Here is a 55,922-nt window from a genome sequence, read left to right on the forward strand (position 1 = left end):
GTTACTCGCCCACCAGCCAAACCCCCCCACCCCCCCACACCCCCCCCCCCCAACAACCCCCCCCCCCCCCCCCCCCCCCCCCCCCCCCGCCACCCGTCGTCGCGCGGTCCGTCGTCGCTCCTCCCACCCGGAGCGCTCGATGCGCGGGCAGGTTCGGACCTGCCCACTGATCGGCCCCGATCACCGGGCGGATCCGACGCCGGAGCGACCGACCGCCCACTGGGATCAGATGCCGAGGAGTTCCTCGATGGGGCCGATGCCGAAGAAGACCACGAAGGCCGCGGCCACGGCCCACATCAGCGGATGCACCTCGCGGCCGCGGCCCTGGATGGCGCGGATCAGCACGAAGGCGATGAAGCCGGCGCCGAGGCCGTTCGCGATCGAGTAGGTGAACGGCATGAGCGTGAAGGTCAGGAACGCCGGGATCGCGACGCCCCAGTCCTCGAAGTCGATGCGGCCCACCTGCGCCACCATCATGAAGCCGACCACCACGAGCGCGGGTGCCACGGCTTCGAACGGCACGAGGCTGATGAGGGGCGTGAAGAACATCGCGAGGAGGAAGAGCAGTCCCGTGACCACGTTCGCGAGGCCCGTGCGGGCACCCTCGCCGATACCCGCACCCGATTCCACGTAGATCTGGTTGGACGAGACCGAACCGGCACCACCGGCCACCGCGCCGAGCGCGTCGATCACGAGCACGCGATCGACCCCCGGGATGTTGCCCTTGGCGTCGACGAGCTTGGCCTCGTTGGCGAGCCCCACCATGGTGCCCATCGCGTCGAAGAAGATGCTGAGCAGGATCGTGAAGGTCAGCAGGATGGCGGCGGTGCCGCCGAGGTGCCCGAACGCCCCGAACAGGCTCACGTTGCCCACGAGGCTGAGGTCGGGTACGCCGATCCACGTGCCGGAGGGCAGTTCCGGGACCACGAGGGACCAGCCCGCGGGGTTCGGCTCCTGGCCGGGGGAGACGCTGGCGCCGACGTCGAACAGGGCTTCGAGGATCACCGCGAGCACCGTCGCGGCGAGGACGCCGATCAGGATGGCGCCGCGCACCTTCCGCACCACGAGGGCGATGGTCAGGATGAGGCCGAAGACGAAGACGAGGGTGGGCCAGCCGATCAGTACTCCACCGAAACCGAGGCCCACCGGCACCGTGGTGTTGGCGACGTCGGGGACGCGGCGCACGAAGCCGGCATTGACCAGGCCGATCAGCGCGATGAACAGGCCGATTCCCACGACGATCGCGGTCTTGAGGCTTTCCGGGACGGCGTTGAAGACGGCCGTCCGGAATCCGGTCAGCACCAGGACGAGCATCGTGAGGCCGGCGAGCATGACGAGTCCCATGATGTCCGGCCAGGTAAGGCCCGGGTTGGTGGCGACGGTGATCGCCACGAACGCGTTGACGCCGAGCCCGGTGGCCAGCGCGAACGGGTACTTGGCCCAGGCGCCCATCAGGATGGTCAGGATGCCGGCGACGAGGGCGGTCACGGCGGCTACGCGTTTGAAGCCGAGCTCGCCGCCCGAGGAGTCGGCGCCGGCGAGGATGAGCGGATTCAGCACCACGATGTAGCTCATGGCGAAGAAGGTGGCGAGGCCGCCGCGGATCTCACGGGAGAACGTCGACCCCCGCTGCGTGATGTCGAAGTAGCGATCCAGCGCGGAACCAGTTTTGAGCATGGGGGATCCTAGGGCGGAAGGGTCGAGGAGCAATCGCGATACATTCTATCGCGGGCATGCCTGAAGGCTGCGTCCGTTACGCGCCCCTCCGGCCGGCGCGCTGCCGGGTCCTCAGCGCCCCCTCAGGGTCTCCGCGTAGGGTTGGAGCATGGTTGCCTCCCTCCTCCCGCCCGCCCAGCTCCCGGCCACCCCGCGGCCGGGGCGTCGTCCCCTCCCTGCGGTTGCCGGGCTCGTCTCCGCCGTCGTGCTGGCACTCGCCATGCTGCTCGGTGCCGGCGGCGCAGCGAACGCGCACGACGAACTGGCCGGTACCGACCCGGCGGAGGGCGCGACCCTCGACGTCCTGCCCCCCAGCCTGGAACTCACCTTCTCGAACGTGCCCTCGGGGATCGGCGCCCAGGTGCAGGTCCTCGACGAGTCCGGCGTGGACTGGGCGGACGGGCCCGTGCAGATCGTCGACCGGACCGCGACCCAGCCCCTGCGCACCGGCGCACCGGCCGGGAGCTACACGGTCAACTGGCGCGTGGTGAGCTCGGACTCGCATCCCATCGAGGGCACGTTCGGCTTCAGCGCGCTGCAGGGTTCGACGACGGTACCGGACTCGGTGAGCACCGCCGGCCCGGTGGACACGGAGGAGGCCCAGGCCGGCGAGACGCAGACGGCCGGCGTCAGCGACTTCCCCTGGAGCATCATCCTGATGATCGCGGCGCTCGTGGCGATCGCCGTCGCGCTGGCGGTCACGGCACGCAAGCGGCTCGGCGCCGGCAAATAGGGCCGGCCGGCAGACCGCAGCAGGGAAGGGCTATGCCCCCAGCGGCGAGATGGCCGCGAGGGGCGGCGCGATCCGGTTGAGGGCGGCCGGTCCCTGGGCCACGATGGCGTCGCTGACGAGTTTCGCCTGGCGGACGATCTCCCGGGTGGTGGGCGTCAGCAGTTCGCCGACGCCGACGAGGTGCAGGCCGATCGCGCGCAGGGCCGCCTTGAAGTCCCTGCCGATCGCGATGCCCATGGAGCGGAGGAACTTCCGCAGTTCGTTCTGGGGGTACTTGGTGAGCACCACGTGGTCGGCGAGGAGCACGCCGTCGGCGGTCTGCACCGCCCATTTCTTGTGCCCTACGGGGCCCTTGATGAGCTTCGGATGCCCGATGATGCTGAGGTTCTCCGCCACGGTGGTCTGCCGGACATCGAGCTGGTGGGCCGTCGCGTAGCCGCGGAGGAGCCGCATGAGTTCGGTCCGTTCCGACAGGGAGACGGAGTCCGTCATGACCGTCCGCATGGCGCCGGAGTCGAAGCATTCGAGGCTCTCGACGACGATCGAATCGATGCCGCGGCGGCTCAGCTCGCTCGCGACGGCGAGTCCCGACAGCCCCGAGCCGATGACCACGGTGCTCGTATGCTCCGCGGGCGTGGGCATCGCGGACGCAGACCGGACCGGGTCGAGCGGCAAGGAATCCACCGGGTTACCTCCACTGGAAAGCATTGGTCCCGTACGGCCCGGCGCCTCTTCCGGGCCGTACGGACTCTTGGCTGCGAACGGGTCATCCAAGAGCACTTCGCGCGGGGGGAAAAGGGCTTGGAAGCCTACCTCCGCGACGGGTCTTCGAAGCCTATATAACTTTTCAGACCGTGGATAGACCGATGATCTGCGGTGCGCTACAAATGGTTGACCGGCCGCTTCGGGCGGCGGAACACGCGACCGAAGGAGGCCTGCCGTGGGCAGCGAGCACACAGAGGGTTTGTCGCAGGGGCTGGCGCAGCACGGGATAGTCGTCGGCGTCGATGGTTCCGACCAGAGCACGTGCGCCCTGCTCTGGGCCGCCCAGGAGGCCGAGCGCCGCACGGCTCCGCTCTACGTGGTGACCGCCTACACCGTCCCGGTCTTCGCGGCCTCCAGCATGGACGCCGGCTACGCCACCGTGGACGACGACGTGATCCGGGCCAGCGCGCAGTCCGTGCTCGACGACTCGCTCGGGCACCTCGATGGGATCACGGTGGATGTGCATCCGCGGATCGAGACGGGTGATGCCGCCGGCGTCCTGCTCGACCTCTCCGAGGAAGCGGAACTGATGGTCGTGGGATCCCGCGGGCGCGGTGGCTTCGTGGGCCGCCTCCTCGGGTCCGTCAGCAGCGCCCTGCCTGCCCATGCGAAATGTCCGACGGCGGTGATCCCGGTCTGCACGGGAGCCCGCCTCGGGCATCCGGAACTGGGCCGGAAGTCCGTCAAGGACAAGCCGCCCGCCGTGGTGGAACCCGTGGTCGTGGTCGGCGTCGACGGTTCCGAACAGGCTCGCATGGCGTCTCTGGCCGCGGCCGAGGAAGCGCGGTCGCGGGGGCTCGCCCTCCGGGTCGTCTGCTCCGTCGCTCCCTTCAACGGCTCCCTCGCCTGGGTGCCCGCGCCCGTCGACCGGGAAGCGCTCCATGCCGACCTCGCCGTCCAGCTCGCTGCCGGACGCGACTGGCTCCAGAGCCACTACCCCGACCTGGACATCCGGGTGGACCTCGTGGACGGGCCGCCGGCCGAGGTGCTCATCGAGGCCTCGGCCACGTCGGAGCTGCTCGTGGTCGGCACGCGGGGCCGCGGCGGCTTCGCGGGCATGCTCATGGGGTCCACGAGCCAGGGCGTCCTGCACCATGCCCGGGGTCCGGTGCTGATCGTCCCCGACAAGGCGGACCCGCGACTCGAGGACCGGAGCTCGTTCGGGCCGATGATCGCGCCGACCCGGTAGCGCACGGGCCGTCACCGCCGACCGCGGCAGGGCCGGGCCTCAGTCCCAGCCCAGTTCGTGGAGCCGGTCGTCGTCGATGCCGAAGTGGTGCGCCACCTCGTGCACCACCGTCACCAGGATCTCCTCCACCAGTTCCTCGCGGGATTCGCAGAGTCGCATGAGGGGTCCGCGGAAGATGCTGATGCGGTCCGGCAGCGACCCCGCCTCCCACCACGCATCGCGCTCGGTGAGCGGGGTTCCCTCGTAGAGTCCCAGCAGTTGCGTGTCGGCAGGTTCCCCGGGCCCGGGCTCGTACTCCTCGACGACGAGGATGGCCACGTTGTCCATGGCGCGGGCGAGGTCGTCGGGGATCCGGTCGATGGCGTGGTCGACGGCTTCCTCGAACTCTGTGAGTGGGATCTCGAACGGCACGACCCGATCGTACAGAACGCACACCCGCGCCCCGGACGGGCACCCAGGAGCCGGGTGACGCCGCCGAGGCGCCGATTTTGTGTAATCGAGAATCTGCCCCTATAGTTTTATAGGTCCACGACAGGGAATGATCCGCCGGAAAAGCTAGCCCTCCGGAAGGTCGCAGGAACCCGAACTGTGGTTCTGGCCCCCATCGTCTAGTGGCCTAGGACACCGCCCTTTCACGGCGGCGACACGGGTTCGAATCCCGTTGGGGGTACGCACGAGATGCCCTCACGGGCGGTCAACCGCACTGCAAAGTGCTGGTAGGCTGGAACTCTTGCAAAACGGCAAGGAAAGATAGCAAGGCCCTGTAGCGCAGTTGGTTAGCGCGCCGCCCTGTCACGGCGGAGGTCGCGGGTTCAAGTCCCGTCAGGGTCGCTCAGGCGGCCGGATCCCCTCGGGGATTCCGGTCGGGCTGGATACGGTGATCATCGCGAAGATGGTCGCAAGGCTCTGTAGCTCAGTTGGTAGAGCGTTCGACTGAAAATCGAAAGGTCACCGGATCGACGCCGGTCGGAGCCACCGCCGAAAACCCCGCAGTTCCCCACGGAACGCGGGGTTTTTTTCTGCGCCCGATGTTCCCAGCCAACGCCGGGGTTCGAGCCGTAGCATCACGGCGGATGCCGGCAGCGGAAACGGTGGGCCGGCATGCCCGGTCCGTCCGGACCGGTCGGTACCCCCTGGGCACCCTGCGGTTGCCCAGGGGAACCACCCGGGATATTTGTGGAGCTTTCAAGCGTTGAACCCCCGGCAACCCCTCAAGACGAAAGGGCCTTCGTGAGACTCCTGCATGCGGTCCCCGGGCTGGCACTCGCCATGGCCCTGGCCGGGTGCAGCCAGGGTGCGACGGCCCCTGCCGAGACCATGCTCACCATGCCGGCCAGCCCGTCTCCCGGGCCCACTCTCCTCTCCATGCCCCCGCAGGAGCCGGATCCGGCCGGATCCGCGGAGGGAGCGGCGGGCGGCGAGGAGACGGGGTCGGCGGTGGGCCCGGACCCGTCGGACCACTGCGTCATCGTGGCGGGCGGGGTCACCACGGCCATGCTCGCGCCGTTGAGCCTCCGCTCCAACTCGGACCCGGAGGAACTCGTCGCCCTCGAGCAGCAGATCCTCGACCTGCGGGAGAAGGTGCCGGCGGACCTGCACGACGACTTCACCACCCTCGCCTATTCCGTCGAGGCCCCGCCGGAGGGGTCGGGCACGTTCGACGAGAAGGCCTTCCGCCGTGCCATGGTCCCCGTGCAGGACTGGCTCGGCCGGCACTGCACCCACTCCTGACCGCGTCCCGCCGGCGGCGCCGGTCCTTCTGGCAGGGCGTCCTGCCCCGCAGGCCGTGCCGTGGCTTAGGCTGGGCACAAGCGAAAGGGGTCGACGTCGATGATCGAGCAACCTCCAGGGCGGCCGCTGTCAGCCCTGCCGGACGCACCCGCCGGGCGGACCGTGATCGGTGACGCTGCTGCGGTGAAGATCGCAGCCATCGCGGCGCGGGCCGTACCGGGAGTCCACACCCTGGGGCCCGGTGCCGGACGGGCCCTCGGAGCCATCCGGGACGCCGTCGGCGCGAACGATCCGGCGCACGGCGTGAAAGTGGAGGTGGGGCAGACCCAGCTCGCCGCGGACATCAGCCTCGTCGCCGTCTACGGCTACGCCCTCAATGCCCTGGCGGACTCCGTCCGGGTCGCCGTCTACGAGGCGCTGACCGATCTGGTGGGACTCGAGGTCATCGAGGTCAACGTCGAAGTCCTCGACGTGCACCTGCCGCCTCCGGCCGAGACGACCGGCGAACGCGTCCGCACGACGGGTTCCACCCAGCTGAAGCAACCGGTCGAGTGAGGCAGCCGTGACACCCACCATCATCGGCATGGCCACCGGAGCCGTCCTGGCTTTCGCCGCCCTCATCTTCGGGTTCTGGGGTTTCGTGCTGACCCTCGTGCTGGTCCTCGCCGGTGCCGTCCTCGGGCGCATCATCGAGGGCAGGCTCGACCTGCGCGGTGTCCTCGACGCCCTGTCCGGCCGACGCTCGTCCTCGTGACCACCGAGCCACTCCACGCCGCGACCACCCGTTCCATGGCTCCTCTCTCGGTGCCGCGGCACCGCGCGTCGCCCGGTGGACACAACCGCATCACCACCCAGGCCCTGACGAGCACCGCGCAGGCCGCCGCTGCGGAAGTGCTCGGCGTGCAGCCCGCGCAGGTCCGGGCGTCGTTCACCGACGACCGCGGCCTGCTCGCCCTCCTCCTGGCTCTACCACTGCCCGTCCCGCCCCTGGCCCGCGTGCTGGACGATCCCGGCGTCGTGGAGTCGTTCGGCGGCCCCCTGTGGGCGCGGGTGGAGGCGGCCCGCACACCGATCCTGGAGCGCGTCGAGTCGCTCACCGGTGCACGCCTGAGCCGCGTCGACATCCGTGTCATCGGCAGCACCGTCGCCAAGGGGGCGAGGGTGCTGTGAGTGCGGATCCGCTGGACCGCTCGACACCTGCATCCACCGCCCGGCTCGTGCGCAGGGAGCTCCACTCCTCGCGGGCCATCGCCTCGGTGGGAACGGCGGTCCTGCTGATCGTGGCACTCCTCGTCCTGCTGTTCGAGGCGCTGCTGAAAGCGGTGGGGGACGAGCCGTTCCTCGTGGACCTCGAGGCCGCAGCAGCATGGGTCGGGACGCTGCCCGGTGCAGCACCCGCCTCCCTGCTCGGCGCCGGATCCGCCCTGCTGCTCGTGCTCGGAGCACTCCTCCTCCTGCTCGCCGTGCTGCCCGGCCGGAGACCCCGCTACACCATCCCGAACGAGCGGGCCGCGGTGGTCGTCGACGCCGAGGTGGTGGCGTCCTCGCTCGCCCGCAGGGCACGGATGGCGGCAGGGGTGGCTCCCGAGCAGGTGCTCGTGACCGTGGGCCGGACGACCGTCACCGTGCAGGTCCGTCCGACGTCGGGTGTCCCCGTGGACGCCGATGCCGTGCGGGTGGCCGTCGCCGACGACCTCCGTCGTTCGAGCGTGGTGCCCGAACCCCGCATCACCGTCATCGTCGCCGAGTCGGGGGTCATCGGGCAGTGAACACCACCCCGCGCGTGCTCAACCGGCTCGTGCTCGCCGTCGTCGGACTCCTCGCCCTCGCCGCCGGAGCCTTCGGCCTCGCGCTCCTCGCCGTTCCCGCCGTCGCCTCCTGGTGGCGCGTCACCGCTCCGCGCATCGGGGAGGGCATCGACGGCGTCCGCGGCCGGACCACGCTCGAGGGGCAGGAGGACACCTGGCTGTGGGCCGCGCTCGCAGCCGTGCTCCTCGCGCTGGTCGTCCTGCTCGCGCTGTGGATCGCCGCACAGGGGAGGGGGCGGACCGGGGTGTTCGCCGCCGTCGGTGGGCCGGGCGGTTCCCCACCGCGTCCGGACGACGGCGGAACCGCGGGATCGGTGACGATCACCGCGGCGGCCGCCGAGCAGGCGCTCAAGACCGCGCTGCTCGAGCGTCCGGACCTCGCCGGCGCCTCGGTGAGCACCTGGGAGCTCCGGGGAGTCCCGGGTCTGCGCGTCCGGGTGTTCCCGAGGAAGGGGGTCCCGCCCTACACCGTCGCGGTCGAGGTCTCCCGCCTGGTCGAGGCCCTGGATGCGGTCACGGGGTACCGGACCCCCGTGCTCATCAGCATCAGTTCAGGGGCGCGCGTCCGCTTCACCAGGGCCGAGCGCGTCAGCTGACCCTGTGGACCAGGTCACGATTCCGTATCAAAGCCGCGTGGGGTCCCCGCCGGGTTGTCGGGCGCTTTGCAAGCGCTTACGCTGACTCTCATCATTCAGTGAGGCGGCACAACCCCGGCGCTCGGCTTTCGTGGCTGTCAGCCAGGTTCACGGAGTACCGCAAGACAAAGGAGTCTGTTTCCATGGCGAATATTCGCTCACGCAAGTATCTGCTGCCCACGGCAGCACTCAGCGTCTCCCTCTTCGCACTCGCGGGGTGCGGTTCCGGAGGATCCGACAGTGCCGGTTCGGGCGACGCGGACTGCGCCGCCTACGAGTCCTACGGGACGTTCGAGGACGCCGAGGTCAGCGTCTACTCGACGATCGTCGACGTCGAGGCTGAAAGGCTCGAGAACTCCTGGGCCGACTTCTCCGAATGCACCGGCATCGAGGTCGCGTACGAGGGCTCGAAGGAGTTCGAGACCCAGATCGGCGTCCGCGCGCAGGGCGGGACGGCTCCCGACCTCGCGATCTTCCCGCAGCCGGGCCTGCTCGCCTCGCAGGCGGAGAACCTGAAGCCCGCCCCGCAGGCCGTCTCGGACCTCGTCGACGAGGGCTGGTCCCCCGACTGGAAGAAGTACGGCACCGTGGACGGCACCTTCTACGCCGCGCCGATGCTCGCGAACGTCAAGGGCTACGTCTGGTACGTCCCCGCGACCTTCGAGGAGAAGGGCTGGGAAGTCCCGACCACGTGGGACGAGATGACGGAGCTGACGGAGAAGATCGCCGGCGAGGAAGAGGAGATGAAGGCCTGGTGCGCAGGCTTCGAGTCCGGCGAGGCGACCGGCTGGCCGGGAACCGACTGGATCGAGGACGCGGTGCTCCGCGACCACGGCCCCGAGGTCTACGACCAGTGGGTGACCCACGAGATCCCGTTCGACGATCCCCGGATCGTCGAGTCCTTCGACCGCGTCGGTGACATCCTCAAGAACGACGACTACGTCAACGGTGGCTTCGGCGACTCGCGCTCCATCCTCTCGACCGCGTTCGCAGAGGCCGGCCAGCCCGTCCTCGACGGCCAGTGCGCCATGCACCACCAGGCCTCCTTCCAGGCGGCCAACTGGCCCGAGGACACCGAGGTCGCCGAAGACGGTGACGTCTGGGCCTTCATGACCCCTCCCGTCGATCCTGCCGCGGGTACGGCGATCACCGGTGGTGGCGAGATGGTGGGCGCCTACGCGGATCGCCCCGAGGTCGTCGCCCTGCAGTCCTTCATGGCGAGCGCCGAGTTCGCCAACGCCCGGGTATCCCAGGGCGGAGCGATCAGTGCCAACAAGGGGCTCGACCCCGAGCTCGCAGGATCGGACCTCGACCGCCAGTCGATCGAACTGCTGCAGGACCCCAACACGGTGTTCCGCTTCGACGCCTCCGACATCATGCCCGGCGCCGTCGGATCCAACTCCTTCTGGAGCGGCATCGTGAACTGGATCAACGGTTCCTCCACGGAGGAAGTGACGCAGTCCGTCGAGGACAGCTGGCCGGCGTCCTGATGCGCTGACGGCCGGCGCCGGCACCCGAGAAGGTGCCGGTGCAGGCCGTCGCCGGTTGCTCAGGCTCCACCGCTCCGGGCGGTGGAGCCTGCCCGGCCGCACTTTCCCAAGATCACTTTCATCACGCGCACCAAGGAGGCTGGGCTGTGGAAGATTTCGCTGACAAAGGTTTACAGGTGGTGGTGGGACTCGCCATCTTCGCGGCCATCATCGGCCTCATCATGCTGGTCGTGGACCGGGCTCCGAAGTCCGGACGCGAGAAGCTCCAGGTCGCAGGGTTCCTGGCACCGGCCCTGATCCTGCTGGCCGTCGGGCTCGTCTTCCCGGCACTCCAGACCTCGTACCTCTCCTTCACGGACCGCAACGGGGAGTTCGTCGGACTGGACAACTTCGTGTGGATGTTCACGCAGCCCGAGGCCCTGGTGACCCTGAGGAACACCCTGATCTGGGTGGTCCTCGTCCCGTTGCTCGCGTCCTCGATCGGCCTGGCCTACGCGGTGTTCATCGACCGCGCCAGGGGCGAGAAGGCGCTGAAGGCCCTGGTCTTCATGCCCATGGCCATCTCCTTCGTCGGAGCCGGCGTGATCTGGCGCTTCGTCTACGCCTACAAGGGCGCCGAGCAGGACCAGATCGGGCTCCTGAACCAGATCCTCGTGTGGCTGGGCCAGGAACCCAAGCAGTTCCTGCTCGACGCCCCGGAGAACACGTTCTTCCTGATCGCCGTCATGATCTGGATCCAGACCGGTTTCGCGATGGTGGTCCTGTCCGCCGCGATCAAGGGCATCCCCACGGAGATCGTCGAGGCGGCGAGGCTCGACGGCGCCAGTGCGTGGCAGCAGTTCCGCAACGTCACCATCCCCACGATCCGTGGCTCCCTGATCGTCGTGATCACGACGATCACGATCGGGACGCTCAAGGTCTTCGACATCGTCCGGACCATGACCGCAGGCCAGTACGAGACGTCGGTGGTCGCCAACGAGATGTACACCCAGGCGTTCAGGGCGGGTGAGCCCGGACGGGGCGCCGCGCTGGCCCTGGTCCTGTTCCTGATGGTGCTGCCCGTGGTGGTCTACAACGCCCGGCTGCTCCGCAAGCAGAAGGAGATCCGATGAGCACCGTGCCCCTGCACAACGACAAAGAGCTCCTGCCGGACGTCAAGGACGACGCCAGCGCCGGCACACCGACCATGCAGAAGCGCGTCCGGCAGCGGCTGACGTCGCGCGGGGCGACCGCTGCCGCGATCATCATCGCCGTGATCTGGACCGTCCCCACCTTCGGGCTCCTGATCTCGTCCTTCCGCCCCGAGGACAACATCAAGGGCAACGGCTGGTGGAACGCCATCCTCGACCGCCAGTTCACCCTGGAGAACTACGCCGACGTCCTCAGCCCCGGGGGCAGCCAGTCGCCGAACCTGCTCTCCTACTTCGTGAACTCCCTGGCGATCGTGATCCCCGGTACCGTCTTCACGCTGGTCCTGGGCGCCATGGCGGCCTACATGTTCGCCTGGGGCCGGTTCAGGGGGAAGGACGGCCTGTTCATCTTCGTCTTCGCCCTGCAGATCGTCCCCCTCCAGATGGCGCTGATCCCGCTGCTCCAGCTCTTCACGCAGGTCCTGAAGTTCGGCGAGTTCCAGCTGCTGCCGAGCGGCACCTACGCACAGCTCTGGGTGGCCCACACCATCTTCGGGCTGCCCCTGGCCATCTTCCTCCTGCACAACTTCATCGCGGAGATTCCCGGTGAGGTCATCGAGGCGGCGCGCGTGGACGGGGCCGGTCACAGCACCATCTTCTGGCGCATCATCGTCCCGCTGGCAACGCCGGCGCTGGCCTCCTTCGGGATCTTCCAGTTCCTCTGGCTGTGGAACGACCTCCTCGTCGCGCTCGTCTTCTCCGGCGGCGGGGCGGACGTCGCACCGATCACCCAGCGCCTGGCCGAGATCCAGGGCTCCCGCGGGGGTGAGTGGCAGCGGCTGACGGCGGGCGCCTTCGTGTCCATCATCGTCCCGCTCGCGGTGTTCTTCGGGCTCCAGCGCTACTTCGTGCGCGGCCTCCTCGCCGGCGGCCTCAAGGGCTGAGCTCATGACCAGCATCGACGACGTCGCGGCGTCCCTCGGCGTCTCCACGGCCACGGTGTCCCGCGCACTGCGCGGGCTGCCGGGAGTGGCCGAGGAGACGCGCGCGCGGGTCAACTCCACGGCGAAGGAGCTGGGGTACGTGCCGTCGTCGTCGGCGTCCGGACTCGCGTCCGGACGCACGATGGCGATGGGCGTCCTGGTCCCGGTGATCGACCGCTGGTTCTTCTCGGCCGTCCTCGAGGGCATCGACCGACGGTTGCGCGCGGCCGGCTACGACCTCGTGCTGTTCAGCCTCGGCGGGGACGGGGTGAACCGCGACCGCGTGTTCCACCGCTCCATCCTGCGACGGCGCATCGACGCCCTGCTCGTCATGTCCATGCACCTGACGCCGGAGGAGCGGAAGGCGGTCCAGCAGCTGGAGTACCCGAACCTCGTGATCGGCGGTGCGGTCGAGGGCGTACGCCACGTCGGGATCGACGACGCACAGGCTGCCCGCGACGCCGTGGAGCACCTGATCGGGCTCGGCCACACGCGGATCGCCCACATGCGCGGCGGGGGGTCCTTCGACATCGACTTCGAGGTGCCGCGACTCAGGGAGCAGGCCTTCCGGGACGCCATGACCGACCACGGGCTGACGGTGCGGGAGGACTGGACGGCCTTCGGCGACTTCCGGTTCGTCACCTCGCGCGCGTCGGCCCTGGCGATGCTCGCCGATCCCCGGGACCGCCCGACGGCGGTGTTCTGCTCCTCCGACGAGATGGCGTTCGGCGTGCTGACGGCGGCTGCCGAGCTGGGCATCGACGTGCCCCGCGACCTGTCGGTCATCGGCATCGACGACCACGAGTTCGCCGAGCCGATGGGCCTGACCACAATCCGGCAGGACCCCGCGGGACAGGGCGCCTACGCGGCCGATCTCCTGCTCGGGGAGCTGATGCGCAACGAACTGGCGGACGACCCGCCGTCCCGGCCGCACGCACTGGTCGTCCGGCAGTCGACGGGGCCGGCCCCGTCCTGAGCGCCCCGCGTCCTCAGGACGCGCGGGCGAGCTGCCGGATCGGGATCCAGCGGGACGCGAGCCGCCGGTAGGACGCAGCGGCACCCATCATGTCCGCCTCGGCGAGGCTCTCGATGCCCAGGCGGACATCCATCGGCGAATCGTCCGGGAACACGCGGTCGGCCACGGGTCCGTAGTCCACCTCCACCACGGCGTCGCGCCGGAACACCTCGAGCCACTCGACGATCTCCGTGAGTTCATCGAGCAGGTCCATCTCCGGAGCCCCGATGGCGAGCTGCGCCACCGAACGGCGTCCGCGGTCGATGCAGTCGCCGATCCTCGCCGTGATCCGCACCGTGGTGACGCGACCGTCGTCCTCGACGACCTCCGTGAGGTCGTCCTCGTGGATCAGCGCGAACCAGGCGAAGGGCACGCCCCACGTCGCCGAGCGGGTATGGAGCTTCGCCACGGAATCGGCGAACGTGTCGGGGTCCAGCCTCGCCTGGTGCGCTTCGCGTGCGACGTCGGGAACGAGGACGTCGATCAGCGGGCCGCGCAGGCTCTGGTCGAGTGACTCCGCGGCGAGTGTGGTCCGGACGGCGAGCTGGTTGGGGCAGTAGTAGGGGGCCGTCGTGCCGTTCAGGCTCGGGAAGTGGGTCACCCGGACGAGGTCCGCCTCGTGGTGCGGGAACGGGTCCGACACGCTGCGCATGATGCGCCGCAGGGACTGCTCGTGCTCGATCGACTCGGTGAGGTCCCGCTCGCGCGCCCGCTGTTCCAGGATGGCCAGCTGCTGGGCGTCGGAGAAGGCGTCGAGCGGTTCGTAGACGCGGAGGTACGAGACGTACGGGAACGGTCGGGCACCGCCCATGGGGCTCACGCTCCGTCGAGTTCCACGATGACGGGAGCATGGTCGGAGGCACCCTTGCCCTTGCGCTCCTCGCGGTCCACGAAGGCGTTGGAGGCGCGCGCTGCCAGGGCGGGGGAGCCGAGGACGAAGTCGATGCGCATGCCTTCCTTCTTGGGGAACCGCAGCTGCTTGTAGTCCCAGTAGGTGTAGAGACCGGGCCCGGGCGTGTACGGGCGGGCGAGGTCGGCGAAGCCGGAGTCGAGGAAGGACTGGAAGGCAGCGCGCTCGGGCGGGCTGACATGGGTGTAGCCGCCGTCGACGAAGAGGTCGATGTCCCAGACGTCCTCGTCCCGCGGGGCGATGTTCCAGTCACCCATCAGGGCGATCTGGGCCTGCGGGTCCTCGGTGATCCAGCGCTGTGCATGGTTCCGGAGGGTGTCCAGCCAGTCGATCTTGTAGGGCATGTGCGGGTCGTCCAGCGCCCGTCCGTTCGGCACGTACAGGCTCCACACGCGTACTCCGCCACACGTCGCGGCGATGGCGCGTGCCTCCTGGACCGCCTCGGTGCCCGGCTTGCCGAAGGTCGGCTGGTCGGGGAAGGTGCGCTCGACGTCGTCGAGTCCCACGCGCGAGGCGATGGCGACGCCGTTCCACTGGCTGAGGCCGAAGTGCGCCACCTCGAAGCCGCTGTTCTCGAACAGCTCCCAGGGGAAGTTGTCGTCCTTGCACTTGGTCTCCTGGATGGCCAGGACGTCGACGTCGGACCTGTTCAGCCAGGCTTCGACGCGGTCTGCGCGGGCACGGAGGGAATTGACGTTCCAGGTGGCGATCTTCACGGACCCTACGTTACCAACGGCGGTGTTTACTCCCGCCACCACGAATCGAAGATGGTCACGGGCACCGTGCGCTTGTGCCGTGTGATCCAGTAGCGGTGCTCGATCGACTTCGCGGCGTCGGGATCGACCTCGCGCCCCTCGAGGTAGTCGTCGATCTGCTCGTAGGTGAGGCCGAGTTCGTGCTCGTCGGCCCGCCCGGGGAGGTCGTCGAGGAGATCCGCCGTCGGGATCTTGTCGTACAGTGCCGCAGGCGCGCCGAGCTCCTTGAGGAGGGCGCGGTTCTGGCGCTTGTTGAGGCCGAAGAGAGGCAGGATGTCCGCGCCGCCGTCACCGAACTTCGTGAAGAACCCGGTGACGGATTCCGCGCCGTGGTCCGTGCCGACCACGAGCAGGTTGTGCTGGCCGGCCATCGCGTACTGGGCGACCATGCGGGCGCGGGCCTTCGTGTTGCCCTTGGTGAAGTCCGAGATGCGCTCGCCGGTGGTCTGCGCGTACTCCTGCTGGATGCCGTCGACGGCGGGGGCCACGTTGAACACCCGGGACGTGCGGGGCTGGATGAAGTCGAGGGCCGCCTGGGCGTCGGCCTCGTCCTGCTGGACGTTGTAGGGCAGGCGCACCGCGAGGAAATCGGCGTCGACGCCCTCGGACCGCAGCTCGTCGACGGCGAGCTGGGCCAGCTTGCCGGCGAGGGTCGAATCGAGTCCGCCGCTGATGCCGAGGACGAACCCGCGGGTGCCGGTCGACCTGACGTAGTCCTTCAGGAAGGCGACCCGGCTGCGGACCTCCGCGGCCGGGTCGATGGTGGGCCTGACGCCCATTTCCTCGATGATCTGTGCCTGGAGTTCGCGCATGCCCCCAAGGCTACTCCCGTCGGGTTTCGGCAGCGTTACGCCGTGCACCGGTCCGGACCCGGGCCGGTGCACGCCGCCGGTCGGGAACCGGTCCTCAGGCGGGTACTCCCGCTGCCAGGTCGGCATCGCTCGGATAGCGCAGGCCGATCTGGCGGCGGGCCTCGTCGAGTACCTCCATCATCCGCACGGACTCGGCGGTCGTCATGAAGGGGCTCTCGGTCAGCCCGGCCTGCAGGCAGCGCGTCACCTCGCGCAGCTCGTAGACGAAGCCGCTGCCGAAGACCTCGAAGCGCTCCGTGCGGAGGGTGCCCCGCCGGGGCTGGACGACGAGCTCTCCCGGGTTGAACAGGGGGGTGGACGAGCGCAACCAGCCCTCCGTCCCGCTGATCGTGACCACGCTGGGGCTCTCGGCCCCGATCGACGTCGTCAGCTGGGCGTGCGCACCGTCGTCGTACGTCAGGGTCAGTGCGTTCTGGAGGTCCACGCCCTCGGGGGTGAGGGTGCCGCGGGCGGCGACGGCACCGGGTTCGCCGAGCGCCCCGAGCGCCCAGGTGAGCGGGTACACGGCGAGGTCGAGCAGGGCACCGCCGCCGGCCGCCGGGTCCCAGAGCCGGGACGCCGGATCGACCGGCGCGGTGAAGCAGAGGTCCGCCTGGAGCCAGCGCACCGTGCCGATCTCGCCGGACCGCACGATCTGCAGGGCGCGACGGAAGCTGGGCAGGAAGCGGGTCCAGACCGCCTCCATGAGGAACAGGCCGCGCTCCCGCGCGAGGTCGGCGAGTTCGCGGGCCTGCTCTGCGTCCATGGTGATGGGCTTCTCGCACAGCACGTTCTTGCCGGCGTGGAGCGCGGCGAGGGCGACGGCGTGGTGCTGGGTGTGCGGTGTGGCGATGTAGACCACGTCGACGGCGGGGTCCGCGAGGAGCCGATCGTAGCCGGCGGCGCCGGCCGCGTCCCAGTAGGAGGTGGTGAAGCCGAAGCGCAGCGCGAAGGCCCGGGCGGAGGCCTCGCTGCGGGAACTCACGGCGTGCAGGACGGCGTCGTCGAGCAGGGCGAGGTCCTGCACCACGCGGGCGGCGATGGAGCCGGTGGCGACGACGCCCCACCGGATCGGGCGGCCCGTCGCGGTGGACGGGGCGATGGTGCTGACGGGAGCTGGAAGCATCGGGTGGGCCTTTCGGGAACAGGGCGGCGTGCAGGAGGGCACGCTGACGCGAGGGGTGCGGTCGGAGAACCGGGCGCGAGGATCCGGGACGTGGGTCGGGGAGGTGGGGTCAGACGGAATCGCGGAGGACGAGCGAGGTGGGCATCCTCGTCACGCGTTCCGCCGGTTTCCCCTCGATGAGGTTCACCAGCGTCTCGGCCATCTTCTTGCCGAGCTCGATGATCGGGTGGTGCACGGTGGTCAGCGCCGGCGTCACCGAGGTGGCGAAGGAGTCGTCGTCGAACCCGACGACGGCGACGTCCTCCGGGATGCGCAGCCCCCTGCCCTGGATGGCCGTGTAGGCGCCGGCCGCCATCTGGTCGTTGCCGACGAAGACGGCGTCGATCGGCGTGCCACGGTCGAGGAGGCGGTGCATGGCGCGGGCCCCGGAGGCGAGGGTGAAGTCCCCCACCTCCACGAGCCCCTCGGCCAGGCCCGCCTCCCGGACCGCGGTCCGCCAGCCAGCGAGGCGGTCGATGCCCGGGGGCATGTCCTGCGGTCCGGCGATCGTGGCCACGTGCCGCCGGCCGCTGTCGGTCAGCTGCCGGGTGGCGCTGTAGGCGGCCTGCTCGTTGTCGACCTCCACGTAGTAGCTCTCCCTGCCGCCCACCAGGGGGCGCCCGGCGAAGACCATGGGAAGCGACCCGGAGAGGTGCGTCCAGGAGTGGTCACCGCTGTGGTGCGAGACCACGAGGACGCCGTCCACGTTCCCGCCGAGGAGGAAGCTGCGCGTCTTCTCGGGCTTCGACTCCGAGGAGATCACCATGTTGAGCGTGTACTCCGTGTCGGTGAGGAAGAGTGCGATCCCCTGCACCACCGAGGCGAAGAACGGGTCCGCGAACACCTTCGACGTCGACTCCGGGACGATCAGCGTGACGGCGTTCGCCCGGCGCTTGGCCAGCGAACGCGCCGCGCGGTTCGGCGTGTAGTCGAGCGCGAGGATGGCCTTCTTCACGGACTGCGCGAGCTCCGGGTCGACGCTCGGCGAATCGTTGACGACACGGGACACGGTCGCGCGCGACACCCCGGCCAGGGCGGCCACCATCTCCAGGGTGGGGACCGGCCGGGGCCCGCCTGTGTCCTGTGTCATCGTCATCTCCGAAGCCTCGACAGTATGGCTGAAGCCTACGTCAGGCGCTCGCCCTGGTGAGGCGCGGGGCGGTGGCAGCGGAGATCACGCCGGCATAGGCCACGCCGCTGTCCTTCACCGTCCGCTCGAACGAGTCGTAGTCCACCCGGACGATCCCGAAGCGCTTCCCGTAGCCCCAGGACCACTCGAAGTTGTCGAGGAGGGACCAGACGAAGTAGCCGCGCACGTCCGCTCCCTGGTCGATGGCCTGCCCGACGGACGCGATGTGGTCGAGGATGAACGTCGTGCGTTCGGCGTCGTGCACCGCGCCGTCCGGGCTCACGACGTCGTCGTACGCCGCGCCGTTCTCCGTGATGTAGAGCGGGGGCAGCGTGTCGTACTCCTCGCCGAGGCGGACCAGGAGCTTCCGCAGGCCGTCCGGGTTGACCTCCCAGTTCATGGCGGTGCGCGGCAGCCCGCGGCTCGGGAAGGCGATGTCCTCCGAGCCGATCCAGCACGACGACGTCGGGCGGGTGGCGCCGCCCGAGTGGCCGTCGCCGCCCTCGTCGTCCCGGTGTCCGCTGATGAGGTCGTCGTGGTAGTGGTTCACGCCGAGGAAATCGATCGGCGCCCCGATGATCTCGAGGTCCCCGGGCCGGATGACGTCCCGGATGCCGAACTGCTCGAGGTCGGCGAGGGTGTCCTCGGGGTACGCCCCGCGGAGGATCGGGTCGAGGAAGATCCGGTTCTGCAGCGAGTCGAACCGGCGCGCTGCGTCGAGGTCGATCGGATCCGCCGGGTCGCGGGGGATCGAGTTGCTGAGGTTGAGGGTGATCCCGAGGTGCTGGGCACCCCGGCCCCGGAGCTCGCCGACCACCAGTCCGTGGGCGAGGTGCTGGTGGTGGATCGCGGCGACGGCCGCCGCCGGGTCCTGCCGGCCGGGGGCGTGGACGCCCGCCGCGTAGCCCAGCAACGACGAGCAGAACGGCTCGTTGAACGTCGTCCAGTGCTCCACGCGGTCCCCGAGGGCCGAGTAGACGTCGTCGGCGTAGTCCACGAAGCGGTAGGCGGTGTCGCGGTTCGCCCAGCCGCCCTTCTCCTCCAGGGCCTGTGGCAGGTCCCAGTGGTACAGGGTCAGCCAGGGCAGGATCCCGGCCTCGAGGAGTTCGTCCACGAGGCGGGAGTAGAAGTCCAGGCCCTCCGCATTGGCTGCCCGGTCGCCGGGCCGGACCCGGGACCAGCTCGTCGAGAAACGGTAGGAGCCGAGGCCGAGTTCCTTCATGATCCGGACGTCCTCGGGCATGCGGTGGTAGTGCTGCACGGCGTCGGTCAGGGTGTCGCCGTGCGCGATCGCGCCGGGTACCCGGGCGAAGGCGTCCCAGACGGAGTCCTCCTTGCCGCCCTCGTGGCTGGCGCCCTCGACCTGCGCCGCCGCGGTGGCGGAGCCCCAGAGGAAGCCCTCGGGCCAGGTCCTGGCGGCGGCCGGGTGGGAGGACGGGTGGGACGGGGTTGTTGCGTCGAGTGGCATTAGCCCTTCACTGCTCCTTGCATGATTCCGGAAATGAGTTGACGGCCCGCGACGACGAAGAGCACCAGCAGCGGGAGGGTGGCCAGGACGGCGCCGGCGAGGACGATCGAGTAGTCCACGTACCGCGCCGACTGCAGCTGGCTGAGCGCCGTCTGCAGGGTGGGGTTGCCGGGACCGAGCACGAGCAGCGGCCAGAGGAAGTCGGTCCAGGCGGTCATGAACGTGAACAGACCCAGGATCGCCATGGCGGGACGGGCGGCGGGAAGAGCGACGTGCCAGAAGGTGGAGATCATGGATGCTCCGTCCATGCGGGCCGACTCGATGAGCTCGTCGGGGATGACGTCCACGAGGTACTGGCGCATGAAGAACACGCCGAACGCCGTCACGAGCGTGGGGATGACGACGGCGCCGATCTCACCGGTCCAGCCGAGCGTGCGCATCATCATGAACAGCGGGATGATGCCGAGCTGGGTCGGGATGGCCATGGTGGCGATCACCGCGACCATGAGGCCGGTGCGTCCCCGGAAGCGGAGCTTCGCGAACGAGTAGCCGGCCAGGGTCGAGAATGCGACGACCGACAGCGTGATGATGCCCGAGATCAGCACACTGTTGCCGAGGGCGAGCCAGAACGGGATGGTGTCGAAGACCTCGCCGACGTTCGTCCAGAAATTGCCGCCCGGGAACAGGGGCGGCCAGGTCTGGCCGAGGGCCTCGTTGGACCGGCTGCCGATGATGAGCGACCACCAGAGCGGATAGGCGGAGGCGAGGAAGAAGGCGAACAGCAGGCCGTAGGTCAGGAACCCGGGCCGCCGTCCGTTGCCGAGCAAGCCCTGTCGGAGGGAACGGCTCCGGTCGTTCGAGGCGCGCGGTCGCTGCGGCCTCGTCTCGGTGACGGTCATTGCCCACTCCTCGGTGTCGTGTCTGCTGGGGTGCCGGCCGGGTCCGCGGCCGGGTCGGGTGCCGGTCCGGCAGCGGGTGCCGGCGGCTGGGGGCCCGCTGCGGGGAGGACGACGGCGGGTGCCGGGGAGCGTCGGCGTCGGCGGCTGCCGGCACCCCTGCCCGGTCCGCGCCCGTCGCCGGTGGTGGCGATCCTCTGTGAGATCAGGTAGTTCACGAGGCCGAACAGCACGATGATGAGGAACAGGAGCCACGCGATGGTGGACGCCTTGCCGAAGTTCTGCCGCTGGAAGGCCATCTCGTAGAGGTAGAGCACGGTGGTCTGGAACTGCGCCGCGGTTCCCCCGTAGGTCCGCGGATCGAAGAGACGGGGCTCGGTGAAGATCTGCAGTCCGCCGATCGTCGCGGTGATGACCACGAAGATCATGGTGGGCCGGATGCTCGGCAGCGTGATGCTGAAGAAGCGGCGGAACACTCCGGCACCGTCGATGGCAGCGGACTCGTAGATGTCGCGGGGGACGGACTGCATGGCTGCCAGCAGGATCAGGGCGTTGTAACCGGTCCAGCGCCAGTTCACCATGGTGGCGATCGCGATGTGGCTCGGCAGGGTCTCGTTCGTCCACAGGATGCGGTCGAACCCGAAGCTCTCCAGGATGTTGTTGATCAGCCCGTACTGCTCACCGAAGAGGTTCGAGAAGATCAGGGCGACGGCGACGGGGGTCACGATGTAGGGGAGCAGGATGCTCATGCGCCAGAACGTCCTGGCGCGGAGGTTCTGGTCCAGCACGGCCGCGATGGCCGTGGCGACGATCAGCTGCGGGATGGTCGAGAGCAGGAAGATGCTCATCGTGTTGAACAGCGAGTTCCAGAAGAAGCGGTCCTGGAGGACTTCCTGGAAGTTGCGCAGGCCCACGAACTCGCCCTGCCCCTTGAGCAGGTGCCAGTCGAAGAGCGAGACGAAGAAGGTGTAGCCGAGGGGGAACAGGCCCACCAGGGCGAAGAGGAGGAAGAACGGGGAGATGTAGAGGTAGGGCGAGGCCTTCATGTCGAAGACGTTCAGTCGCTGGCGGAAGGTGAGCGTGGGTTTCGCAGGGGCAGGGCTGCTGGCTGCCGGGCGGTTCAGTGTCGTGGTCATGGGATTCCAGACTCCAGGGGGGGCCTCCGGTGCTGCCGGAGGCCCCGCGGCCGGTGCTGCTAGTTGTTCACGACGCGGTCGTTGAGGAGCTGGACGGCTTCGTTCCAGGCCTCGTCGGCTGTGCCCTCACCGGAGTCGAGGATCTTCAGGGCCGGTGCGAAGACGTTCTCCTGGATCTCCGAGTCCTGCGGGCCCTTGAACTGGGCCACGACGCCCTCGGCGCGCGAGGCGAAGATCTCGCCGTACGGTGCGTCGTTGAAGAGCTCGTTCGGGACGGCTGCCTCGACGATCTCCGCCTGGGCGTCCAGGGTGCTCGGGAAGTTGTTCGCGGCTGCGGACTGCTTGACCATCTGTTCGGGGGCGGTCAGCCACTGGGCGAGCTTGGCGGCCTCGGCGGGGTGCTCGGAGCTCTCGGGGACGGAGAGGAAGGCTCCTCCCCAGTTGGAGGCTCCGCCCGGGAAGATGTCGGCGACGTCCCACCCGGTCTCGGGGCCGCCACCGGCTGCTTCGAGCTGCTCCTTGATGGTGCCGAGCATCCAGGCGGGGCAGACGTGGACCGCGAAGGAGCCATCCACGAAGGCCTTGCCCTTGCCCCAGTCGAACTGCTTCTGGTTGGCGGAGAGGCCGTCGGCGGTGCCGGCAGCGAGGAGGTCGAACTGGGCGCGCATCGCCTCGTTGCCCTCGATGTTCAGCTCGCCGTCGGCCGTGTAGTAGCCCTCGTCCATCTGGTTCACCATGGAGTTCCAGACGAACGCCGACTGGTCGTACCAGGCCTTGCCCGTGGTCTCGTGGTACTGGCGGCCGAGGTCGAAGTAGGTCTCCCAGGTGGCGTCGTCGCCGCCGAAGAGTTCGGCGACCTCTCCACGGTCGGTGGGCAGTCCCGCTGCCTCGAAGAGCTCCCGGTTGTAGCACAGTGCCTGGGGCCCGATGTCCGTGCCGAGTCCGATCACGCGGCCCTCGGGGTCGGTGCCCTGCTCGAACTTCCAGTCCACCCAGTTGTCCTTGATGTCCGCGGCACCGTACTCGTTGAGGTCAACGAACTGGTCGGACACCTCCATGATGGAGCCGAGCCAGCCCTCCTCGACGGCCACGACGTCGCTGAGTCCGGAACCGGCCGCGAGCTTGGTGAACGCGTCGACGCGGGCGTTGGCGCTGCCGTCGATGTTGGTCGCCTCGATGGTCACGCCCGGGTTCTGCTCTTCGTATTCGGCGTACAGATCGTCGTAGCCGAACTGTCCGAAGGTGGTGACGGTCAGGTTGACGGGGTTGTCCGCACTAGCCGGTTCGTCGCTCCCTCCTCCGCTGCAGCCCGAGGCCACGATGGCCAGGGAGGCGACGCCGGCGAGGGCTGTGATTTTCCTGAGTCGCGAGAATTCCACGATCACTCCTTTGTGTGTGTGAGCGACATACGCCGACGGGCGAGAGAGCGCTCTCTGGGATGTGGAACCACTGTATGTGCGGGAAGTCACACCGTCAAGAGAGCGCTCTCTCGCGTCTCATCCACTGAGACTTACCGAGGACGACAGGGTTTTCGGGGTGCGACGAAGGCCCCGGACGACTCTGCCCACCCCGACATGCGTCGGGGTGGGCAGAGGAGGGAGGGCCGCGGCGAAGGGCGCGAGGTCCCTACTGACTGAAGGCGGCGTCGAAGGATGTCTCCGACGGCGCGAAGTCGAAGCGCTTCAGGAAGGCGAGGGCTTCCGGCGCCCCCTGCAGCCGGTCCATGCCGGCGTCCTCCCATTCCACGGAGATGGGCCCGGTGTAGCCGATGGCCGTCAGGGCGCGGAAGCTGTCCTCCCAGGGCACGTCACCGCGCCCGGTCGAGACGAAGTCCCAGCCGCGGCGCGGGTCGCCCCAGGCGAGGTGGGAGGAGAGGATGCCGTTGCGGCCCCCGCCCATGCGCATCTTCGTGTCCTTGCAGTCCACGTGGTAGATCCGGTCCTTGAAGTCGGAGATGAAGGCCACCGGATCGATCTGCTGCCACAGGAAGTGGCTCGGATCCCAGTTCAGGCCGAAGGCGGGGCGGTGCCCGATGGCCTCGAGGGTTCGCTGGGTAGACCAGTAGTCGTAGGCGATCTCGGAGGGGTGGACCTCGTGGGCGAAGCGGACCCCGCACTCGTCGAAGACGTCGAGGATCGGGTTCCAGCGGTCCGCGAAGTCCTGGTAGCCGGCCTCGATCGTGGCCGCGGGGACCGGTGGGAACATGGCCACGTACTGCCAGATCGAGGAGCCGGTGAAACCGACGACGGTGTCCACGCCGAGCTTCCTGGCGAGCCGCGCCGTCAGCTTCATCTCCTCCGCGGCCCGCCCGCGCACGCCCTCCGGGTCGCCGTCGCCCCAGACCTTCGGGCCGACGATCGCCTGGTGGCGGAAGTCGATGGGGTTGTCGCAGACGGCCTGGCCCTTGAGGTGGTTCGAGATGGCCCAGACCTTCAGCCCGTTGCGCTCGAGGATGTCGAGCCGGTCCTGGATGTAGGCGTCGTCGTCCCAGCGCCAGGCGTCGAGGTGGTCGCCGGAGACGGCGATCTCCAGTCCGTCGTAGCCCCACCGGCCGGCGAGCTCGGCGACCTTCTCGAAGGGGAGATCGGCCCATTGGCCGGTGAACAGGGTGAAGTTGCGGGTCATGCGGGCTCCTTGGCTGGGTGGTCCGGTGGGTGTGGCGGTTCGGGCGGCGGGACTGCGGTGGGACCGCGGTGGGTCGGCGCGGTCAGGGCCGGACGACCGCGCTCGCATTCGCCGCGCTCGCCTCGAGCGCACCGAGGACCTGCTGCACCCTCAGGCCGTCCTCGAACGATGGCGAGGGGGCGCGGTTGCTGCGGATGGCGTCGAGGAAGTCGGCGGCCTGGCTGGTGAACGAGGAGTCCCAGCCGAGGGTGTGCCCCGCCGGCCACCAGGCGTCGAGGTAGGGGTGCTGCGGCTCGGTGACGAGGATGCGGGCGAAGCCCTGCTCCGTGCCGGGGGCGTCGGAGGCGAAGTACTCGAGCTCGTTGAGCCGTTCGAGGTCGAACCGGAGCGCACCACGGGAGCCGTACACCTCGATCTGCAGGGCGTTCTTGCGCCCGGTGGCGAAGCGGGAGACCTCCAGGCTGACGACGGCACCCGATGCCGTGTGCAGGGTGGCCCAGGCGGCGTCGTCGACCGTGACGGGTTCCGGCCCGTCCGGCCCCGGCCGCTCCGTCACGAAGGTGTTCACGGTGCCGGAGACGCCGACCACCTGCGCGTCGAGGAGGAAGTGGACCTGGTCGACGGCGTGGGACGCGAGGTCGCCGAGCGCGCCCGAGCCGGCGGTCTCCCTGCGGAGGCGCCAGGTCATCGGTGCCCGTTCGTCCGCGAGCCAGTCCTGCAGGTAGCTGATGCGGACCTGCCGCACGTCGCCCACGCGGCCGTCGGCGATCATCGCCCGTGCCTGTGCGAGGGCGGGCAGCCTGCGGTAGTTGAAGGCGACCATCGACTGGACGCCGCGGTCGCGGGCGGCCGCCGCGACGGCCGCGAGTTCCTCCGCCTCCGCGACGGTGTTGGCCAGGGGTTTCTCGAGCAGCACGTGCTTGCCGGCCTGCAGCGCAGCGATGGCCTGCTCGGCGTGGAGGTGGCCCGGCGTGCAGATGTCGACGATGTGGATGTCGTCCCGCTCCAGGACGGAACGCCAGTCCGTCGTGCTCTCCTGCCACCCGTACCGGCGTGCGGCATCCTCCACCTGCGCCGCGTCCCGCCCGACGATGACCTTCTGCTCGATCGCGGGCGAGTCGTAGAAGGAGCCGACATTCCGCCAGGCATTCGAGTGGGCCTTCCCCATGAAGGAGTAGCCGAGGACGGCGACGCCCAGGGTAGCGGTGCGGGAACCTGCGGCGTCGGCGGGAGCCGGCACGGTGGTCGTCATGGTGTATCTCCTTGAAGGGCCAGGGCGGCCCGGGACTGGGATGGATCGGTGCGGCGGAGGAAGGCCAGGCCGTCCTCCGCCAACCGGTCCTGGGACGGCGCCAGGGGGCGCCAGACAGCTGCGGCCGTGGCGATGCTCGCGTTGTGCGCGGTGAAGCTCTCGATGTTCAGCGGTCCGCGGTACTGCACATCGTCGAGGGCGGCGAACACGCCCTGCCAGTCCGTCTGGTCCCCGCCAGGCGCACCGCGGTCGTTGCCGCAGACCTGGAGGTGGACCAGGTGCGGTCCGGCTGCCCGGATGGCATCGGCGGACGATCTCTCCTCGATATTCAGATGATAGGTGTCGAGCGCGAGTCCCACGCCCCGCCCGAGCAGCGGCTGCAGTATCTCGAGGGCCTGCTCCACCGTGTTGACGAGCGAGGTCTCGTACCGGTTCAGCGGCTCGATCCCGAGGACCACGCCGGCCTCGACCGCCCGGTCGGCCACGGGAGCGAGGTTGTCCCGCAGCTCGGCGCAGGCGGCCGAGCGTCCGTCGTCGTCCATCCGCCAGAGCCGGCCCGTGTGCGCGTAGAAGGGGCCGCACACGCTCGCGGCACCGACGGCGGCGGCGAGGTCGATGCAGTCCTGGAGATAGCGCTGGGTCGACCTGATGGTGGCCTCCGGGGCGCCCACCAGCTCCCGGCCGGGCGCCATCGCCCCGACGATCGTGGGTACCAGGCCGGTCTCGGCCAGGATCTCCCGCAGCGCCGGGGCGGTGAGGTCCCCGGCGTTCTCGAGGGGGAGCTCCACACCGTCGAAACCCATCCCGGCGATCCTCCGCAGGAGGGGAGGCAGGTCCGCGTCGGTCAGCGGGGATGTCCAGACCCACGTGTTGATCCCGAGGGCGCGGGCGATGCCGTCGTTCACGGTCCTGCCTCCTTCCGTTCCGTTCCCTGGTGGTGCGGCGGGCGTCAGGGGATCTGGCGGTCCTGCCAGACCTGCGGGTAGCCGGGGAGGTCCTCTCCGCCGAACTTGGCGTAGTGGCCGTCCGGCATGCCCTCGTTGGCGGTCAGGAACTCACCGCGTTCGTCCTCGGTGATCGGCGACTGGGGCAGGACCCACTCCGCCGGGACCTCCTCGCCCGCGAAGATCTTCTCCAGGGCGAGCAGCGGGGTGCGCCACTGGAAGTTCGAGTACACCGGCGCCAGCGCGTCGATGCCCGTCTCGTCCCACTTGCGCAGGAAGCTCATCTCGTCCTCGCCCGTCATGACGGGGAGGTCCGCCCCGGCGTCCTCGAACGCCTCGATCGCGGCGACGGCGCCGTCACCGGCGTCCATCCAGACTCCCTGCACGTCCCCGGTGGCGAGTTCGTCCGAGATGATCGACTTGATCTCCACCGGATCGGCACCGGTGAAGTAGTCGACCGCCTCGATGCCGTTCTCCTCGAAGATGCGCTCGGCCGCGGCCCAGCGCTGTTCCAGGACGTCGACGCCGGGGAGGATCCGCAGGGCCACCACCTTGTCGCCCTCACCGAGGCGCTCGCTGAGGAACTCCGCGGTGTCGATACCCCAGGCGAAGCCGCCGATCGGGTGGATGAAGGTGACGGCGCAGTCGGTCTGGACGCCACGGTCGAACACGATCACGGGCTTGCCGGTCTCGCACGCGCGCTCGACGGCGGGCGTCATGGCCGCCGTGGAGTTCGGGGAGATGATGAAGGCGTCGCAGTTCCCCTCGGCGATGAAGTAGTCGATGTCCGCGATCTGCGTGTTGTCGTCGTCCTGCGCGTCACGCGTCTCCATCTCCGAGATGACGCCGGAGTCCTGCAGCACCTGCAGCTGCTGGTTCATGGTGATCCAGCCCGTCTGCCGCCACGGGTTCGAGATCGACGCGTTGGAGAAGCACGCCTTCTGCGGTCCCTCGGCCGCGAAGGCGGAGGTGTCCTTCATCTCGCCGTCGATGTACTGCAGGTACGGCTGCTCGGGGTCGCCCTCGAAGGTGGCCGAGCGCTGCTGGTCCTGCTCGTCGTAGACGGCCTGGTCGAACCATTCCGTGCTGTCCTCGCTGGGTTGCGCGGCGGCGGTCTCCTCGGCGACCGCGCTCTCCTCCGCGGCCGGCGGATTCTCGATGGACGAGTCGGTGGTGCAGGCGGTCAGGGCGAGCAGCGACGTCGCTGCGATCACCGTGACCTTGCCCAGGATGCTTCCACGCATCATGTTCCTCCCTCATTGGTGCCCGGTGCGGGCTGCGGTGCTGTTATCGGACGGTGCTGGTCATGGGCCCGGGTGCTGGCGCCCCTGCGCTTGCGCTGCCAGTTCCGGGACGCCGCGGCGACGGCGACGATGATGATGGCGCCCTGCACGCTGTCGCGCCAGGTGGATTCGACGCCGAGGAAGTTCAGGAGCGTGAAGAGCAGTTCGAGGGCGAACGCGCCGGCGGCAGCGGACAGCACCCAGCCGCGACCGCCGCCCAGCACCACCCCGCCGAGGACGACGGCGGTGATCGCCGTGAATTCGTAGCCCTGGCCCACCGACGGGTGGACCCCCGCATAGCCCACGAGGATCACGCCTGCCACGGTCGCCGCGAGGGAGGACAGCATGAAGGCCCGGGTCCGGACCCACCACACCGGCGCGCCGGTCAGTGCGGCGGCGCGGTCGTTGTCGCCGACGGCCACGAGGGTCCGCCCGTAGGGCCGGCGCATGAGCCAGAAGGCGGCGGCCGCGGTGACGGCGAGGATGATCACGGGGTAGGGGAGGATCTCGAGGACGGGGATGTCCCGGATACCGCCACGGCCGATCTGCCGGAAGCTGTCGGCCGGGTTGCCGGTCGCGGCGCCGCCGGTCCAGTACAGCACCAGGCCGAGCAGCGCGAGCATGGTCCCGAGGGTCACGATGAAGCTCGGCACCTTCAGCAGGGTGGTGACGAGGCCGTTCACCAGCCCCACGAACGCCCCGAACGCGATCATCAGGAGCAGGACTGGGAGGGTGCGCGACTCGTCCTCGCCGACCAGGTTGCCGGCGATGATGACCTGGGCGGTGACCACCGATCCCATGGAGAGGTCGAACTCGCCGGAGACGATGACGAAGTACTGCCCGATCGCCGCGATGGCGATGGGGGCCGTGCGGCCAATGAAGCGGATCAGCGAGCCCGGCTCGCCGAACGAGGGGTTCGCCGCCAGGACGGCCGCCAGGAGGACGGCGACGAGGACGAAGATCGCCCCGCTCGGTGTGCGCAGCGCGCGCAGGACGCGCTCGCCGCGGGGGGAGCGGTTCTGCTGGAGGACGGCGCGTCCTGTGGCCACGTTCATGCCGGTACCTCGTTCCGCGTGCCCGGTCCTTCGCCCGCCGACGAGCCGTCCGGGCCGCCGGGCCTGCGCCGCGGTGTCCCGGGGCCCGCCGGCGGGCGGTCCTCGCCCTGCCGGGCCGGGCCGCGGCCGAACCGGGCCGGACGGTGGACGGTCCGGCGCCGCGCGTACACGGCCACGGACACGACGATCACGATGCCGCGGACCACATCCTTGAGGAAGGGGTTGATCTGCAGCACGCTCATGATGTTGTCCAGCATGGCGAAGATGAGGACGCCGCCCAGCGTGCCGATGAGGGAGCCCTTGCCGCCCGCGAGCAGTGTCCCGCCGAGGACGACGGCTGCGATCGACAGCAGGTCGTAGCCGCCCTGCGAGCCGATGGTGGGGCTGCCGACGCCGAGGCGTGCGGCCAGCAGCAGGCCGGCGAGCCCCGCCAGGGTGGAGCAGATGACGTGCGCCGCGAGCACCGGCGTCCGGGTCCTGACGCCGGACATCCTCGCGACGGAGGCATCACCCCCGACGGCGTAGATGGCGTGCCCGAGCCGCGTGCTGTTGAGCATGACCAGTACGACGGCGGCACAGGCGAGCATGATGAGCGTGGAGACGGGGACGGGACCGATGCCCGTGGCCCCGATGAGGCGGAACGCGAGCGGCGCCTGGCCCGAGCTGCCCTGGTAGGTGGACCCGAGGTAGCCGCTGACGATCAGGCCCATGCCGAGGGTGGCGATGAAGCCGTGCACCTTCAGTCCGGCCACCACGGCTCCGTTGGCCAGGCCGATCAGGGCGGAGACGAGGAGCGCCACGATCACGGCGGGCAGGATGTTCGCCGGCTGATCGGCCATGATGCCGGCTCCGATGAGGCTCGACAGGCTGATCACGTAGGGGACGGAGAGGTCGAGGCTTCCCACGAGGATGACGAGTGTCTGCCCGATGGCGATGAACCCGAGGATGCTCGTCCCGGTCAGGATGTCCGAGATGTTGCCGGTGCTGAAGAAGCTCCGGCCGGTGGAACCCACGAGGACGATTCCCGCGACGACGGTCACCAGCGCCACGAGGTAGACGATGTTCGTCGAGCTCAGGCGCCTCATGACCGCACCTCGCGGGCACCGGTGGCGAGGCGCAGCACCTGTTCCTCCGACGCTCCGGGCGGTAGTTCCCCGGCGATGCGCCCGTCCCGCAGCACGATCACGCGGTCGGACATCCCGAGTACCTCGGGCAGTTCGCTCGAGACCATGAGGATGGCCCTGCCTTCCCGCGCCAGCTGGCGCATCAGGGAGTAGACGGCGACCTTCGCCCCGACGTCGATCCCGCGCGTCGGCTCGTCGAGCAGGACGACCAGGGGATCGATAGCCAGCCATTTGGCGAGGACGACTTTCTGCTGGTTGCCGCCGGAGAGGAACTGCACTTCCTGGTCGAGGTCGCGGGCGACGACCTCCAGCGACGAGAACACCCCCGGTGCATCCCGACGGGCTGCAGCGGTGCGCCGGGGATGGACCGAGCGCACCACGCTGAGCGCGTTGTCGAGGATGGACTGGTTGAGGCTGAGCCCCTGCGCCTTGCGGTCCTCCGTGATGAGCGCGACGCGGTGGCGGATGGCGTCCCTCGGCGAGCGCGGCCGGTAGGTCCTGCCTTCGACCGTCATCGCGCCGCGCGTGAAGCCCTCCGCACCGAAGATCGCCTCGACCAGCTCCGTCCGACCCGATCCCTGGAGACCCGCGACCCCGACGATCTCCCCCGCGCGGAGGGACAGGCCGACGTCGTCGAGCTGGTCGTTGCCGCCGCCGCTGATCTCCAGCAGCGGTTCCCCGACGGCGGTGCCCGGCAGCGCCTCGGGGAAGTAGGCCGAGATGGGCCGGCCCACCATGGCGCGGACCAGTGAGGCGTCGTCGAGCTCGGCCGCGGGGGACGAGGTGACGATCCGCCCGTCCTTGAGCACCGTGATGGTGTCACACAGGTCGAAGATCTCCTTCAACCGGTGGGACACGTAGAGGATGGCCGTGCCCCGCTTCCGCAGGCGGTCGATGATGCCGTAGAGGAGCTCGACCTCCGGTCCGGCGAGAGCCGCGGTGGGCTCGTCCATCGAGATGATCCTGGCGTCGTAGCTCACGGCCTTCGCGATCTCGACGATCTGCTGCTGCGCCACCGAGAGCGAGCTGACCGACGCCGTCGGCCGGATGGTCGTGATGCCGAGGTCCTCCAGCAGTTCCGCGGTGCGCTGGTTCATGGCCCGGCGGTCGACGAGGAGTCCCTTCCGCGGTTCCCGGCCGAGGTAGATGTTCTGTGCGACGGTCCGCTCGGGCAGCAGGTTGAACTCCTGGAAGACCGTGGACAGCCCGGCGCGGTGCGCCTGCACAGGGTGCGTGAAGTCCACCGGTTGCCCGTCGAGTTCGATGCGTCCCGAGTCGCGGACGTACACGCCTGCGAGCAGCTTCATGAGCGTCGATTTCCCGGCGCCGTTCTCGCCCACGAGTCCGTGGACCTCGCCGGGGAAGAGCTCGAGGGCTGCGTCCTGGAGGACGGGTACCCCGAAGAAACTCTTCGAGAGTCCCGAGACATGCAGGATCGGAGCCGGTGCCCCGCTGGTGCTGACGTCGTCGTCCACGCGCCTACTGTGACACGGCGTCCCCACTTCTGTCGAGCAACATGCAAAAGACGGCTACAGACTCGGGAAAGGGGTGCGTGCTTTACTGGAAAGGTGTCCCTTCCCCTGCCCCACGCGGCGCCGACGAGCCATGGCGGGCCCCGCCAGCGGCTCCTCGGCCCTCCGCCCACGGGAGCCAGTGAGATCTTCCAGGTGCTCAGGGACGGCAGGCCGCGGACCCGGGCCGAACTCGCGCAGATCACCGGGCTGGCGCGCTCCACGGTCGCCGCACGGGTGGACACCCTCATGGCGCTGGGCCTCGTGTCGCCGACCGGTGGAGCGGCGTCCACGGGAGGCCGGCCGCCCTCGCTGTTCGCACTCAACCCGGCCGCCCGCGTCGTCGTCGGGGCGGACCTCGGAGCGACCCACGCCATCGTCATCCTCACGGATCTCGCGGGCACGGAACTGGGCCGGGAACGCCAGGACCTCAGCATCGCCGACGGACCGGTCGCCGTCCTGGGCTGGCTGATCTCGGCCGTCGACCGGCTCCTCCGGGGGGCGGACCGCGCGCCCGCGGAGCTCGCAGCCATCGGGATCGGCCTGCCCGGTCCGGTGGAACACGACACGGGCCGGCCCATCAATCCCCCGATCATGCCGGGCTGGGACCGGTTCGACGTGCCCGGGCTGGTCCAGGGCAGCTTCGACGTCCCGGTGCTCGTGGACAACGACGTCAACATCATGGCGCTGGGCGAGCAGAGCGCCAACTGGCCCGACACCACCGACCTGATGTTCATCAAGGTGGCCACCGGCATCGGCGCAGGGATCATCTCCGGCGGTGTCCTCCAGCGCGGGGCGCAGGGCACCGCGGGCGATCTCGGCCACGTCCGCGTCCCGAGGGCGAGCGACCGGCTCTGCAGGTGCGGCAACACCGGGTGCCTCGAGGCACTGGCCGGCGGGCCCGCGCTGGCCGCGGCCCTCAACGAGTCGGCGCAGGTCCCCCTCACGGGCAGCCGGGACGTCATCGAGCTGGTCCGCTCCGGTGACGCCACCGCACTGCAGGCGATCCGGCAGGCCGGACGGGACATCGGGGACGTCCTGGCGACCTGCGTCAACCTGATCAATCCGTCGGTGGTCGTCATCGGCGGGTCCCTCGCCCAGGCCGGCGAACACCTGCTGGCGGGCGTCCGCGAGATCGTCTACAAGCGCTCGCTGCCGCTGGCGACGGAGCACCTGCGGATCGTCCCCTCGGTGTCCGGGCAGAGCGCGGGTGTGGCGGGCGCCGCGGTGCTGGCGATCTCCCATGTGCTCTCCCCGGAGGCGATCGACGCCGCCGGCGCACGCCTGGCGGGCTGACCCGATCCGGCTACCCGGTCCGCAGCGTACCCCGCCGGCCGGAACCGGTCGGTGGCGGGGCTCCGACGCGGGGCGCGGGAGGCCGCAGTGTCGCGGTGGGCGCGGCGGGGTGACGGGGGCGCCCCCGGCCTCTCGATAGACTGGCCGCATGACCGCCGAGACCTCCGCGCAGACCACCGACCGCACCAGGCTCCTCGAGCTCATCCGGGAACTCGCCGTCGTGCACGAGCGCGTCACGCTCTCCAGCGGCGTCGAGGCCGACTACTACATCGACCTCCGCCGGATCACGCTGCACCACGAGGCATCCGCCCTCGTGGGCCGCGTCATGCTCCAGCTGCTCGACGACGCCGGCATCGCCTTCGAGGCCGCCGGCGGCCTCACGATGGGCGCGGACCCGGTCGGCACCGCCGTGATGCACGCGGCAGGGCGGGCGGGCCGGCCGATCGACGCGTTCGTGGTGCGCAAGACCCAGAAGACGCACGGCATGGGCCGCCAGGTGGAGGGACCCGACGTGTCCGGGCGTCCCGTCGTCGTCCTGGAGGACACCTCCACCACCGGCGGCTCCGCGCTGACCGCCGTCGAAGGCGTCCGGCGGGCCGGCGGGGACGTCCGGGCCGTCGCCGTCATCGTGGACCGCAGCACGGGATCGAAGGAGCGCATCGAGTCCGAGGCGGGTGTGCCCTACCTCTTCGCGTTCGGCAAGGACGAACTGGGCCTCGCCTGACGGGGACCGCGACCACGGCACGGAGCGGCGCATGGAGCACGACGGCGTCCGGGCAGCCCTGCGCGGTGCGCGGGACTTCCGCGAGTCCTCCCGCCGGTCCTTCCTCATCGGGTCGGCCGCTGCGGCGGTAGCGACGGCGGATCTCGCCTTCACCCGCGTCATCCAGTCCCAGCGCGAGCTGACCCGCATCCTGCCGCTCGACGACGACGATGCACGCGCGCGCTTCCCGGACGACCGCTGGGTCCTCTTCCCCGGGTACAAGACCAGCTGGGAGGAAGGGCTCTGGATCCTCAACTCGCTGCGCCCGGCCCTGTCCCGGCGCGCGCAGATGGCCGTGATGGGCTACTCCAACCGCGGGCTCGACATCAACAACATCGTCGCCACGATGAACCGCTACGTGGAGAACTTCCGGCTCGAGAGGCTCTACTTCTACGGCCACAGCTTCGGCGGAATGGTGGCGGTCGAGGTGGCCGCCCGGCTGCGCGACCGCGGCATCCCGGTGGAGCTCGTGCTGCTGGACTCCTCGCCGTCGAGCCGCTTCGACGTCCAGGACCAGCGCATGTTCGACGGCGTGGTGCTGCTGTACGAGGCGGGGGTGCGTGTGCCGATCAGCGTGCGGGGCACCTACGAGCTCGGCGAGCGGATCGTCCACAAGAACGAGCGCACGTGGAGCCAGATCGTGGACCAGACGCTCGAGCAGCTCTCACCCCTGGCACCCAGCAGCGAGCTCATCCAGTCCGAGTCCTCGTACATCTACCACTTCGACGTCTCGCGGTTCCGGCTCTCCCTCGGGGAGACGAAGGTGGTGTTCACCGGGAACCCGAACGACGGCGTCGTCGACTACGCGCGTGCTCGGACCGGGTGGGCGCGCGGGCTGCCCGACAACCTGGTCTCCGCGGACCACGTGACGGAGGGGGCGCTGCCGGCGCACGCGAGCCCGCAGTGGAACCCGGGCATCTACCAGGGCATCGTCTCCGCCGTGCAGCGCGACTACGTCCCCGTGCCGCGGGGCGGCGGCCTGAAACGGCTCTTCTAGGCCGCTTCTACACCTGGTCGATCAGGTCCGCCACCGAGTCGCAGATCTGCGCCGGGCGGAACGGGAACGCCTCGATGTCCTCCGGCTGCGTGATACCACTGAGCACCAGGACCGTGTGCAGGCCCGCTTCCATGCCGGCGATGATGTCGGTGTCCATGCGGTCGCCGATCATCGCCGTCGTCTCCGAGTGCGCGTCGATCTGGTTCATCGCCGAGCGGAACATCATGGGGTTCGGCTTGCCCACGATGTAGGGGTCCCGGCTCGTCGCCGCCGTGATCATGGCAGCGATGGCGCCCGTCGCCGGCAGCGGGCCCTCCTTCGAGGGCCCGGTCACGTCCGGGTTCGTGGCGATGAAGCGGGCGCCGTCGAGGATCAGGCGCACGGCCTTGGTGATCGCCTCGAACGAGTAGGTGCGGGTCTCGCCGAGCACCACGTAGTCGGGGTTCGTGTCGGTGAGCACGAAGCCCGCCTCGTGCAGGGCCGTCGTCAGTCCCGCCTCGCCGATCACGTACGCCCGTCCGCCTGGCAGCTGGTCGCGCAGGAACTGCGCGGTGGCCAGCGCCGAGGTCCAGAGGTTCTCCTCGGGGATCTCGAGCCCGGAGGCCTTCAGCCGCGCGGCCAGATCGCGCGGCGTGTAGATCGAGTTGTTGGTCAGGACGAGGAACCGCTTCGAGGTGGCCACCCATCGCTCGATCAGCTCGGCCGCACCGGGGATGGCCTGGTTCTCGTGCACCAGCACACCGTCCATGTCGGTGAGCCAGCACTCGATGTGTTCGTTCTCGCGCATGGGCGTCCTTCCAGAGGGGGCGTTCGGGGACCTGCCGGTGCCAGTCTTCCACCTTTCGCGCCGACTACGCTGGGAGGGTGACAGAACCCCTGCCCGAGCCCGCCGTCGACGCCGTGACCGCGGACGGAGCCCCGGGCGGTCCCGTCGGCGTCGGTCCGTGGGAGGGCGAGTGGCCCGACGGCGACCACTGGGACCGTGACCTGCTGGCGGGCGGGGACACCCGCAACGTCGTCGACGCGTACCGGTACTGGAAGCACGAGGCGATCGTGGCGGACCTCGACGAGCGCCGCCACGGCTTCCACGTCGCGATCGAGAACTGGCAGCACGACCTCAACATCGGCTCCGTCGTGCGCACCGCCAACGCGTTCCTCGCCAGGGAGGTCCACATCATCGGGCGACGGCGGTGGAACCGGCGCGGCGCCATGGTCACCGACCGCTACCAGCACGTGCGCCACCACCCCACGGTGGCCGACTTCACGGAGTGGGCCGCGGCGGAGGGACTGGCGGTGATCGGGATCGACAACTTCCCCGACTCGGTGCCGCTCGAGACCTACGACCTGCCCGAGAACTGCGTGCTCGTGTTCGGCCAGGAGGGCCCGGGCCTCACGCCGGAGGTGCACGAGGCCGCCGAGGCGACGCTCTCCATCGCCCAGTTCGGGTCCACGCGCTCCATCAACGCCTCGGCGGCCGCCGCGATCGCCATGCACGGCTGGGTGCGGCGGCACGTGTTCGGGCAGCACGCCTGACCCGGCGGCCACCACCGCCGGTACCCGCCGGGTCCGGGCGCACCCCGTAGCACGCCCGGCCCGCGACGCCCTGGCACCGCGGGCCGCGGCCCTGGTTCCCGGCGTCGCGACCGGTCCGGGCCGTCGTCATCCGGCGTCGGGATCCCCTGCGCCCGGCAGGTCCGCTCGCTAGGATGAAGCAAGCACTTCCCACCACTAAGGAGTCCTCAGCATGCCTATTGCCACACCTGATGTTTACGCCGAGATGATCGACCGCGCGAAGGCGGGCGGTTTCGCATTCCCGGCTGTGAACGTGACCTCCTCCCAGACGCTCAACGCGGCCATGCGCGGCTTCGCGGAGGCAGGGTCCGACGGCATCGTGCAGGTCTCCACGGGCGGCGCCGCCTACTGGTCCGGCGCGAGCGTCAAGGACATGGTCGCCGGTTCGCTCGGTTTCGCGGCCTTCGCGAAGGAAGTGGCGAAGAAGTACGACGTCAACATCGCGCTCCACACGGACCACTGCCCCAAGGACAAGCTGGACGACTTCGTGCTGCCCCTCCTCGCCGCGTCCGAGGACGCCGTGAAGAACGGCCGCGACCCGATCTTCAACTCGCACATGTGGGACGGCTCGGCCGAGACCCTCGAGGAGAACCTGCGGATCGCCCGCGAGATCCTGCCGCGCGCGGCTGCGGCGAAGATCATCCTCGAGGTGGAGATCGGCACCGTGGGTGGCGAGGAGGACGGCGTCGAGAACGCCATCAACGACAAGCTCTACACCACGGTCGAGGACGCCCTGGCCACCATCGACGCCCTCGGCGCCGGGGAGCACGGCCGCTACATCACGGCGCTCACCTTCGGCAACGTGCACGGGGTGTACAAGCCCGGTGGCGTGAAGCTGCGGCCCGAGATCCTCAAGGACATCCAGGACCAGGTGGGCCGGAAGATCGGCAAGGACAAGCCCTTCGACCTCGTCTTCCACGGCGGTTCGGGATCCTCCGACCAGGAGATCGCCGACGCCGTCTCCTATGGCGTCATCAAGATGAACATCGATACCGACACCCAGTACGCGTTCACCCGCCCGGTCGCCGACCACATGCTCCGCAACTACGACGGCGTCCTGAAGGTCGACGGCGAGGTCGGCAACAAGAAGACCTACGACCCCCGCGTCTGGGGCGCCTCGGCCGAGGCCGGCCTCGCGGCCCGCGTCGTCGAGGCCGCCGCGTCGCTCGGGTCGGCCGGGAAGAAGCTCTAGTGTCCGACGAGTTCCGGAAGAACCTGATGGGCCCCGAGCCCACGCTCCTGCCGGAGGAGCCCGCCGTCGTCGGGCGCCTCGCGGCCGGTGACGAGGCCGTGGACCTGGCGGCCAAGCATCCGACGTCGTCGCTCGTCTGGGCGATCCTCGCGGATGAGGCGTACGCGGAGGGCCGGACCATCGAGTCCTACGCCTATGCCCGCACCGGGTACCATCGCGGCCTCGACGCGCTGCGACGCAGCGGCTGGCGTGGCGCCGGCCCCATCCCGTACTCGCACGAGCCGAACCGTGGCTTCCTCCGCGCCCTCTACGCGCTGGGCCGTGCTGCCGCGTCCATCGGCGAGATCGAGGAAGCCGAGCGGATCGCGGTGTTCCTCAGGGAGTCGGACCCGGAGGCCAGCGCGCAGCTCGCGAACTGACGTCCGGCCCGGAACGGGAAGAACGGGGTCCGCCATGGCGGACCCCGTTCTTCCTTTTTCCGCCGGGAGGGCCTCGGTCCGGGTGCCTCCTAGACCCGACTACTCGTTAATCGGGTCCGGTTAACAAGTAGTCCAATTCCTTGTGCAGAAGTGGCGCACGCGACCAGAGTTAAAAGCTCCACATACCGTGGTGAGGCGATTGGAAGTGGGGGCTGGAATGTCCACAAGCGTAAGTACGGGTCAGTTGTACACGGTCGCGGAGGTCGCGGCCATGATGCGGGTCTCGAAGATGACGGTCTACCGCCTGGTGCAGTCCGGAACGATCAACAGCATCCGGTTCGGCCGGTCCTATCGCGTGCCGCAGAATGCGGTGCGGGACTACCTCGACGCGACGAATCCGGGCTCGGACTACTCGATCTGACGGCAGGTCCGCGGACGGTCCCCGGCCCGCCGTGGCCGGGGGTGCGTCATGACCTCGGACGTCACAGCGAGACGTGTACCGACCGATCGTACGCCTTGTGCTATCTATCGGTTAACGATAGCTTTGTGCTGACAAACAGTACAAGGAGTCGTCATGGGAAGAATCACCGTCCTCGCTCTGCGGGTCGTGCTGTGCATGATGTTCGCGGGTTCCGTCTTCATCCAGGTGGTGATGCTCTCGCTCCTGGGCATCGACCTCGACGGAGCCGATCCCGACGTCGCCCTGATCCGGACCCCGCTCGTGGTCCTGACGGTGCTCGGGATCCTCGCACTCCAGGTGGCCGTGGTCTGCGTCTGGGGGCTGCTGACGATGGTGCGGCGGGGAACGGTGTTCTCCTCGGACGCCTTCCGGCTCGTGAACATCGTCATCGGTGCCTTCGCCGCCGCGAGCCTGCTCACGGTGGGGCTCGGGATCGCGCTCGCGCCCGGTGAGGCCGTGGCGCCCGGCGTCGTGCTGCTCATCGGGGGAGTGGCCGTCATGATCGCTGCCGTGGCGCTGATCGTGCTCGTGCTGCGGGCACTGCTCGCGCAGGCGGTGGCACGCGACACCGAGGCACGGCAGCTGCGCACCGAACTCGACGAGGTCATCTGATGCCCATCGTGGTGCGGATCGACGTCGAACTCGCCCGGCGGAAGATGAGCGTGGGCGAGTTCGCGGAGCGGATCGGACTGACACCCGCCAATGTGGCGGTGCTCAAGAACGGACGGGCCAAGGCCGTCCGCTTCAGCACACTCGAGGCGATGTGCAGGGTCCTGCAGTGCCAGCCCGGGGACCTGCTCGAGTGGGTCGCGGACGAGCCCGGGGCGGACGCGGGGGCCGCGATGTCCGTGCCCGGAGAGGACGATGCATGAGGGGACGCGGCAGGTTCCTGCCCGCCGCGCCCGGGCCGGGCGCGCCGGGGGACGCCGGTCTGTACGGCCCGGGGTCGACCGCGTGGCGGATCGCGCGGGAGCGGACCGTCCTGGCCGGTGGACCGGCTGCGCTCCTGCTGCAGGTGGCGCACCCCCTCGTCGCGGAGGGCGTCCGCGCCCACAGCGGCTTCGCGACCGATCCCCTCCAGCGGCTCCGCGGCACCCTCGACGCCGTCCTGACCGTCACGTTCGGCGACGACGCGCAGGTCCGCGCCGCCGCCGCCCACGTGGCCAGGAGGCACGAGACCGTCCAGGGCACGCTGCCCACCGCCAGTTCCTCGCTGCCCGCGGGGACCCGGTACAGCGCGAACGACCCGGACCTGGCCCTCTGGGTGTTCGCCACCCTGGCATGGACCGCCATCGAGGTCACGGAGGTCTTCCTCCGGCCCGTCGGGCCCGAGGAGCGGGATGCGTACTACCGGGACATGACCCGGCTCGGGCACGTGTTCGGTGTCCCGGACGCGCTCCTGCCCGCCGACTACCGCGGCCTCCGGAGCTACTTCGACCACCAGGTCCGTACCACCCTCGACGTCGGCGGTGCCGCCCGCTCGATCGCGCAGCAGATCCTCGCTCCGGATCCGCCGATCGTGCCGCCTCCACTCCGCCCGGTGCCCGCCCTGCTCGCCGCCGGGATCCTCCCTCCCGCGCTGCGCGAGGCCTACGGACTGCCGTGGCGGCGTCGGGACCGGATCGCCTTCGCGGTGATCCGCCGGGCCGTCCGGCATGCGGCCCCCCTGCTGCCGGCCGGGCTCCGCTACTGGCCCCACTACGGTGTGGCATGCCGCCGCCTGGCAGCTGACGGCGGCCGGGCGCAGCGGGCGGTTCGCCGCCGGAACCGGTGAGGTGCCCCCGGCTACCGGCGGACGGACACCGCCGGGGCCCAGGACCGGCCCGTCCCGGTGATCAGTGCTCCGGGTGGCGGATCGTCGTCGTGACCGACACCACCTGCGGGCGCGGCGGGGCGGAGCTGAAGCCGAACCGCACCGGGGGGCTCACGGGTGCGAGGGTGCCGAGATCCGCGTCCCGCCAGGTGGCCGTCGCCCCGGAGACGGCCCGCGCGGAGGTCACGCCGTAGTACTCGGTGCGCCCGTGTCCTGCCGAGCCGGCCGTGGCGATGCCCTTCACCAGGAGCGACGCCACGGGATTGATGAGCGCGAGCCAGCGGGGATGAGTGGCCAGGGGCCGCGGGACGATCCCCAGCAGGCGCCCGAGGAGCGTGACCGCGCCGATTCCGGCGACCACCCGCAGACCGCCGCCCTCGACGACGAGCCGGTCGGCCGTCAGGGTCGAGGTGACCGGCGAGAGCACGACGTCGTCGAACGTGTAGGTCGATCCGACGTAGTCCGCGATCTCCTGTGTGGGCGCGATCAGCGTGCGGTGTCCCGCGGCGTCCTCCAGCATGACGTCGGTGAACGCCTCGAAGGGGGAGGTGTCCCACCGGCCGATCACCAGCCGGGTGCCCGAGGCGGTGCCGATGCCGGCGATGTGTCCTTCGAAGCGGTCCATGGCCCTATTGTGCACGCGCCCACCTCCGGACCGGACGGGCCTCGCGGAGCTCCCGCTCGCGTCACGCCCGGCATTTTTCGGCGCCCCCGGAGCCGCTCGGCTAAACTCGGACGGTAAGAGCCCCAGTGGCCGCATGTCGTGCGGCCGGTTGGGGCGTTCTGATGCACGGCGTACTTGCCGCGGTTGCGCGGGGAGGGCCCGTACCGAATGGGGGAGGATCCCATGCCAGCAATCGTCATTGTCGGAGCCCAGTGGGGCGACGAGGGTAAGGGCAAGGCCACTGACCTGCTGGGCGGTCGGGTCGACTACGTCGTGAAGCCGAACGGTGGCAACAACGCCGGGCACACCGTCGTCGTCGGCGGCGAGAAGTACGAGCTGAAGCTCCTTCCCGCCGGCATCCTCAGCCCCAACGCCATCCCGATCATCGGCAACGGCTGCGTTATCAACCTCGAGGCCCTCTTCCAGGAGATCGACGGGCTCCAGGCCCGCGGCGCCGACACCTCCAAGCTGCGGGTGTCCGCCAACGCCCACCTCGTGGCGCCCTACCACCAGGTGCTGGACAAGGTGACCGAACGCTTCCTCGGCAAGCGTGCCATCGGCACCACCGGGCGCGGCATCGGTCCCGCGTACATGGACAAGGTGGCCCGGCTCGGCCTGCGCGTGCAGGACGTGTTCGACGAGTCGATCCTCCGCCAGAAGGTGGAGGGCTCCCTCAAGCAGAAGAACGAACTCCTCGTGAAGGTCTACAACCGGCGCGACGTGGAGGTCGAGGAGGTCGTGGAGTACTTCCTGTCCTTCGCCGAGCGGCTCAAGCCCCTCGTCATCGACTCCACCTTCGTGCTCAACGAGGCACTCGACGCCGGCAAGGTGGTCCTCATGGAGGGCGGCCAGGCGACCTTCCTCGACGTCGACCACGGCACCTACCCGTTCGTGACGTCCTCGAATCCCACGGCCGGCGGTGCGTCCGTCGGCTCCGGCATCGGTCCCACGCGCATCTCCCGCTCGATCGGCATCATCAAGGCCTACACCACGCGTGTCGGAGCCGGCCCGTTCCCCACCGAGCTCTTCGACGAGATGGGCCTGTACCTGCAGAAGACCGGCGGCGAGTTCGGCGTGAACACCGGTCGCCCCCGCCGGTGCGGCTGGTACGACGCCGTGCTGGCGCGCCACGCGTCGCGCGTCAACGGCTTCACCGACTACTTCGTCACCAAGCTCGACGTCCTCACGGGCATCGAGAGCATCCCGGTCTGCGTCGCGTACGACGTCGACGGCGTCCGCCACGACGAGATGCCCATGACCCAGACCGAGTTCCACCACGCGAAGCCGATCTTCGAGTACTTCGACGGCTGGACCGAGGACATCACGGGCGCTCGGACCATCGAGGACCTGCCGGACAATGCGCAGACCTACGTGCGGGCGCTCGAGAAGCTCTCCGGCACCCGGTTCTCCGCGATCGGCGTCGGCCCGGACCGCGACCAGACCATCGTGGTCAACGACCTGATCGGCGCCTGATCGGTACCTGATCGGGACCGCCCGGAGGTCGACGCCTAGAGGTTGACGGTGATGTCGGCGTCGTCGCGCAGTCGCGCGATCAGTGCCTGTGCGGCCTCGGAGGTTCTGCCACCCGACAGCTGCTGGATGATCTGTTCGCGGACGTCCTCGAGCGGGGGAATCGGTGTCGCGGTATCGCCCCCGGCCTCCTGCTGCGCCTTCGCCGCGTCGTAGGCCTCCTGGATCTCCTGGTCGGTCGGCGTCGTGTCGCCGGCTTCCTCCGCCAGGAGCGTGTCGAGCTTCACCTGGTCCGTCAGCTGCTCGTCGAACTCGGCGTCGTCGATCCCCTGGTCGGCGAAAGCGGCCTTCAGCTCCTCCTCGGAGGCGAGCCCGCTCGCCTGCAGCAGCTCGTCGACGGCCGCGGCCCGTCCTTCGGGCGTCGCCGTGATGCCCCGCCGGTCGGCCTCCTGGCGCAGCAGCTCGGAGCTGACAAGGTTGTCCGCGACCGTCGTCCTCAGCAGGTCCTGATCGACCTCCTGGCCCGCGGCCTGCGCCTGGGCGGACGCCTGCGCGAACTGGCCCTCGTACGTGTCGGTGAAGAGGTCCCGGCCGATCTCGGTGCCGTTGACGACGGCGACGACCTCGGGGATGCCCTCGAGATCCGGTGCGGGCTGTGCCTCGCCCGGCGCTGCCGATACGGAAGCCGACGCCGATCCGGAAGCCGACGCCGATGCGTCTGCGCCCTCAGGCTCGCCCTCCGAACCGGTGCAGCCGCCGAGCACCAGGATCGAGCTGATGAAGGCGGCGGCCAGCAGCAGCCGCCTGCCCGCACCGGTCCTCCGGACAGTGCTCATGACCGTTCCCTCCCTGCCGGGTCGTCAGGACCAGCATGCGACCCCGACCGCACCCTCGTCCGACGGCGGGCGGCGTCCGACGGCAGCCAGGACGGGATGCCCGGCGCTACCATCCCCAGGTCCCCGTGCCGCCCTTGAACGGTCCCACGATGGCGGCGGTGATCCAGCCGCCGTAGAAGTCACCCTCCTGGGCCCGCACCTCCTCGCCGTCCACCGTGCAGGCGTCCATCCGCGACGGGTAGATGGCGACCCGCGTGGCGAGGTCCTCGTAGCCACGGACCGGCGTCGGGTAGGTCCACGCGCCGCGCGGGCTGCGCGCGCTGCCGGCGACGACGTCGAAATAGCGGGCCGCGCCCTTGAACTCGCAGTGGGTGGTGCCCTCCACGGGAACCAGCACGCCGGGCGCGAAGTCCGCGATCGGCAGGTAGTAGACAGGCGGGTGGCTCGTCTCGAGGACCCGCACCGCGTCGACCGTGGTGACGATCAGCTGCCCACCGAAGCGCACCTCGATGCCCGCCGGTGTCCGTTCCACCCGCGGAGGCCGCGGATAGTCCCAGACGGACTCCTGTCCTGGCCCGGGTGGCACACGCCTGCTCTTCAAGGGGATACTCATGCCGAAAGGGTACTCCGGCCCGCCGGGCCGGAGTCTGTACGCTGGGTGGACGTCGGCACACACGGTTAGGGCGGCAACATGAAGGTCAGCGTCGGTCAGTTCCGGCCAGGTGGGGACGCCCCGGCGAATCTCGCCGTGATGCGGGAACTCGCGGCGGAGGCCCGGGGCGAAGGCGCGGAGCTGATCGTCTTCCCCGAGGAGTCGATGTTCGCCATCGGCAAGCTCGACGGCGACCTCCACCAAGCCGTCGAGGCGAACTGGACCACCTTCGTGCAGCAGCTGTCCTTCCTCGCCGCCGACCACGGCATCGCCGTGGTGGCCGGCGGGTACGAGCCCAGCGGCGAGGAGCGGCCCTTCAACACCCTCGTCCTGATCGACGCGACCGGCCGCATCGTGGACACCTACCGCAAGCTGCACCTCTACGACGCCTTCAGCTACTCCGAGTCCACGGCCATCAAACCGGGTGACGGCGGCATCAAGATCGCCGAGGTCGGCGACCTCCGGGTGGGACTCATGACCTGCTACGACGTCCGGTTCCCCGAACTGGCACGCGCACTCGCCGATGCCGGGGCCGACCTCATCTGCGTGCCGGCCGCGTGGTTCAAGGGCGAGCACAAGATCGAGCACTGGGAGACGCTGCTGAAGGCGCGGGCCATCGAGAACACCCTGTGGGTGGCGGCGGCCGGCACCTCGAGCAGCCACACCATCGGCCACTCGGCCATCATCGACCCGATGGGCGTCCCGCAGGCGCACCTCGAGGACGAGGAGCGGGGCATCGTCACCACGGACGTCACACGCCGCAGGGTCGACGACGTCCGGGAGTTCCTGCCGGTGCTCCGGAACCGGCGCTTCGCCCGGAACGACGCTATTGTCGACCCCCACTGACGCAGCGGATCCCGGTACCGAGGCGGACCGCCGGGTCCGACCCGGCGAGCCTGCGCGTGCCGCGAACATCAGGGACGTAGCCCGCCGCGCGGGGGTCTCGCACCAGACGGTCTCCCGCGTCCTCAACGGCCACCCGAGCCTGCGGGCCGAGACGCGGGACCGCGTGCTGGCCGCGATGGCAGAGCTCAGCTTCCGTCCCAACCGTGCCGCCCGGGCGCTCGTGACCAGCAGGTCCACCACCATCGGCGTGCTCGTGGGCAAGGGCTTCGAGTACGGGCCGGCGGCGAGCCTGCAGGCCATCGACAGCGCTGCGCGCGAAGCCGGGTACGCCGTCGACATCGCGCACCTCGACGACCTCGACGGCGGCTCCATCCGGTCGGCCCTGGACCGGCTGCTGGCGCACGGCGTGGACGGGCTCGTCATCCTGGCCCCGCAGACACAGACCCTGGGCGAGATCGAGCGCCTGTCCATCACGCTGCCGTTCGTGACGGTCCACTCGGCGCAGGCGCAGGACGATCACCGCTTGTCGGTGGACCAGTCGGGAGGCGCCGCGCTCGCGACGCGCCACCTGCTCGAGCTGGGACACCGGCGGATCGCGCACATCGCGGGACCGGAGGGCTGGTTCGAGACGGAGGCGCGGGTGCGGGGGTACCGCGGTGAGATGGAGGCCTGGGGCCGCTCACCGGAGGTGCTGCGCTCCGGCGACTGGACCGCCGAGTCGGGGTACCGGGCAGGGCGCTCCCTCGCGGCGGACAGGGGAATCACCGCGGTCTTCTCGTCCAACGACCAGATGGCGCTCGGACTGCTCCATGCCTTCCGTGAAGGTGGACGCCGGGTGCCCGAGGACGTCAGCGTCGTGGGGTTCGACGACGTCCCCGAGGCGGCGCACTACTGCCCGCCCCTGACGACGGTGCGGCAGGACTTCCCCGAGCTGGGGCGGCGTTGCATGGCGAGGCTGCTGGCGCTCATCGGCTCGGTGGGGACGGATGCGGCCGGCGAGGCGGGCGCGGCCCCGGACGTGGTACCGGAACTCGTGGTCCGGGCGTCGACGGCCGCGCCGGCCGCCTGACGGCCCTCCTCCTCCGCCATTGACACGCCCCACCGATCGGGCCCTACACTGGGAACCGCAATGTGAACGGTCACATGAACGGCGCATCGCATCGACGATCCATCAGGGCACTGCATCGCGGTCTCCCGAGAAGAACAAAGAGGTCCTTCCCTTGAGTGACTCCATCCCGGGCGCAGACCCGGCCACAGGGGTGGCCGGCAGGTCCACCTACGTCATCGGTGTCGACTACGGCACCCTCTCCGGACGCGCCGTCGTGGTCCGTGTCTCCGACGGCGCGGAACTCGGCGCCTCCACGCTCGAGTACCCGCACGCCGTCATGGACTCGACGCTCGCAGCCACGGGCGAGCAGCTCCCGCCCGAATGGGCCCTGCAGGTGCCCTCCGACTACGTCGACGTCCTCCGCACCGCCGTGCCGGCAGCCGTGCAGGAGGCGGGTATCGATCCGCAGGACGTCATCGGCATCGCCACCGACTTCACCGCCTGCACCATGGTGCCCACCCTCGCCGACGGGACGCCCCTCAACGAGGTACCCGGCTACGAGGGCCGGCCCCACGCCTACGTGAAGCTGTGGAAGCACCACGCGGCGCAGGGCCAGGCGAACCGCATCAACGACCTGGCCGCCGAGCGCGGCGAGGCGTGGCTGCCCCGCTACGGCGGACTGATCTCGAGCGAATGGGAATTCGCCAAGGGCCTCCAGCTGCTCGAGGAGGACCCCGAGCTGTACGACCGCATGGACCACTGGGTCGAGGCCGCCGACTGGATCGTCTGGCAGCTCACGGGGGAGTACGTGCGCAACGCGTGCACCGCCGGCTACAAGGGCATCTACCAGGACGGCGCCTACCCGTCCGAGGAGTTCCTCGCCGCACTCAACCCCGGGTTCGCAGGCTTCGCCCGCGAGAAGGTGGAGCACACGATCGGCGCACTCGCCTCGAGGGCGGGCTCGCTCTCCGAAGAGGCTGCCGGTTGGACCGGCCTGCCGGCAGGGATCGCGGTGGCCGTCGGGAACGTCGACGCCCACGTCACGGCCCCTGCGGCGCAGGCCACGGATCCCGGCCAGATGGTGGCCATCATGGGCACCTCGACCTGCCACGTCATGAACTCGGACCGGCTCAGCGAGGTGCCGGGCATGTGCGGCGTCGTGGACGGCGGGATCGTCGAGGGCTTCTACGGCTATGAAGCCGGCCAGTCCGGTGTCGGCGACATCTTCGCGTGGTTCGTGGCCAACCAGGTGCCCGGCGAGATCCGGGATGCTGCCGCTGCGCAGGGCCTGAGCGTGCACGAGTACCTGACGGAACAGGCGCAGTCCGAGCCCGTCGGGGCGCACGGCCTGGTGGCCCTCGACTGGCATTCCGGCAACCGTTCCGTCCTCGTGGACCATGAGCTCTCCGGCACCGTCGTGGGCCTGACCCTCGCCACCAAGCCGCACGAGGTCTACCGCGCCCTGCTGGAGTCCACGGCGTTCGGCACGCGGAAGATCGTCGAGACCTTCAACGCCTCCGGCGTGCCCGTCACCGAGTTCGTGGCCGCCGGCGGCCTCATCCGGAACCCGTTCCTCATGCAGGTCTACGCCGACGTGCTGAACATGCCGCTCTCGGTCATCGGCAGCTCCCAGGGGCCGGCCCTCGGTTCGGCGATCCACGCCGCCGTCGCCGCCGGCGCCTACGCGGACATCCACGCCGCAGCCGCTGCGATGGGCCATCTGGACCGTGCCGCCTACACGCCCGACCCGGAGCGTGCCGCCGCCTACGACGCGCTGTACCGCGAGTACACCGAACTGCACGACTACTTCGGGCGCGGCACCAACGACGTCATGCACCGGCTGAAGGCCCTGCGCCGCGCGGCCCGCACCCCGCAGGCGGTGTCGGCATGAGCGCCGCGTCCACGGGCTCCTTCAGCCCCGAGGTCGAGGCCGCGATCGATGCCGTCCGGAAGGACGTCGCCGCCCTGCATGCCGAACTCGTGCGCTACGGACTCGTCGTCTGGACCGGCGGGAACGTCTCCGGCCGCGTCCCGGGCGCCGACCTGTTCGTCATCAAGCCCTCCGGCGTCAGTTACGACGAGCTGACGCCGGAGAACCAGATCCTGTGCGACCTCGACGGGAACGTCATCGAGGGCACCCCGGGGTCGGAACGGTCGCCGTCCAGCGACACCGCGGCGCACGCCTACGTGTACCGCAACATGCCCGACGTCGGCGGTGTGGTGCACACGCACTCCACCTACGCCGTCGCGTGGGCCGCACGCGGCGAACCGATCCCCTGCGTCATCACCGCCATGGCCGACGAGTTCGGCGGCGAGATCCCCGTGGGCCCGTTCGCGATCATCGGTGACGACTCGATCGGCCGCGGCATCGTCGAGACGCTCACCGGCCACCGCTCCCGCGGGGTCCTCATGAAGAGCCACGGACCCTTCACGATCGGCAAGGACGCGAAGGACGCCGTCAAGGCGGCCGTGATGCTCGAGGACGTCGCCCGCACCGTCCACATCTCCCGGCAGCTCGGCGCCCCGGCGGGCATCCAGCCCGAGCACGTCGACTCCCTCTTCGACCGCTACCAGAACGTGTACGGTCAGCCCTCGATCCCAGGAGCCCCCGCATGAGCCCCCTCAGCACGACCCTCGACACCTACGAAGTCTGGTTCCTGACCGGCAGCCAGGACCTGTACGGGGAGGAGACCCTGCAGCAGGTCGCGGAGCAGTCGCAGGAGATCGTCCGGATCCTCGGGGACTCGGGCCTGCCCGTGAAGGTCGTCTGGAAGCCGACCCTCAAGGACTCCGCGTCGATCCGCCGGATGGCACTGGAGGTCAACGCGGTTGACAACGCCATCGGGGTCATCACCTGGATGCACACGTTCAGCCCGGCGAAGATGTGGATCGCGGGCCTCGACGCACTCCGGAAGCCGCTGCTGCACCTGCACACGCAGATCAACGTCGCGCTGCCCTGGGACGAGATCGACTTCGACTTCATGAACCTGAACCAGGCCGCCCACGGCGACCGCGAGTTCGGGTACATCCAGTCCCGCCTCGGTGTGCCGCGCAAGACCGTCGTCGGGCACGTGTCCAACCCCGGCGTCTGCGCCAGGATCTCCTCCTGGCAGCGCGCCGCGGCCGGCTGGGCCGCCGTCCACGAGCTCAAGGTGGCACGCTTCGGTGACAACATGCGCAATGTCGCCGTCACCGAGGGTGACAAGACCGAGGCCGAGCTGCGCTTCGGCGTCTCGATCAACACGTGGGGCGTGAACGACCTCGTCGCCGCCGTGGACGCCCAGGCGGAGGCCGACGTCGACGCCCTCGTGGCCGAGTACGAGGAGACGTACGACGTCGTCCCCGAGCTCCGCCGCGGCGGCGAGCGGCACGAGTCGCTGCGCTACGGCGCCCGGCAGGAGCTCGGGCTGCTGTCCTTCCTCGAGGAGGGCGGATTCGGGGCCTTCACCACGAACTTCGAGGACCTCGGGGCCCTCCGCCAGTTGCCCGGTCTCGCCGTCCAGCGGCTCATGGCCCGCGGCTACGGGTTCGGCGCCGAGGGCGACTGGAAGACCGCCGTCCTCGTGCGGGCCGCCAAGGTCATGGGGGCTGGGCTGCCCGGCGGCGCGTCCCTCATGGAGGACTACACGTACCACCTGGTGCCGGGGGAGGAGAAGATCCTCGGGGCGCACATGCTCGAGGTCTGCCCCACCCTGACCACGTCGAAGCCCACCCTGGAGGTCCACCCGCTGGGCATCGGCGGCAAGGAGGACCCCGTGCGCCTCGTGTTCGACACCGACGCCGGGTCCGGCGTGGTCGTCGCGATGTCCGACATGCGGGACCGCTTCCGCCTGACGGCCAACGCCGTCGAGGTGGTCCCGCCCGACGCCCCGCTCCCCAACCTGCCGGTCGCGCGCGCAGTGTGGAAGCCGGAGCCGAGCCTCGAGACCTCCGCAGCGGCCTGGCTGAGCGCCGGCGCCGCCCACCACACCGTCCTCACCACCGCGGTGGGCCTCGAGGTCTTCGAGGACTTCGCGGACATCGCCGAGGTCGAACTGCTGCGCATCGACGCCGACACGAAGCTGCGGGACTTCCAGCGTGAGCTGCGCTGGAACGCCGCGTACTATCGCCTGGCGCAGAAACTCTAGAAGCCACTCCCCGAAAGCCGGCACTGTCGCCGGAAACTCCACACAAGAAAGTTCCACCATGAATCGGAAATACCTGGCCGGCATCGCGGCCGCCAGCATCCTGACCCTCAGCCTCACCGCATGCGGCGGAAGCCGGGGCGGCGGGGACGAGGCCGCAGCAGAAGGCGGCTCCAACGAGGGCGCCAAGATCGGCGTCGCCATGCCGACGCAGCAGTCCGAGCGCTGGATCGCCGACGGCGAGAACGTCAAGAGCCAGCTGGAGGACCTCGGCTACGAGGTGGACCTCCAGTACGCGAACGACGACATCCCCACGCAGGTCAGCCAGATCGAGAACATGATCAACGGCGGCGTGAAGGCCCTCGTCATCGCCTCGATCGACGGCACCACGCTCACGAGCGTGCTGGACCAGGCCGAGTCGCAGGACATCCCCGTCATCGCCTACGACCGCCTGATCAACGGGTCGGACACCGTGGACTACTACACGACCTTCGACAACGAGGAGGTCGGCGTGCAGCAGGCCACCTCGCTGCTCACCGGTCTCGGGATCCTCGACGCCGAGGGCAAGGAGACGGGCGAGGAAGGGCCGTTCGATGTCGAGCTCTTCGCCGGCAGCCCGGACGACAACAACGCCACGTTCTTCTGGGACGGCGCCATGAAGACGCTGCAGCCCTACCTGGACAGCGGCGTGCTCCGCGTCCCCAGCGGCCAGACCGACTTCGAGCAGGCGGCGATCCTCCGCTGGCTCCCCGACACCGCTCAGGACCGCATGGAGGACCTCCTCACCGTCGGTGGCGGCGAGCAGCTCGAGGGTGTCCTCTCGCCCTACGACGGCCTGTCCATCGGCATCATCTCCGCCCTGACCTCCGGTGGCTACTCCGCTGACGACCTCCCCGTCGTCACCGGCCAGGACGCCGAGGTGGGCTCCGTGAAGTCGATCATCGCCGGCGAGCAGTACTCCACGATCTTCAAGGACGTCCGCGAGCTCGGCAAGCAGGCCGTCACCATGGTGGACGACCTCATGAAGGGCGAGGAGCCCGAGGTCAACGACACCGAGACGTACGACAACGGCGAGAAGATCGTGCCGTCCTACCTGCTCGAGTCGCAGATCGTCACGGTCGACAACTACGAGGCCGCGCTCGTGGAGACCGACTACTACACCGAGGACGAGCTCAAGTAGCCGTCCCGCAGCACCCGTAGCACCCCCTCAGCCTGTGGCTCCGTACCCTCCCGGTCCGGAGCCACAGGTGCTGTACCTCGCCCGGCCGATGCCGGGACTTCCACTCAAGTAAGCGAGGCTCGACCATGGCGGAGAACATCCTCCGGATGCGCCGCATCACCAAGACCTTCCCTGGCGTGAAGGCACTGCAGGACGTCAACCTCGACGTCGCGCGTGGAGAAGTCCATGCGATCTGCGGAGAGAACGGGGCCGGGAAATCGACCCTCATGAAAGTGCTGTCCGGCGTCTACCCGCACGGGACGTACGACGGCGACATCGAGTTCGAGGGCTCCGTCGCCGAGTTCAAGGACATCCGCGACAGCGAGCGCGACGGCATCGTCATCATCCACCAGGAGCTCGCCCTCTCCCCCTTCCTGTCCGTCGCGGAGAACATCTTCCTCGGGAACGAGCGCGAGAAGCGCGGTTTCATCGACTGGAACGAGACCAACGTGGAGGCGGCCAAGCTCCTCCGCCGCGTGGGGCTGGACCTCAACCCGGTGGTCCGGGCCGGTGACATCGGCGTGGGCAAGCAGCAACTGGTCGAGATCGCGAAGGCGCTGTCGAAGAACGTGAAGCTGCTGATCCTCGACGAGCCCACCGCCGCCCTGAACGACGAGGACTCCGCGCACCTCCTCGGGCTCGTGAAGGGCCTCCGCGGCGAGGGCATCACCTGCATCATCATCAGCCACAAGCTCAACGAGATCCGCGAGATCGCCGATTCGGTGACGATCCTCCGGGACGGGCGCACCATCGAGACGCTCAGCCTCCACGACGGCTCCGTCACGGAGGAGCGCATCATCAAGGGCATGGTGGGACGCGACATGGAGAGCCGCTACCCCGAGCGCACGCCGGCCATCGGCGAGGAGGTCCTCCGCGTCGAGGACTGGACGGTGCACCACCCCCAGGAGAGCGGCCGGGTGATCGTCGACGCGGCGAACCTCGCCGTCCGTGCCGGCGAGGTGGTCGGTATCGCCGGCCTCATGGGAGCCGGGCGGACCGAACTGGCCATGAGCATCTTCGGCCGCAGCTACGGCTCCAACATCACCGGCACCCTCTACAAGAACGGTGCCCCGATCACGGCGCGCACCGTGGGCGAAGCGATCCGGCACGGCATCGCGTACGCCACGGAGGACCGCAAGAAGTACGGGCTCAACCTCATCGACGACATCAAGCGCAACGTCTCCGGTGCCGCCCTCGGCAAGCTGGCGAAGCGCGGCTGGGTCGACAGCGGCCGCGAGGCCGTCGTCGCGGGCGAGTACCGGCGGTCCATGAACATCAAGGCCCCGACCGTCACCGCCATCACCGGCAAGCTCTCCGGCGGGAACCAGCAGAAGGTGGTGCTCTCCAAGTGGATGTTCTCGGACCCCGACGTCCTGATCCTCGACGAGCCCACCCGCGGGATCGACGTCGGCGCCAAGTACGAGATCTACACGATCATCAACCGCCTGGCAGCCGAGGGGAAGGCCGTCATCGTCATCTCCTCGGAACTCCCCGAACTGCTCGGCATCTGCGACCGCATCTACACGCTCGCGGAAGGCCGTATCACGGCCGAAGTGCCGATCGACCAGGCGACCCCCGAACTCCTCATGCAGTACATGACCAAGGAAAAGGACTGATTCCATGGCTACCACCGTCAAAGACCCCGCGGTCACCGCACCGCCACCTCCCGTGAAGCACGGGCTCGCCTTCCTCACGAGCAGGCTGCGCCAGATCGGTATCTTCGTGGCGCTCATCGTCATCGTCGCCCTGTTCCAGGTGCTGACCGGCGGCGCTCTGCTGATGCCGGACAACGTCTCCAACATCATCGTCCAGAACAGCTACATCCTGCTCCTGGCCATCGGCATGGTCATGATCATCGTCGCCGGGCACATCGACCTCTCCGTCGGGTCCGTGGCGGCCTTCGTGGGGGCCATGTCCGGCATCATGATCCAGGACTGGGGGTTCACCTGGTGGGTGGCTTTCCTCGCCTCACTGATTATCGGCGGACTGGTAGGGGCCTGGCAGGGCTTCTGGGTGGCCTACGTGGGCATCCCCGCGTTCATCGTCACACTCGCCGGCATGCTCGTGTTCCGTGGACTCACCCAGATCGTGCTCGAGAACCAGCGCATCACCGGCTTCCCCGAGGAGTACCGCCAGCTCGGCGGCGGCTTCCTCTTCCCCGGGCTGTTCCCGGCGGAGACCAACCTCCTGGACTGGACCACGGTGGTCCTCGGCCTGGTGGCCGTCGCCCTCCTCACCATCACCCAGCTCCGCGGACGCGCCACCCGCGCACGCCTGAAGCTCGAGGACGAGCCGGCGGCCTGGTTCTTCACCAAGCTCGCCTTCATCGTCGTGATCATCCTCGGCCTCACCTACCTTCTCGCGAGCTCGCGCAGCGGCACGCCGATCGTGCTCGTGGTCCTCGGCATCCTGATCGTGGGCTACAGCGCCGTGATGGGCAACAGCGTCTTCGGGCGCCACATCTACGCCGTCGGAGGCAACCTCCAGGCAGCACAGCTCTCCGGCATCAACACGAAGCGCATCGACTTCATGCTCTTCGTCAACATGGGCGTGCTCGCGGCCCTGGCAGGGCTCATCTTCACCGGTCGCCTCAACTCCGCCGGTCCGGGAGCGGGAAATCTCTTCGAGCTCGACGCGATCGCCGCGGCGTTCATCGGCGGCGCGGCCGTGACCGGTGGCGTCGGAACGGTCATCGGAGCCATCACGGGCGGCCTCATCATGGGCGTGCTCAACAACGGCATGTCCCTGCTCGGCGTCGGCATCGATGTCCAGCAGTTCATCAAGGGCATGGTGCTCCTGCTCGCCGTCGGCTTCGACGTCTTCAACAAGCGCCGGGCCTCCAACGCCCTGAAGTAGGCCGGCGAAGAAAAATCGGAGGGGGCGTAACTTTCCGGCCCCGCCCATCGATTACCCCTGTGTAAGCGCCGCACCGAGACCTTTCCCCCAACAGGTCTCGGTGCGGCCTTTTCTTTGCCGCAGGCCCGGGAGGGCCGGCGTCCACGGGCGGAGGGCGATGGTTACGATGGTGTCGCCGTCCCGCTCGAACAAGGAACAGTCCGTGGCCACACCCCTGCCAGATGATGCGCTCCTCCGCGCTCGAGCAGGCGATCCGGCGGCCTTCTCCAGCATCTACCGATCATTGAGCCCGGGAGTGCTGGGGTACTTCGCGGGGCGCGGCTCGGACGACCCGGAGGCCCTCACGCAGGAGGTGTTCCTCACGGTCTTCTCGAAGCTGGACTCCGTCTCCGGTGGACTCCAGGGGCTCCGCACCTTCGCCTACTCCGTGGCACATGCCCGGTACGTGGACGAGGTGAGGAAGCGGACGAGGGCGCCGGTGCTCGTGGGCTACGAGGCCGACGGCGACACCCGGCTCACCGACTCCGCCGAGAGGGTGGCGCTGGGGAACCTCGGTGTGGGAGGTGCACGGGGCATGCTGGACCAGCTCAACGCCGAGCAGCGCGACGTCCTCCTGCTGCGCATCGTCGCGGAGCTGCCGATCGAACAGGTCGCGGAGATCCTGGGCAGGTCCGCAGGATCGGTGAAGCAGCTGCAACGGCGGGGACTGCTCAAGCTGAAGGAAATCGTTCGACCTGAGGAATCGGAAACGCCATGACTGGACGTGACACCCCGCCGCCGGACCCCGTGCAGCGACTCCTCGACGAGGCCGGCATTCCCGCGGAACCGGCACTCGTCCGCGCCGTCCGGGAGATCGGCGACCTCGGCGCCGGGCCCGCACCCGATGCGTCCGCGGAACTCGCCCGGCTGATGGCCGACGGCGGCAGGGCGCCGCAGGGGCGCCGGAACAAGCGCCGCATCACGTTCCTCGGCGGGGCGCTCGCCGTCTCCATGGGCGCGGGCATGTCCGGTGTGGCGGCGGGGACGCTCCACCTCCGGGAGGGGTTCGACGACGCCGTCGTCTCGATCACCCGCTTCACCGTCCGCAACGACGTCGACCGGGCCGAACCCGCTCCTGAACCGCTCGCCGACGCGGGGCATGGTCCCACCGTCGGCCCGGCGGTGCCCGCTCCCGCTCCCGCTCACGCCCCGGCACCGTCCGCCTCCGCCCCGGCGGTGTCCGCCCCTGCGGACGCCGGTGGTGCCCTCATGCCGGCTCCCGCTCCTGCGTCGCCCGAGGTGGATGACGCCGCCGCTGCTTCACCGGCGCCGGCCGTCGTACCGGCGGCCCGGCCACCGGCCGCCACGGTACGTCCTGCGGACTCTGCGACCCGGAGGCCGGACGGTCCGCGGCAGCCCGCGGCCCCGGTGACGCGGCCCGCGACCGGAACGGTACCCGGCACGACCGGCCGACCCGATCCGGAGAAGCCCGGCCATGCAGCACCGGGCAGGACCACGCCCGGTCAGCGCACGACCCCGCTCCGGCCGGTCCGGGAGAAACCCGGTCTGGCACCGGGCCGGGTCACACCGGGTCAGGGGCAGGACAGGAGCCTGACGAAGGAGACCACGGTCACGGCTCCGGAGACGATCAGCGGTGACACCCCGGCTCCTGCCGGCCACCGCAGGTCGTGGCTCCGCGCACCGGCCGGTCCTGCCGACACGGCGTTCCTCCTCGACGCGCCGATCACCCTGGACCCCGATCGGTCCGCCCTGTTCCCGGCCGATGCACTCCTCGATCCCGACGACCCGGTACCGGGGCTCCCGGTCGGCCCTGAGATGGGGGAGCTCCCCGCCGATCCGGTCCCGGAGGACCTCCCGGTCGGACCGGCTCCGGAGGACGTCCTGCCGGAGGACCTCCCGGTCGGACCGGCTCCTGAGGACGTGCTGCCGGTGGACCCGGTCGGGCCGGCGGACGCTGCAGCGCCGGACAGCTCCGGTGCCGAGGTCGCGGTGCCTGAGGCGGCCGGTCCCGAGGTCGGATCCCGATCAGAGGCGATGTCCAACGGTTCCCGCTGACCGGGATCGAGGCCCGGGAGGGGGGCGGCGCCCTACGAGGTGATCTGCCGCTTCGAGGAGATGACGCCGGTGTTGAAGCCCGCCAGGTTGAGCCCGCCGTGGAAGCGTGCGTGCTCGATCTTGATGCAGCGGTCCATCACGACGTTCAGGCCGGCGCCCTGCGCCTCCCGGGCCACGTCCTCGTGCCACGAGCCCAGCTGCAGCCACAGGGTCTTCGCTCCGACGGCGAGCGTCTCCTGCAGCACGGAGGGCAGGTCGTCGTGCTTGCGGAACACGTCGACGACGTCGGGCACCTCCGGGAGGTCCGCGAGCGACGCGTAGGCGGGCTGCCCGAGAATCTC

57 protein-coding genes and 3 tRNA genes (1 of these 60 running past the window's edge) are annotated in these 55,922 nt (G+C 69.8%); 36 read left to right on the forward strand and 24 right to left on the reverse strand.

The window, feature by feature from the left end:
- Positions 1-225 precede the first annotated feature (225 nt).
- Positions 226-1,677: an NCS2 family permease gene (locus tag ACX80U_RS13300; RefSeq protein WP_459268804.1), complete on the reverse strand. Its 1,452-nt coding sequence runs from the start codon at positions 1,675-1,677 to the stop codon at positions 226-228.
- A 148-nt stretch (positions 1,678-1,825) separates the two neighbouring features.
- Here ACX80U_RS13300 and ACX80U_RS13305 point away from each other — a divergent pair, with 148 nt between their 5' ends.
- On the forward strand, positions 1,826-2,449 hold the full coding sequence (locus tag ACX80U_RS13305) for a copper resistance CopC family protein (RefSeq protein WP_459268805.1): 624 nt from the start codon (positions 1,826-1,828) through the stop codon (positions 2,447-2,449).
- 30 nt (positions 2,450-2,479) lie between these two features.
- Here the strand turns inward: ACX80U_RS13305 and ACX80U_RS13310 are convergent, their stop codons facing one another.
- Positions 2,480-3,133, reverse strand: a complete 654-nt coding sequence (locus tag ACX80U_RS13310) for an FAD-dependent monooxygenase (RefSeq protein WP_244186150.1) — start codon at positions 3,131-3,133, stop codon at positions 2,480-2,482.
- Positions 3,134-3,389: 256 nt separating this feature from the next.
- On the opposite strand from ACX80U_RS13310, the gene ACX80U_RS13315 reads away from it, so the two are divergent.
- Positions 3,390-4,403, forward strand: coding sequence for a universal stress protein (locus ACX80U_RS13315; RefSeq protein ID WP_133080252.1), 1,014 nt, complete (start codon positions 3,390-3,392; stop codon positions 4,401-4,403).
- 39 nt (positions 4,404-4,442) lie between these two features.
- Here ACX80U_RS13315 and ACX80U_RS13320 read toward each other — a convergent pair whose 3' ends face one another.
- Positions 4,443-4,814, reverse strand: a complete 372-nt coding sequence (locus tag ACX80U_RS13320; protein ID WP_459268806.1) for a metallopeptidase family protein — start codon at positions 4,812-4,814, stop codon at positions 4,443-4,445.
- Positions 4,815-5,000: 186 nt separating this feature from the next.
- Between ACX80U_RS13320 and ACX80U_RS13325 the strand changes: the two genes are divergently transcribed.
- The 13 genes from ACX80U_RS13325 (at position 5,001) to ACX80U_RS13385 (ending at position 13,156) form a co-directional block, all read left to right on the forward strand.
- Positions 5,001-5,073, forward strand: a tRNA-Glu gene (locus ACX80U_RS13325).
- A gap of 87 nt (positions 5,074-5,160) precedes the next feature.
- Positions 5,161-5,234 (forward strand) — tRNA-Asp (locus ACX80U_RS13330).
- A gap of 71 nt (positions 5,235-5,305) precedes the next feature.
- Positions 5,306-5,378 (forward strand) — tRNA-Phe (locus ACX80U_RS13335).
- Between the two features lie 255 nt (positions 5,379-5,633).
- Positions 5,634-6,134 carry a hypothetical protein gene (locus ACX80U_RS13340; protein WP_459268807.1) on the forward strand — a complete coding sequence of 167 codons (501 nt, stop codon included), beginning with the start codon at positions 5,634-5,636 and terminating at the stop codon, positions 6,132-6,134.
- Positions 6,135-6,233: 99 nt separating this feature from the next.
- Positions 6,234-6,689: an Asp23/Gls24 family envelope stress response protein gene (locus tag ACX80U_RS13345; protein ID WP_459268808.1), complete on the forward strand. Its 456-nt coding sequence runs from the start codon at positions 6,234-6,236 to the stop codon at positions 6,687-6,689.
- Positions 6,690-6,696: 7 nt separating this feature from the next.
- Positions 6,697-6,888: a DUF2273 domain-containing protein gene (locus ACX80U_RS13350; protein ID WP_133080256.1), complete on the forward strand. Its 192-nt coding sequence runs from the start codon at positions 6,697-6,699 to the stop codon at positions 6,886-6,888.
- Positions 6,885-7,304 (forward strand): hypothetical protein, encoded by a 420-nt coding sequence (locus ACX80U_RS13355; protein ID WP_459268809.1) that lies wholly within the window; start codon positions 6,885-6,887, stop codon positions 7,302-7,304. The genes ACX80U_RS13350 and ACX80U_RS13355 overlap by 4 nt, the downstream gene beginning before the upstream one ends.
- A complete protein-coding gene (locus tag ACX80U_RS13360; protein ID WP_459268810.1) occupies positions 7,301-7,903 on the forward strand; it encodes a DUF6286 domain-containing protein in 603 nt (200 codons plus the stop codon). The genes ACX80U_RS13355 and ACX80U_RS13360 overlap by 4 nt, the downstream gene beginning before the upstream one ends.
- Entirely contained in the window at positions 7,900-8,538 is a 639-nt protein-coding gene (locus ACX80U_RS13365) for a hypothetical protein (protein WP_133080258.1), read from the forward strand. The genes ACX80U_RS13360 and ACX80U_RS13365 overlap by 4 nt, the downstream gene beginning before the upstream one ends.
- 182 nt (positions 8,539-8,720) lie before the next feature.
- A complete protein-coding gene (locus ACX80U_RS13370) occupies positions 8,721-10,067 on the forward strand; it encodes an ABC transporter substrate-binding protein (RefSeq protein WP_208740321.1) in 1,347 nt (448 codons plus the stop codon).
- 146 nt (positions 10,068-10,213) lie between these two features.
- Entirely contained in the window at positions 10,214-11,179 is a 966-nt protein-coding gene (locus ACX80U_RS13375) for a carbohydrate ABC transporter permease (RefSeq protein ID WP_133080259.1), read from the forward strand.
- 74 nt (positions 11,180-11,253) lie between these two features.
- Positions 11,254-12,141 (forward strand): carbohydrate ABC transporter permease, encoded by an 888-nt coding sequence (locus tag ACX80U_RS13380; RefSeq protein ID WP_244186274.1) that lies wholly within the window; start codon positions 11,254-11,256, stop codon positions 12,139-12,141.
- A gap of 4 nt (positions 12,142-12,145) precedes the next feature.
- Positions 12,146-13,156: a LacI family DNA-binding transcriptional regulator gene (locus ACX80U_RS13385; protein WP_459268811.1), complete on the forward strand. Its 1,011-nt coding sequence runs from the start codon at positions 12,146-12,148 to the stop codon at positions 13,154-13,156.
- Between the two features lie 13 nt (positions 13,157-13,169).
- Here the strand turns inward: ACX80U_RS13385 and ACX80U_RS13390 are convergent, their stop codons facing one another.
- From ACX80U_RS13390 to ACX80U_RS13465, 16 genes are all read right to left on the reverse strand, one after another.
- Positions 13,170-14,006, reverse strand: coding sequence for a hypothetical protein (locus tag ACX80U_RS13390; protein WP_133080262.1), 837 nt, complete (start codon positions 14,004-14,006; stop codon positions 13,170-13,172).
- Between the two features lie 5 nt (positions 14,007-14,011).
- Positions 14,012-14,821 (reverse strand): exodeoxyribonuclease III, encoded by an 810-nt coding sequence (locus tag ACX80U_RS13395; protein WP_133080263.1) that lies wholly within the window; start codon positions 14,819-14,821, stop codon positions 14,012-14,014.
- 26 nt (positions 14,822-14,847) lie between these two features.
- Positions 14,848-15,672: an ammonia-dependent NAD(+) synthetase gene (nadE, locus tag ACX80U_RS13400; RefSeq protein WP_133080264.1), complete on the reverse strand. Its 825-nt coding sequence runs from the start codon at positions 15,670-15,672 to the stop codon at positions 14,848-14,850.
- Between the two features lie 94 nt (positions 15,673-15,766).
- Positions 15,767-16,837 (reverse strand): Gfo/Idh/MocA family oxidoreductase, encoded by a 1,071-nt coding sequence (locus ACX80U_RS13405; protein WP_133080265.1) that lies wholly within the window; start codon positions 16,835-16,837, stop codon positions 15,767-15,769.
- Positions 16,838-16,946: 109 nt separating this feature from the next.
- The gene (locus tag ACX80U_RS13410) at positions 16,947-17,966 is read right to left on the reverse strand and encodes a LacI family DNA-binding transcriptional regulator (RefSeq protein ID WP_459268812.1); all 1,020 of its coding nucleotides are present in this window, start codon (positions 17,964-17,966) and stop codon (positions 16,947-16,949) included.
- A 40-nt stretch (positions 17,967-18,006) separates the two neighbouring features.
- Positions 18,007-19,473 (reverse strand): GH1 family beta-glucosidase, encoded by a 1,467-nt coding sequence (locus ACX80U_RS13415; protein WP_459268813.1) that lies wholly within the window; start codon positions 19,471-19,473, stop codon positions 18,007-18,009.
- On the reverse strand, positions 19,473-20,372 hold the full coding sequence (locus ACX80U_RS13420) for a carbohydrate ABC transporter permease (RefSeq protein ID WP_133080268.1): 900 nt from the start codon (positions 20,370-20,372) through the stop codon (positions 19,473-19,475). Before ACX80U_RS13420 ends, ACX80U_RS13415 begins: the two co-directional genes overlap by 1 nt.
- Positions 20,369-21,505: a carbohydrate ABC transporter permease gene (locus tag ACX80U_RS13425; protein ID WP_459268814.1), complete on the reverse strand. Its 1,137-nt coding sequence runs from the start codon at positions 21,503-21,505 to the stop codon at positions 20,369-20,371. Before ACX80U_RS13425 ends, ACX80U_RS13420 begins: the two co-directional genes overlap by 4 nt.
- Positions 21,506-21,564: 59 nt before the next feature.
- Entirely contained in the window at positions 21,565-22,884 is a 1,320-nt protein-coding gene (locus ACX80U_RS13430; RefSeq protein ID WP_133080270.1) for an extracellular solute-binding protein, read from the reverse strand.
- 247 nt (positions 22,885-23,131) lie between these two features.
- Entirely contained in the window at positions 23,132-24,130 is a 999-nt protein-coding gene (locus ACX80U_RS13435) for a sugar phosphate isomerase/epimerase family protein (protein ID WP_459268815.1), read from the reverse strand.
- 82 nt (positions 24,131-24,212) lie between these two features.
- Positions 24,213-25,382, reverse strand: a complete 1,170-nt coding sequence (locus ACX80U_RS13440) for a Gfo/Idh/MocA family protein (protein WP_133080272.1) — start codon at positions 25,380-25,382, stop codon at positions 24,213-24,215.
- Entirely contained in the window at positions 25,379-26,287 is a 909-nt protein-coding gene (locus tag ACX80U_RS13445; RefSeq protein ID WP_459268816.1) for a sugar phosphate isomerase/epimerase family protein, read from the reverse strand. Before ACX80U_RS13445 ends, ACX80U_RS13440 begins: the two co-directional genes overlap by 4 nt.
- Before the next feature lie 44 nt (positions 26,288-26,331).
- Positions 26,332-27,570, reverse strand: coding sequence for a substrate-binding domain-containing protein (locus tag ACX80U_RS13450; RefSeq protein WP_133080488.1), 1,239 nt, complete (start codon positions 27,568-27,570; stop codon positions 26,332-26,334).
- Positions 27,570-28,664 (reverse strand): ABC transporter permease, encoded by a 1,095-nt coding sequence (locus ACX80U_RS13455; RefSeq protein WP_459268817.1) that lies wholly within the window; start codon positions 28,662-28,664, stop codon positions 27,570-27,572. Before ACX80U_RS13455 ends, ACX80U_RS13450 begins: the two co-directional genes overlap by 1 nt.
- Positions 28,661-29,749 carry an ABC transporter permease subunit gene (locus ACX80U_RS13460; RefSeq protein WP_133080274.1) on the reverse strand — a complete coding sequence of 363 codons (1,089 nt, stop codon included), beginning with the start codon at positions 29,747-29,749 and terminating at the stop codon, positions 28,661-28,663. Before ACX80U_RS13460 ends, ACX80U_RS13455 begins: the two co-directional genes overlap by 4 nt.
- Positions 29,746-31,263, reverse strand: a complete 1,518-nt coding sequence (locus ACX80U_RS13465; protein WP_208740162.1) for a sugar ABC transporter ATP-binding protein — start codon at positions 31,261-31,263, stop codon at positions 29,746-29,748. The genes ACX80U_RS13460 and ACX80U_RS13465 overlap by 4 nt, the downstream gene beginning before the upstream one ends.
- A gap of 183 nt (positions 31,264-31,446) precedes the next feature.
- Between ACX80U_RS13465 and ACX80U_RS13470 the strand changes: the two genes are divergently transcribed.
- From ACX80U_RS13470 to ACX80U_RS13480, 3 genes are all read left to right on the forward strand, one after another.
- A complete protein-coding gene (locus tag ACX80U_RS13470) occupies positions 31,447-32,595 on the forward strand; it encodes an ROK family transcriptional regulator (RefSeq protein WP_459268868.1) in 1,149 nt (382 codons plus the stop codon).
- Positions 32,596-32,743: 148 nt separating this feature from the next.
- Complete coding sequence (pyrE, locus tag ACX80U_RS13475; RefSeq protein ID WP_459268818.1) at positions 32,744-33,319, forward strand: orotate phosphoribosyltransferase; 576 nt, start codon at positions 32,744-32,746, stop codon at positions 33,317-33,319.
- Positions 33,320-33,350: 31 nt separating this feature from the next.
- On the forward strand, positions 33,351-34,355 hold the full coding sequence (locus ACX80U_RS13480) for a thioesterase domain-containing protein (protein WP_208740472.1): 1,005 nt from the start codon (positions 33,351-33,353) through the stop codon (positions 34,353-34,355).
- A gap of 7 nt (positions 34,356-34,362) precedes the next feature.
- On the opposite strand, the gene ACX80U_RS13485 is transcribed toward ACX80U_RS13480, so the two are convergent.
- Entirely contained in the window at positions 34,363-35,142 is a 780-nt protein-coding gene (locus ACX80U_RS13485) for an HAD-IIA family hydrolase (RefSeq protein WP_459268819.1), read from the reverse strand.
- An 89-nt stretch (positions 35,143-35,231) separates the two neighbouring features.
- Between ACX80U_RS13485 and ACX80U_RS13490 the strand changes: the two genes are divergently transcribed.
- The 7 genes from ACX80U_RS13490 to ACX80U_RS13520 all read left to right on the forward strand — a co-directional run bounded on the left by ACX80U_RS13490 (position 35,232) and on the right by ACX80U_RS13520 (position 39,772).
- Complete coding sequence (locus tag ACX80U_RS13490; RefSeq protein ID WP_459268869.1) at positions 35,232-35,888, forward strand: TrmH family RNA methyltransferase; 657 nt, start codon at positions 35,232-35,234, stop codon at positions 35,886-35,888.
- Between the two features lie 211 nt (positions 35,889-36,099).
- The gene (gene fbaA / locus ACX80U_RS13495) at positions 36,100-37,119 is read left to right on the forward strand and encodes a class II fructose-bisphosphate aldolase (protein WP_133080280.1); all 1,020 of its coding nucleotides are present in this window, start codon (positions 36,100-36,102) and stop codon (positions 37,117-37,119) included.
- Entirely contained in the window at positions 37,119-37,538 is a 420-nt protein-coding gene (locus ACX80U_RS13500; RefSeq protein WP_133080281.1) for a DUF3151 domain-containing protein, read from the forward strand. The genes fbaA and ACX80U_RS13500 overlap by 1 nt, the downstream gene beginning before the upstream one ends.
- A 217-nt stretch (positions 37,539-37,755) precedes the next feature.
- A complete protein-coding gene (locus tag ACX80U_RS13505) occupies positions 37,756-37,959 on the forward strand; it encodes a helix-turn-helix domain-containing protein (protein WP_133080282.1) in 204 nt (67 codons plus the stop codon).
- A gap of 153 nt (positions 37,960-38,112) precedes the next feature.
- Positions 38,113-38,610, forward strand: a complete 498-nt coding sequence (locus ACX80U_RS13510; protein WP_208740474.1) for a DUF2975 domain-containing protein — start codon at positions 38,113-38,115, stop codon at positions 38,608-38,610.
- Complete coding sequence (locus ACX80U_RS13515; RefSeq protein WP_459268820.1) at positions 38,610-38,870, forward strand: helix-turn-helix domain-containing protein; 261 nt, start codon at positions 38,610-38,612, stop codon at positions 38,868-38,870. The genes ACX80U_RS13510 and ACX80U_RS13515 overlap by 1 nt, the downstream gene beginning before the upstream one ends.
- On the forward strand, positions 38,867-39,772 hold the full coding sequence (locus tag ACX80U_RS13520) for an oxygenase MpaB family protein (protein WP_459268821.1): 906 nt from the start codon (positions 38,867-38,869) through the stop codon (positions 39,770-39,772). The genes ACX80U_RS13515 and ACX80U_RS13520 overlap by 4 nt, the downstream gene beginning before the upstream one ends.
- A gap of 61 nt (positions 39,773-39,833) precedes the next feature.
- On the opposite strand, the gene ACX80U_RS13525 is transcribed toward ACX80U_RS13520, so the two are convergent.
- Positions 39,834-40,436 carry a hypothetical protein gene (locus ACX80U_RS13525; protein WP_459268822.1) on the reverse strand — a complete coding sequence of 201 codons (603 nt, stop codon included), beginning with the start codon at positions 40,434-40,436 and terminating at the stop codon, positions 39,834-39,836.
- Positions 40,437-40,658: 222 nt separating this feature from the next.
- Between ACX80U_RS13525 and ACX80U_RS13530 the strand changes: the two genes are divergently transcribed.
- Positions 40,659-41,948: an adenylosuccinate synthase gene (locus ACX80U_RS13530; protein ID WP_208740477.1), complete on the forward strand. Its 1,290-nt coding sequence runs from the start codon at positions 40,659-40,661 to the stop codon at positions 41,946-41,948.
- Between the two features lie 35 nt (positions 41,949-41,983).
- Here ACX80U_RS13530 and ACX80U_RS13535 read toward each other — a convergent pair whose 3' ends face one another.
- Positions 41,984-42,781 (reverse strand): SurA N-terminal domain-containing protein, encoded by a 798-nt coding sequence (locus ACX80U_RS13535; protein WP_459268823.1) that lies wholly within the window; start codon positions 42,779-42,781, stop codon positions 41,984-41,986.
- 106 nt (positions 42,782-42,887) lie between these two features.
- Positions 42,888-43,394: a DUF427 domain-containing protein gene (locus tag ACX80U_RS13540; RefSeq protein ID WP_459268824.1), complete on the reverse strand. Its 507-nt coding sequence runs from the start codon at positions 43,392-43,394 to the stop codon at positions 42,888-42,890.
- 78 nt (positions 43,395-43,472) lie between these two features.
- On the opposite strand from ACX80U_RS13540, the gene ACX80U_RS13545 reads away from it, so the two are divergent.
- The 10 genes from ACX80U_RS13545 (at position 43,473) to ACX80U_RS13590 (ending at position 55,581) form a co-directional block, all read left to right on the forward strand.
- Positions 43,473-44,279, forward strand: a complete 807-nt coding sequence (locus tag ACX80U_RS13545; RefSeq protein ID WP_208740378.1) for a carbon-nitrogen hydrolase family protein — start codon at positions 43,473-43,475, stop codon at positions 44,277-44,279.
- A 67-nt stretch (positions 44,280-44,346) separates the two neighbouring features.
- Positions 44,347-45,348: a LacI family DNA-binding transcriptional regulator gene (locus tag ACX80U_RS13550; protein WP_459268870.1), complete on the forward strand. Its 1,002-nt coding sequence runs from the start codon at positions 44,347-44,349 to the stop codon at positions 45,346-45,348.
- A gap of 151 nt (positions 45,349-45,499) precedes the next feature.
- A complete protein-coding gene (araB, locus tag ACX80U_RS13555) occupies positions 45,500-47,218 on the forward strand; it encodes a ribulokinase (RefSeq protein WP_459268825.1) in 1,719 nt (572 codons plus the stop codon).
- Positions 47,215-47,943 (forward strand): L-ribulose-5-phosphate 4-epimerase, encoded by a 729-nt coding sequence (locus ACX80U_RS13560; protein ID WP_133080293.1) that lies wholly within the window; start codon positions 47,215-47,217, stop codon positions 47,941-47,943. The genes araB and ACX80U_RS13560 overlap by 4 nt, the downstream gene beginning before the upstream one ends.
- On the forward strand, positions 47,940-49,454 hold the full coding sequence (araA, locus tag ACX80U_RS13565; RefSeq protein ID WP_459268826.1) for an L-arabinose isomerase: 1,515 nt from the start codon (positions 47,940-47,942) through the stop codon (positions 49,452-49,454). Before ACX80U_RS13560 ends, araA begins: the two co-directional genes overlap by 4 nt.
- Before the next feature lie 58 nt (positions 49,455-49,512).
- Positions 49,513-50,631, forward strand: a complete 1,119-nt coding sequence (gene chvE / locus ACX80U_RS13570) for a multiple monosaccharide ABC transporter substrate-binding protein (RefSeq protein WP_133080295.1) — start codon at positions 49,513-49,515, stop codon at positions 50,629-50,631.
- A 125-nt stretch (positions 50,632-50,756) separates the two neighbouring features.
- Positions 50,757-52,286, forward strand: a complete 1,530-nt coding sequence (mmsA, locus tag ACX80U_RS13575; RefSeq protein ID WP_459268827.1) for a multiple monosaccharide ABC transporter ATP-binding protein — start codon at positions 50,757-50,759, stop codon at positions 52,284-52,286.
- A 4-nt stretch (positions 52,287-52,290) separates the two neighbouring features.
- Positions 52,291-53,526: a multiple monosaccharide ABC transporter permease gene (gene mmsB / locus ACX80U_RS13580; protein ID WP_133080297.1), complete on the forward strand. Its 1,236-nt coding sequence runs from the start codon at positions 52,291-52,293 to the stop codon at positions 53,524-53,526.
- Positions 53,527-53,728: 202 nt separating this feature from the next.
- On the forward strand, positions 53,729-54,283 hold the full coding sequence (locus ACX80U_RS13585; protein ID WP_459268828.1) for an RNA polymerase sigma factor: 555 nt from the start codon (positions 53,729-53,731) through the stop codon (positions 54,281-54,283).
- Positions 54,280-55,581 carry a hypothetical protein gene (locus tag ACX80U_RS13590; RefSeq protein WP_459268829.1) on the forward strand — a complete coding sequence of 434 codons (1,302 nt, stop codon included), beginning with the start codon at positions 54,280-54,282 and terminating at the stop codon, positions 55,579-55,581. The genes ACX80U_RS13585 and ACX80U_RS13590 overlap by 4 nt, the downstream gene beginning before the upstream one ends.
- A 32-nt stretch (positions 55,582-55,613) precedes the next feature.
- On the opposite strand, the gene ACX80U_RS13595 is transcribed toward ACX80U_RS13590, so the two are convergent.
- Positions 55,614-55,922: the 3' portion of a CoA-binding protein gene (locus ACX80U_RS13595; RefSeq protein WP_208741256.1), read on the reverse strand. It continues 195 nt past the right edge of the window; only the last 309 of its 504 coding nucleotides appear in the window; its start codon lies beyond the right edge, outside the window — the gene reads right to left on this strand; its stop codon occupies positions 55,614-55,616.

The sequence above is a fragment of the Arthrobacter sp. TmT3-37 genome (assembly GCF_054510835.1).

Coding starts and splice junctions, on each gene's coding strand:
- ACX80U_RS13300 (WP_459268804.1), bottom strand. CDS start 1,677: ATGCTCAAAACTGGTTCCGCGCTGGATCGCTACTTCGACATCACGCAG.
- ACX80U_RS13305 (WP_459268805.1), top strand. CDS start 1,826: ATGGTTGCCTCCCTCCTCCCGCCCGCCCAGCTCCCGGCCACCCCGCGG.
- ACX80U_RS13345 (WP_459268808.1), top strand. CDS start 6,234: ATGATCGAGCAACCTCCAGGGCGGCCGCTGTCAGCCCTGCCGGACGCA.
- ACX80U_RS13370 (WP_208740321.1), top strand. CDS start 8,721: ATGGCGAATATTCGCTCACGCAAGTATCTGCTGCCCACGGCAGCACTC.
- ACX80U_RS13380 (WP_244186274.1), top strand. CDS start 11,254: ATGCAGAAGCGCGTCCGGCAGCGGCTGACGTCGCGCGGGGCGACCGCT.
- ACX80U_RS13385 (WP_459268811.1), top strand. CDS start 12,146: ATGACCAGCATCGACGACGTCGCGGCGTCCCTCGGCGTCTCCACGGCC.
- ACX80U_RS13390 (WP_133080262.1), bottom strand. CDS start 14,006: ATGGGCGGTGCCCGACCGTTCCCGTACGTCTCGTACCTCCGCGTCTAC.
- nadE (WP_133080264.1), bottom strand. CDS start 15,672: ATGCGCGAACTCCAGGCACAGATCATCGAGGAAATGGGCGTCAGGCCC.
- ACX80U_RS13405 (WP_133080265.1), bottom strand. CDS start 16,837: ATGCTTCCAGCTCCCGTCAGCACCATCGCCCCGTCCACCGCGACGGGC.
- ACX80U_RS13410 (WP_459268812.1), bottom strand. CDS start 17,966: ATGACACAGGACACAGGCGGGCCCCGGCCGGTCCCCACCCTGGAGATG.
- ACX80U_RS13415 (WP_459268813.1), bottom strand. CDS start 19,473: ATGCCACTCGACGCAACAACCCCGTCCCACCCGTCCTCCCACCCGGCC.
- ACX80U_RS13420 (WP_133080268.1), bottom strand. CDS start 20,372: ATGACCGTCACCGAGACGAGGCCGCAGCGACCGCGCGCCTCGAACGAC.
- ACX80U_RS13425 (WP_459268814.1), bottom strand. CDS start 21,505: ATGACCACGACACTGAACCGCCCGGCAGCCAGCAGCCCTGCCCCTGCG.
- ACX80U_RS13435 (WP_459268815.1), bottom strand. CDS start 24,130: ATGACCCGCAACTTCACCCTGTTCACCGGCCAATGGGCCGATCTCCCC.
- ACX80U_RS13440 (WP_133080272.1), bottom strand. CDS start 25,382: ATGACGACCACCGTGCCGGCTCCCGCCGACGCCGCAGGTTCCCGCACC.
- ACX80U_RS13450 (WP_133080488.1), bottom strand. CDS start 27,570: ATGCGTGGAAGCATCCTGGGCAAGGTCACGGTGATCGCAGCGACGTCG.
- ACX80U_RS13455 (WP_459268817.1), bottom strand. CDS start 28,664: ATGAACGTGGCCACAGGACGCGCCGTCCTCCAGCAGAACCGCTCCCCC.
- ACX80U_RS13460 (WP_133080274.1), bottom strand. CDS start 29,749: ATGAGGCGCCTGAGCTCGACGAACATCGTCTACCTCGTGGCGCTGGTG.
- pyrE (WP_459268818.1), top strand. CDS start 32,744: ATGACCGCCGAGACCTCCGCGCAGACCACCGACCGCACCAGGCTCCTC.
- ACX80U_RS13480 (WP_208740472.1), top strand. CDS start 33,351: ATGGAGCACGACGGCGTCCGGGCAGCCCTGCGCGGTGCGCGGGACTTC.
- ACX80U_RS13485 (WP_459268819.1), bottom strand. CDS start 35,142: ATGCGCGAGAACGAACACATCGAGTGCTGGCTCACCGACATGGACGGT.
- fbaA (WP_133080280.1), top strand. CDS start 36,100: ATGCCTATTGCCACACCTGATGTTTACGCCGAGATGATCGACCGCGCG.
- ACX80U_RS13505 (WP_133080282.1), top strand. CDS start 37,756: ATGTCCACAAGCGTAAGTACGGGTCAGTTGTACACGGTCGCGGAGGTC.
- ACX80U_RS13510 (WP_208740474.1), top strand. CDS start 38,113: ATGGGAAGAATCACCGTCCTCGCTCTGCGGGTCGTGCTGTGCATGATG.
- ACX80U_RS13515 (WP_459268820.1), top strand. CDS start 38,610: ATGCCCATCGTGGTGCGGATCGACGTCGAACTCGCCCGGCGGAAGATG.
- ACX80U_RS13520 (WP_459268821.1), top strand. CDS start 38,867: ATGAGGGGACGCGGCAGGTTCCTGCCCGCCGCGCCCGGGCCGGGCGCG.
- ACX80U_RS13525 (WP_459268822.1), bottom strand. CDS start 40,436: ATGGACCGCTTCGAAGGACACATCGCCGGCATCGGCACCGCCTCGGGC.
- ACX80U_RS13530 (WP_208740477.1), top strand. CDS start 40,659: ATGCCAGCAATCGTCATTGTCGGAGCCCAGTGGGGCGACGAGGGTAAG.
- ACX80U_RS13535 (WP_459268823.1), bottom strand. CDS start 42,781: ATGAGCACTGTCCGGAGGACCGGTGCGGGCAGGCGGCTGCTGCTGGCC.
- ACX80U_RS13540 (WP_459268824.1), bottom strand. CDS start 43,394: ATGAGTATCCCCTTGAAGAGCAGGCGTGTGCCACCCGGGCCAGGACAG.
- ACX80U_RS13545 (WP_208740378.1), top strand. CDS start 43,473: ATGAAGGTCAGCGTCGGTCAGTTCCGGCCAGGTGGGGACGCCCCGGCG.
- ACX80U_RS13560 (WP_133080293.1), top strand. CDS start 47,215: ATGAGCGCCGCGTCCACGGGCTCCTTCAGCCCCGAGGTCGAGGCCGCG.
- araA (WP_459268826.1), top strand. CDS start 47,940: ATGAGCCCCCTCAGCACGACCCTCGACACCTACGAAGTCTGGTTCCTG.
- chvE (WP_133080295.1), top strand. CDS start 49,513: ATGAATCGGAAATACCTGGCCGGCATCGCGGCCGCCAGCATCCTGACC.
- mmsA (WP_459268827.1), top strand. CDS start 50,757: ATGGCGGAGAACATCCTCCGGATGCGCCGCATCACCAAGACCTTCCCT.
- mmsB (WP_133080297.1), top strand. CDS start 52,291: ATGGCTACCACCGTCAAAGACCCCGCGGTCACCGCACCGCCACCTCCC.
- ACX80U_RS13590 (WP_459268829.1), top strand. CDS start 54,280: ATGACTGGACGTGACACCCCGCCGCCGGACCCCGTGCAGCGACTCCTC.